This window comes from Microvirga puerhi (genome assembly GCF_020089865.1).
Classification (GTDB): Bacteria; Pseudomonadota; Alphaproteobacteria; order Rhizobiales; family Beijerinckiaceae; genus Microvirga; species Microvirga puerhi.
On record NZ_JAIRBM010000003.1, the window covers coordinates 342,126 to 389,923 of the forward strand.

General features: G+C 60.7%; 46 protein-coding genes, 1 tRNA gene and 1 pseudogene (1 of these 48 only partly in view). 28 read left to right on the forward strand and 20 right to left on the reverse strand.

All coding sequences use genetic code 11. From position 1 onward, the window contains the following. The 8 genes from K9B37_RS05975 to K9B37_RS06010 form a co-directional block, all read left to right on the forward strand. Nucleotides 1-902 carry the final stretch of a primosomal protein N' gene (locus K9B37_RS05975; RefSeq protein WP_224312036.1) on the forward strand. It extends 1,261 nt beyond the left edge of the window, so only the last 902 of its 2,163 coding nucleotides appear in the window; its start codon lies off the left edge, out of view; its stop codon occupies nucleotides 900-902. Between the two features lie 29 nt (nucleotides 903-931). Then, complete coding sequence (locus tag K9B37_RS05980) at nucleotides 932-1,492, forward strand: histidine phosphatase family protein (RefSeq protein WP_224312037.1); 561 nt, start codon at nucleotides 932-934, stop codon at nucleotides 1,490-1,492. 204 nt (nucleotides 1,493-1,696) lie between these two features. After that, the gene (locus tag K9B37_RS05985) at nucleotides 1,697-2,269 is read left to right on the forward strand and encodes a F0F1 ATP synthase subunit delta (protein ID WP_224312039.1); all 573 of its coding nucleotides are present in this window, start codon (nucleotides 1,697-1,699) and stop codon (nucleotides 2,267-2,269) included. Further along, a complete protein-coding gene (gene atpA / locus K9B37_RS05990) occupies nucleotides 2,269-3,798 on the forward strand; it encodes a F0F1 ATP synthase subunit alpha (RefSeq protein WP_224312040.1) in 1,530 nt (509 codons plus the stop codon). The genes K9B37_RS05985 and atpA overlap by 1 nt, the downstream gene beginning before the upstream one ends. A 36-nt stretch (nucleotides 3,799-3,834) precedes the next feature. Then, nucleotides 3,835-4,707 (forward strand): F0F1 ATP synthase subunit gamma, encoded by an 873-nt coding sequence (locus K9B37_RS05995; RefSeq protein WP_224312041.1) that lies wholly within the window; start codon nucleotides 3,835-3,837, stop codon nucleotides 4,705-4,707. 22 nt (nucleotides 4,708-4,729) lie between these two features. Then, nucleotides 4,730-6,184 (forward strand): F0F1 ATP synthase subunit beta, encoded by a 1,455-nt coding sequence (atpD, locus tag K9B37_RS06000; RefSeq protein WP_224312043.1) that lies wholly within the window; start codon nucleotides 4,730-4,732, stop codon nucleotides 6,182-6,184. Between the two features lie 2 nt (nucleotides 6,185-6,186). Beyond that, nucleotides 6,187-6,381 carry a hypothetical protein gene (locus tag K9B37_RS06005; protein ID WP_224312045.1) on the forward strand — a complete coding sequence of 65 codons (195 nt, stop codon included), beginning with the start codon at nucleotides 6,187-6,189 and terminating at the stop codon, nucleotides 6,379-6,381. A gap of 8 nt (nucleotides 6,382-6,389) precedes the next feature. Then, nucleotides 6,390-6,791, forward strand: coding sequence for a F0F1 ATP synthase subunit epsilon (locus K9B37_RS06010; RefSeq protein WP_224312047.1), 402 nt, complete (start codon nucleotides 6,390-6,392; stop codon nucleotides 6,789-6,791). Between the two features lie 94 nt (nucleotides 6,792-6,885). On the opposite strand, the gene K9B37_RS06015 is transcribed toward K9B37_RS06010, so the two are convergent. Then, the gene (locus K9B37_RS06015) at nucleotides 6,886-7,293 is read right to left on the reverse strand and encodes an ACT domain-containing protein (RefSeq protein WP_224312048.1); all 408 of its coding nucleotides are present in this window, start codon (nucleotides 7,291-7,293) and stop codon (nucleotides 6,886-6,888) included. A gap of 6 nt (nucleotides 7,294-7,299) precedes the next feature. Next, entirely contained in the window at nucleotides 7,300-10,398 is a 3,099-nt protein-coding gene (putA, locus tag K9B37_RS06020) for a bifunctional proline dehydrogenase/L-glutamate gamma-semialdehyde dehydrogenase PutA (RefSeq protein WP_224312050.1), read from the reverse strand. A 111-nt stretch (nucleotides 10,399-10,509) separates the two neighbouring features. On the opposite strand from putA, the gene K9B37_RS06025 reads away from it, so the two are divergent. Next, nucleotides 10,510-10,971 carry an Lrp/AsnC ligand binding domain-containing protein gene (locus tag K9B37_RS06025; protein ID WP_224312051.1) on the forward strand — a complete coding sequence of 154 codons (462 nt, stop codon included), beginning with the start codon at nucleotides 10,510-10,512 and terminating at the stop codon, nucleotides 10,969-10,971. 37 nt (nucleotides 10,972-11,008) lie between these two features. On the opposite strand, the gene K9B37_RS06030 is transcribed toward K9B37_RS06025, so the two are convergent. Next, nucleotides 11,009-12,004, reverse strand: a complete 996-nt coding sequence (locus K9B37_RS06030) for a TerC family protein (RefSeq protein WP_224312052.1) — start codon at nucleotides 12,002-12,004, stop codon at nucleotides 11,009-11,011. A 281-nt stretch (nucleotides 12,005-12,285) separates the two neighbouring features. On the opposite strand from K9B37_RS06030, the gene K9B37_RS06035 reads away from it, so the two are divergent. Then, the gene (locus tag K9B37_RS06035) at nucleotides 12,286-13,329 is read left to right on the forward strand and encodes an ABC transporter substrate-binding protein (RefSeq protein WP_224312054.1); all 1,044 of its coding nucleotides are present in this window, start codon (nucleotides 12,286-12,288) and stop codon (nucleotides 13,327-13,329) included. 15 nt (nucleotides 13,330-13,344) lie between these two features. Here the strand turns inward: K9B37_RS06035 and K9B37_RS06040 are convergent, their stop codons facing one another. The 3 genes from K9B37_RS06040 to K9B37_RS06050 form a co-directional block, all read right to left on the reverse strand. Continuing rightward, on the reverse strand, nucleotides 13,345-14,490 hold the full coding sequence (locus tag K9B37_RS06040; protein WP_224312055.1) for a CobW family GTP-binding protein: 1,146 nt from the start codon (nucleotides 14,488-14,490) through the stop codon (nucleotides 13,345-13,347). A 5-nt stretch (nucleotides 14,491-14,495) separates the two neighbouring features. Then, nucleotides 14,496-15,392 (reverse strand): DMT family transporter, encoded by an 897-nt coding sequence (locus tag K9B37_RS06045; RefSeq protein ID WP_224312057.1) that lies wholly within the window; start codon nucleotides 15,390-15,392, stop codon nucleotides 14,496-14,498. A gap of 153 nt (nucleotides 15,393-15,545) precedes the next feature. Next, nucleotides 15,546-16,898: a D-alanyl-D-alanine carboxypeptidase family protein gene (locus K9B37_RS06050; RefSeq protein WP_224312059.1), complete on the reverse strand. Its 1,353-nt coding sequence runs from the start codon at nucleotides 16,896-16,898 to the stop codon at nucleotides 15,546-15,548. A 216-nt stretch (nucleotides 16,899-17,114) separates the two neighbouring features. On the opposite strand from K9B37_RS06050, the gene K9B37_RS06055 reads away from it, so the two are divergent. The 3 genes from K9B37_RS06055 to K9B37_RS06065 all read left to right on the forward strand — a co-directional run bounded on the left by K9B37_RS06055 (nucleotide 17,115) and on the right by K9B37_RS06065 (nucleotide 20,460). Next, the gene (locus K9B37_RS06055) at nucleotides 17,115-18,017 is read left to right on the forward strand and encodes an EamA family transporter (protein WP_224312061.1); all 903 of its coding nucleotides are present in this window, start codon (nucleotides 17,115-17,117) and stop codon (nucleotides 18,015-18,017) included. 57 nt (nucleotides 18,018-18,074) lie between these two features. After that, nucleotides 18,075-19,214: a 2OG-Fe(II) oxygenase gene (locus K9B37_RS06060; protein ID WP_224312063.1), complete on the forward strand. Its 1,140-nt coding sequence runs from the start codon at nucleotides 18,075-18,077 to the stop codon at nucleotides 19,212-19,214. Nucleotides 19,215-19,293: 79 nt separating this feature from the next. Beyond that, entirely contained in the window at nucleotides 19,294-20,460 is a 1,167-nt protein-coding gene (locus K9B37_RS06065) for an acetyl-CoA acetyltransferase (RefSeq protein WP_224312064.1), read from the forward strand. A gap of 9 nt (nucleotides 20,461-20,469) precedes the next feature. Here the strand turns inward: K9B37_RS06065 and K9B37_RS06070 are convergent, their stop codons facing one another. Next, nucleotides 20,470-20,760 carry a BolA family protein gene (locus K9B37_RS06070; protein ID WP_224312066.1) on the reverse strand — a complete coding sequence of 97 codons (291 nt, stop codon included), beginning with the start codon at nucleotides 20,758-20,760 and terminating at the stop codon, nucleotides 20,470-20,472. A 90-nt stretch (nucleotides 20,761-20,850) separates the two neighbouring features. On the opposite strand from K9B37_RS06070, the gene K9B37_RS06075 reads away from it, so the two are divergent. The 4 genes from K9B37_RS06075 to K9B37_RS06090 all read left to right on the forward strand — a co-directional run bounded on the left by K9B37_RS06075 (nucleotide 20,851) and on the right by K9B37_RS06090 (nucleotide 25,642). Further along, nucleotides 20,851-21,462: a J domain-containing protein gene (locus K9B37_RS06075; protein ID WP_224312067.1), complete on the forward strand. Its 612-nt coding sequence runs from the start codon at nucleotides 20,851-20,853 to the stop codon at nucleotides 21,460-21,462. A gap of 123 nt (nucleotides 21,463-21,585) precedes the next feature. Then, nucleotides 21,586-22,572, forward strand: coding sequence for a cobaltochelatase subunit CobS (gene cobS / locus K9B37_RS06080; protein ID WP_224312069.1), 987 nt, complete (start codon nucleotides 21,586-21,588; stop codon nucleotides 22,570-22,572). Between the two features lie 114 nt (nucleotides 22,573-22,686). Then, nucleotides 22,687-24,576: a cobaltochelatase subunit CobT gene (cobT, locus tag K9B37_RS06085; protein WP_224312071.1), complete on the forward strand. Its 1,890-nt coding sequence runs from the start codon at nucleotides 22,687-22,689 to the stop codon at nucleotides 24,574-24,576. A 19-nt stretch (nucleotides 24,577-24,595) separates the two neighbouring features. Further along, entirely contained in the window at nucleotides 24,596-25,642 is a 1,047-nt protein-coding gene (locus K9B37_RS06090) for an esterase-like activity of phytase family protein (protein WP_224312073.1), read from the forward strand. Between the two features lie 74 nt (nucleotides 25,643-25,716). Here K9B37_RS06090 and K9B37_RS06095 read toward each other — a convergent pair whose 3' ends face one another. Beyond that, a complete protein-coding gene (locus K9B37_RS06095; protein WP_224312075.1) occupies nucleotides 25,717-26,346 on the reverse strand; it encodes a queuosine precursor transporter in 630 nt (209 codons plus the stop codon). A 75-nt stretch (nucleotides 26,347-26,421) separates the two neighbouring features. Further along, the gene (rpmB, locus tag K9B37_RS06100; RefSeq protein WP_224312077.1) at nucleotides 26,422-26,712 is read right to left on the reverse strand and encodes a 50S ribosomal protein L28; all 291 of its coding nucleotides are present in this window, start codon (nucleotides 26,710-26,712) and stop codon (nucleotides 26,422-26,424) included. Between the two features lie 245 nt (nucleotides 26,713-26,957). Here rpmB and K9B37_RS06105 point away from each other — a divergent pair, with 245 nt between their 5' ends. The 6 genes from K9B37_RS06105 to K9B37_RS06130 all read left to right on the forward strand — a co-directional run bounded on the left by K9B37_RS06105 (nucleotide 26,958) and on the right by K9B37_RS06130 (nucleotide 33,841). Further along, nucleotides 26,958-27,803, forward strand: coding sequence for a DUF3108 domain-containing protein (locus K9B37_RS06105; RefSeq protein WP_224312080.1), 846 nt, complete (start codon nucleotides 26,958-26,960; stop codon nucleotides 27,801-27,803). 185 nt (nucleotides 27,804-27,988) lie between these two features. Beyond that, nucleotides 27,989-31,084: a helicase-related protein gene (locus tag K9B37_RS06110; RefSeq protein WP_224312082.1), complete on the forward strand. Its 3,096-nt coding sequence runs from the start codon at nucleotides 27,989-27,991 to the stop codon at nucleotides 31,082-31,084. Nucleotides 31,085-31,174: 90 nt separating this feature from the next. Continuing rightward, entirely contained in the window at nucleotides 31,175-31,477 is a 303-nt protein-coding gene (locus K9B37_RS06115; protein ID WP_224312154.1) for an RNA-binding S4 domain-containing protein, read from the forward strand. A gap of 54 nt (nucleotides 31,478-31,531) precedes the next feature. Beyond that, the gene (gene fdxA / locus K9B37_RS06120; protein WP_224312083.1) at nucleotides 31,532-31,870 is read left to right on the forward strand and encodes a ferredoxin FdxA; all 339 of its coding nucleotides are present in this window, start codon (nucleotides 31,532-31,534) and stop codon (nucleotides 31,868-31,870) included. Between the two features lie 351 nt (nucleotides 31,871-32,221). Beyond that, entirely contained in the window at nucleotides 32,222-32,809 is a 588-nt protein-coding gene (locus K9B37_RS06125; RefSeq protein ID WP_224312084.1) for a CarD family transcriptional regulator, read from the forward strand. 159 nt (nucleotides 32,810-32,968) lie between these two features. Next, nucleotides 32,969-33,841 (forward strand): RNA polymerase factor sigma-32, encoded by an 873-nt coding sequence (locus K9B37_RS06130; RefSeq protein ID WP_224312085.1) that lies wholly within the window; start codon nucleotides 32,969-32,971, stop codon nucleotides 33,839-33,841. 17 nt (nucleotides 33,842-33,858) lie between these two features. Here the strand turns inward: K9B37_RS06130 and K9B37_RS06135 are convergent, their stop codons facing one another. Next, on the reverse strand, nucleotides 33,859-35,235 hold the full coding sequence (locus K9B37_RS06135) for a M48 family metalloprotease (protein ID WP_224312086.1): 1,377 nt from the start codon (nucleotides 35,233-35,235) through the stop codon (nucleotides 33,859-33,861). A 60-nt stretch (nucleotides 35,236-35,295) separates the two neighbouring features. Next, entirely contained in the window at nucleotides 35,296-36,120 is an 825-nt protein-coding gene (locus K9B37_RS06140) for a thermonuclease family protein (RefSeq protein ID WP_224312087.1), read from the reverse strand. Between the two features lie 124 nt (nucleotides 36,121-36,244). Between K9B37_RS06140 and K9B37_RS06145 the strand changes: the two genes are divergently transcribed. Beyond that, nucleotides 36,245-36,321 (forward strand) — tRNA-Arg (locus K9B37_RS06145). A gap of 19 nt (nucleotides 36,322-36,340) precedes the next feature. Here K9B37_RS06145 and K9B37_RS06150 read toward each other — a convergent pair. From K9B37_RS06150 to rfbC, 5 genes and pseudogenes are all read right to left on the reverse strand, one after another. Beyond that, a pseudogene (locus tag K9B37_RS06150) lies at nucleotides 36,341-37,179 on the reverse strand (DUF1206 domain-containing protein). A 150-nt stretch (nucleotides 37,180-37,329) separates the two neighbouring features. After that, nucleotides 37,330-38,196, reverse strand: coding sequence for an SDR family NAD(P)-dependent oxidoreductase (locus K9B37_RS06155; RefSeq protein WP_224312088.1), 867 nt, complete (start codon nucleotides 38,194-38,196; stop codon nucleotides 37,330-37,332). A gap of 72 nt (nucleotides 38,197-38,268) precedes the next feature. Continuing rightward, the gene (gene rfbA / locus K9B37_RS06160; RefSeq protein ID WP_224312089.1) at nucleotides 38,269-39,141 is read right to left on the reverse strand and encodes a glucose-1-phosphate thymidylyltransferase RfbA; all 873 of its coding nucleotides are present in this window, start codon (nucleotides 39,139-39,141) and stop codon (nucleotides 38,269-38,271) included. Beyond that, a complete protein-coding gene (rfbD, locus tag K9B37_RS06165) occupies nucleotides 39,138-40,046 on the reverse strand; it encodes a dTDP-4-dehydrorhamnose reductase (RefSeq protein WP_224312091.1) in 909 nt (302 codons plus the stop codon). The genes rfbA and rfbD overlap by 4 nt, the downstream gene beginning before the upstream one ends. Nucleotides 40,047-40,056: 10 nt before the next feature. Then, nucleotides 40,057-40,611, reverse strand: coding sequence for a dTDP-4-dehydrorhamnose 3,5-epimerase (gene rfbC, locus K9B37_RS06170; protein WP_224312156.1), 555 nt, complete (start codon nucleotides 40,609-40,611; stop codon nucleotides 40,057-40,059). A 255-nt stretch (nucleotides 40,612-40,866) separates the two neighbouring features. Here rfbC and K9B37_RS06175 point away from each other — a divergent pair, with 255 nt between their 5' ends. From K9B37_RS06175 to K9B37_RS06185, 3 genes are read left to right on the forward strand one after another with little or no spacing between them, the layout of a single operon-like run. After that, nucleotides 40,867-41,127, forward strand: coding sequence for a hypothetical protein (locus tag K9B37_RS06175; RefSeq protein ID WP_224312093.1), 261 nt, complete (start codon nucleotides 40,867-40,869; stop codon nucleotides 41,125-41,127). 1 nt (nucleotide 41,128) lies between these two features. Next, the gene (locus K9B37_RS06180; protein ID WP_224312095.1) at nucleotides 41,129-42,046 is read left to right on the forward strand and encodes a hypothetical protein; all 918 of its coding nucleotides are present in this window, start codon (nucleotides 41,129-41,131) and stop codon (nucleotides 42,044-42,046) included. Next, the gene (locus K9B37_RS06185; RefSeq protein ID WP_224312111.1) at nucleotides 42,021-42,503 is read left to right on the forward strand and encodes a hypothetical protein; all 483 of its coding nucleotides are present in this window, start codon (nucleotides 42,021-42,023) and stop codon (nucleotides 42,501-42,503) included. The genes K9B37_RS06180 and K9B37_RS06185 overlap by 26 nt, the downstream gene beginning before the upstream one ends. A 30-nt stretch (nucleotides 42,504-42,533) precedes the next feature. Here K9B37_RS06185 and K9B37_RS06190 read toward each other — a convergent pair whose 3' ends face one another. The 4 genes from K9B37_RS06190 to K9B37_RS06205 all read right to left on the reverse strand — a co-directional run bounded on the left by K9B37_RS06190 (nucleotide 42,534) and on the right by K9B37_RS06205 (nucleotide 46,738). Further along, nucleotides 42,534-43,676 (reverse strand): O-antigen ligase family protein, encoded by a 1,143-nt coding sequence (locus K9B37_RS06190; RefSeq protein ID WP_224312112.1) that lies wholly within the window; start codon nucleotides 43,674-43,676, stop codon nucleotides 42,534-42,536. 351 nt (nucleotides 43,677-44,027) lie between these two features. Beyond that, entirely contained in the window at nucleotides 44,028-44,954 is a 927-nt protein-coding gene (locus K9B37_RS06195) for a glycosyltransferase family 2 protein (RefSeq protein WP_224312114.1), read from the reverse strand. After that, the gene (locus K9B37_RS06200; RefSeq protein WP_224312116.1) at nucleotides 44,951-45,808 is read right to left on the reverse strand and encodes a class I SAM-dependent methyltransferase; all 858 of its coding nucleotides are present in this window, start codon (nucleotides 45,806-45,808) and stop codon (nucleotides 44,951-44,953) included. Before K9B37_RS06200 ends, K9B37_RS06195 begins: the two co-directional genes overlap by 4 nt. Nucleotides 45,809-45,814: 6 nt before the next feature. Then, complete coding sequence (locus tag K9B37_RS06205) at nucleotides 45,815-46,738, reverse strand: glycosyltransferase family 2 protein (protein WP_224312117.1); 924 nt, start codon at nucleotides 46,736-46,738, stop codon at nucleotides 45,815-45,817. A gap of 873 nt (nucleotides 46,739-47,611) precedes the next feature. Between K9B37_RS06205 and K9B37_RS06210 the strand changes: the two genes are divergently transcribed. Next, nucleotides 47,612-47,798, forward strand: a 187-nt coding sequence (locus tag K9B37_RS06210) for a hypothetical protein (RefSeq protein WP_224312119.1), incomplete at its 3' end; no start/stop codon positions are given.

Genomic DNA, 47,798 nt, shown 5'->3' on the forward strand with positions numbered 1-47,798 from the left:
GCTACGCACCCCTGACGCTCTGCCGGGCCTGCGCCCATCGGTACGAATGCCCGAATTGTTCGGCATGGCTTGTGGAGCATCGCTTCCGGCGGTCTCTCGTTTGTCACCATTGCGGTCACGTGGAGCGGACGCCGCAAGCCTGCATCTCCTGCGGAAGTCTGGATTCGCTGGTCTCGTGTGGCCCGGGCGTGGAGCGAATCGCCGAGGAGGTGGCCGAGCTCTTTCCGGACAAGCGCGGCATCGTACTCTCCAGTGACTTTCCAGGCGGGACCGAGCGGCTGCGGCGAGAGCTCGCTGCGATTGCGGACGGGGAGTTCGATATCGTCATCGGCACCCAGCTGGTAGCCAAGGGACACAATTTTCCGCTCATGACGCTGGTCGGCGTTCTGGATGCGGATATCGGCCTGACCTCCGGTGACCCCCGGGCCGCCGAGCGCACCTTTCAGCTCCTGCAGCAGGTGACCGGTCGTGCCGGCCGCGGGGAAAAGCCTGGCCGCGCTTTGGTTCAGACCTGGCAGCCTGATCACCCCGTAATCGCGGCTCTTGTCTCCGGCGATGCCGAGCGGTTCTACCGTGAGGAGACGCGCGTGCGTGAGATGGCTGGTCTCCCGCCCTTTGGGCGCTTGGCGTCCCTTATTATCTCCGCAGAAGACAGGGATGCCGCGGAAACCCACGCGCGCGCCATGGCCAAGGTTGCCGATCCCGCACCCGGCGTCACGGTGCTGGGGCCTGCCGAGGCGCCTCTCGCCCTGATCCGGGGGCGCTATCGCTTCCGCCTCCTGGTCAAGACGGAGAGGGAGGTTGACCTTCAGGGCTATCTTCGCGCCTGGATGGCCCGCTGCCCCAAGGTGAGAGGGAATACCCGCGTCGCCATCGACGTGGACCCGCAGAGCTTTTTGTGATCAATCAAGGCCATTACGTAAGGAAAAACATGCCTAAGATCGTCCACTGCATTCGTCACGGTCAATCGACTTTCAATGCTCATTTCGCCGAGACCGGATGTGATCCGATGCATCCGGACGCACCGTTGACGGAGCTCGGCCGCCGTCAGGCCGCCGAGCGTGCGGCCGAGTTGCGCCAGCATTCCTATGAGCTTGTCGTAACGTCGCCTCTGACCCGCGCTATCCAGACGACCTTGGGCCTCTTCAGTGACCATCCGGGCGCACCGCCGATTTTGGTGGAATGCTTGCACCGGGAATCTCTCGAGAGCAGCTGCGATGTGGGCCGTGCGCCGGCGCTCCTCGCCCAGGATTTCCCCCATCTCGCCTTTGATCATCTGGCAGAGGTCTGGTGGCACAATGACGGGGAGCCCGACGAGCGCGGTTTCGTATGCGAACCTGCCGCAATCCTGACCGAACGGGTCGGGCGGTTCCGGGAATGGCTTAATACGCGGCCGGAACGGTTCATCGCCGTGATCGGTCATGGAACGTTCTTTTATCACCTGACCGGACGTCAACTCCAGAATTGCGAGGTCGCGACCCTGGAGATTTAGCCGTCGGAGGACTTACCGCAGGACTCGGCTACGCTCTTGCGGCGCCTTGCCTTGCGCCTGCGGAAAACCCATGCTAGTGCACCGCTGCCTGAAGGGCGGAGCGACTTCCCCTCTGGCTCAATTCCAACGACCTGACGGGGTTCCCGACAGAGCTTAGACGGCTCGGCCGGTTCGAAACCCGTAAGATTTGAGAGAGACGATTACGTGGCGCAAAGCGGTTCGCAAGAAGGACCCCTCCTGTCGGGTGTAGCGATGCGCTACGCCTCGGCGCTGTTCGAACTCGCTCAGGAAGCGAAGGCCGTGGACGCCGTCGCTGGCGACCTCGACCACTTCGGACGGCTGATCCAAGAGAGTGCTGATCTGCAGCGCTTGATCCGTAACCCCGTCTTTACGGCGGAGGAGCAGGCGGGCGCCATCGCTGCCATCCTCGACAAGGCTGGCATTTCCGGCCTTGCCGGCAACTTCATCCGCCTCGTGGCCTCCAAGCGGCGCCTCTTTGCGCTGCCGGACATGATCCGTGCCTATGGCGATTTGGTGGCGGATGCAAAAGGCATCGTCCGGGCTCATGTGACCCTGGCCGAGGCGCCCTCCGACAAGGTCATGAACGATATCAAGGCGGCGCTGCGCGACGTCGCCAAGGCTGACGTCGCCCTCGACGTCAAAATCGACCCGAGCCTCATCGGCGGGCTGATCGTGAAGATCGGCTCCCGCATGGTGGATGCCTCGGTGCGCACCAAACTCAATTCCATTCGTCTAGCGATGAAAGAGGTCCGCTGATGGACATTCGAGCCGCTGAGATCTCCGCGATCCTCAAAGAGCAGATCAAGAACTTCGGCACCGAGGCAGAAGTTACCGAAGTCGGTCAGGTCCTGTCCGTCGGTGACGGTATTGCCCGTTGCTACGGCCTCGACAAGGTTCAGGCCGGTGAGCTGGTCGAATTCGAGAGCGGCGTGCGCGGCATGGCCCTCAACCTCGAATCCGACAATGTCGGCATCGTGATCTTCGGTTCCGACCGTGAGATCGCCGAGGGCCAGACCGTGAAGCGTACCGGCGCCATCGTCGACGTGCCGGTCGGCAAGGGTCTGCTCGGCCGCGTCGTCGACGCCCTCGGCAATCCGATCGACGGCAAGGGCCCGATCCAGGCGACCGAGCGTCGCCGCGTGGACGTGAAGGCGCCGGGCATCATTCCGCGCAAGTCCGTGCATGAGCCGATGGCGACGGGCCTTAAGGCGATCGATGCTCTCATTCCGGTTGGCCGTGGACAGCGCGAGCTCATCATCGGCGATCGCCAGACTGGCAAGACCGCCATCGCTCTCGACACGATCCTTAACCAGAAGCCCCTGAACCAGGGCAACGACGAGTCGCAGAAGCTCTACTGCGTCTACGTCGCCATCGGTCAGAAGCGGTCGACGGTTGCCCAGTTCGTGAAGGTTCTCGAAGAGAACGGCGCTCTGGAGTATTCTATCATCGTGGCGGCCACCGCCTCCGACCCGGCTCCGATGCAGTACCTGGCACCCTTCGCCGGCTGCGCCATGGGGGAGTACTTCCGCGACAACGGCATGCATGCCGTGATCACCTATGACGACCTGTCCAAGCAGGCCGTTGCCTATCGTCAGATGTCGCTCCTGCTCCGCCGTCCGCCGGGCCGCGAGGCTTATCCGGGCGATGTGTTCTACCTTCACTCCCGCCTGCTGGAGCGCGCCGCAAAGCTGAACGATTCGCAGGGCGCGGGCTCCCTGACCGCTCTGCCGGTCATCGAGACCCAGGCGAACGACGTGTCGGCTTACATTCCGACCAACGTGATCTCGATCACCGACGGCCAGATCTTCCTCGAGACGGATCTGTTCTATCAGGGCATCCGCCCGGCGGTGAACGTCGGCCTGTCCGTGTCGCGCGTGGGCTCCTCGGCCCAGACGAAGGCGATGAAGAAGGTCGCGGGCAAGATCAAGGGCGAGCTGGCGCAGTACCGCGAGATGGCGGCCTTCGCGCAGTTCGGCTCCGACCTTGACGCCACGACCCAGCGCCTGCTGAACCGCGGCTCGCGCCTCACAGAGCTCCTGAAGCAGCCGCAATTCTCGCCGCTGAAGATGGAAGAGCAGGTGGCAGTGATCTACGCTGGCGTGAACGGCTATCTCGATGCGCTGCCGCTGAATCGCGTCCGCGCCTTCGAAGATGGCTTGCTCAGCCTGCTGCGCAGCAAGCACGCCGACATCTTGGAGGCGATCCGCGCCAGCAAGGACCTGTCGAGCGAGACGGAAGCGAAGCTCAAGGAAGCCGTCCAGGCCTTCGCCAAGTCGTTTTCGTAAGTTCGACCGGGACTCCGGAGAGGATAGGGCCGCTCGATGCCGAGCTTGAAAGACCTTCGTAACCGCATCGCCTCCGTGAAGGCGACGCAGAAGATCACCAAGGCCATGCAGATGGTGGCCGCCGCGAAGCTGCGCCGTGCGCAGAGCGCGGCGGAGGCTGCGCGCCCATATGCCCAGCGCATGGCCGCGGTTCTCGGCAATCTTGCGTCCGGCATCACTGTTGGGCCCGAGACGCCGCGCCTCCTGGCCGGAACTGGCTCCGACCAGGTGCATCTGCTCGTCGTCTGCACCGCCGAGCGTGGTCTCTGCGGTGCTTTCAACTCCTCCATTTCCCGTCTGGCGCGTGATCACGCCAACCGGCTCATGGCGGAAGGGAAGACAGTCAAGATCATCTGCGTCGGCAAGAAGGGCTACGACATTCTCCGTCGCCAGTTCGGTCAGCAGATCATCGAACTCATCGATCTGCGCTCCGTGCGCCAGATCGGATTCGAGCAGGGCGAACAGATTGCGCAGAAAGTGCTCAACCTGTTCGACCAGGGCGCATTTGACGTTGCAACTCTGTTCTATTCGCAGTTCCGCTCGGTGATCTCTCAGATCCCGACGGCGCAGCAGATCGTTCCGGCTCAGATCGAATCGGGTGCCGGCACCACGGATGCCGTTTACGATTACGAGCCCGATGAGGGCGAGATTCTGGCAACCCTACTGCCGCGCAACCTGACGGTTCAAATTTTCCGTGCGCTCCTGGAGAACGCCGCCTCCGAGCAGGGTGCTCGGATGAGCGCCATGGACAATGCGACCCGCAATGCGGGCGAAATGATCAAGAAGCAGACGATGACCTACAACCGGTCGCGTCAGGCGATGATCACCAAGGAACTGATCGAAATCATTTCGGGCGCCGAGGCGCTCTGACGACATCCGAGAGGAGCCAATCATGGCCAACACCGCCAACACCGCCGGCAAGCCGTCCGGCCAGATCACGCAGGTCATCGGCGCCGTCGTCGACGTGCAGTTCGACGGTCACCTGCCGGAAATCCTGAACGCCCTCGAGACCGAGAACCAGGGTAATCGCCTCGTCCTCGAGGTCGCGCAGCAGCTTGGTGAGAACACCGTGCGCTGCATTGCCATGGACACGTCCGAAGGTCTCGTTCGCGGCCAGCCCGTCGTCGACACCGGTGCTCCGATCTCGGTGCCGGTCGGCGCCGCCACCCTGGGCCGTATCATGAACGTGATCGGCGAGCCGGTGGACGAAGCCGGCCCCATCGTCGGCGAAGGCACCCGCGCCATCCACCAGCCCGCTCCTTCTTATGCCGAGCAGGCGACCGAAGCGCAGATCCTCGTCACGGGCATCAAGGTCGTCGACCTGCTCGCGCCTTACGCCAAAGGTGGTAAGATCGGCCTCTTCGGCGGCGCCGGCGTCGGCAAGACGGTGCTGATCATGGAGCTGATCAACAACGTGGCGAAGGCCCACGGCGGCTATTCCGTGTTCGCCGGTGTCGGCGAGCGTACCCGCGAGGGCAACGACCTCTATCACGAAATGATCGAGTCGAAGGTGAACGTGAACCCGCATGAAGCCGGTTCGGCTGCCGGTTCCAAGTGCGCTCTCGTCTATGGCCAGATGAACGAGCCTCCGGGCGCCCGTGCGCGCGTCGCGCTGACCGGCCTGACCGTTGCTGAAAACTTCCGCGATCAGGGCCAGGACGTGCTGTTCTTCGTGGACAACATTTTCCGCTTCACGCAGGCCGGCTCCGAAGTGTCCGCACTTCTCGGCCGTATCCCCTCGGCTGTGGGCTATCAGCCGACGCTCGCTACGGACATGGGCGCTTTGCAGGAGCGCATCACCACGACCACCAAGGGTTCGATCACCTCGGTGCAGGCCATCTACGTGCCGGCCGACGACCTGACCGACCCGGCGCCTGCGACCTCGTTCGCCCACCTCGACGCCACGACCGTGCTGTCGCGTTCGATCGCCGAGAAGGGCATCTACCCGGCTGTGGATCCACTCGATTCCACCTCGCGCATGCTCTCCGCGGCCATCGTCGGCGACGAGCACTACAATGTCGCCCGTCAGGTCCAGCAGGTTCTTCAGCGCTACAAGTCGCTCCAGGACATCATCGCGATCCTGGGCATGGACGAGCTTTCGGAAGAGGACAAGCTGACCGTGGCTCGCGCACGCAAGATCGAGCGCTTCCTCAGCCAGCCGTTCCACGTGGCCGAGGTGTTCACCGGCTCGCCCGGCAAGCTCGTGGCACTCGAAGACACGATCAAGGGCTTCAAGGGCCTCGTGAACGGCGAGTACGATCATCTTCCGGAAGCGGCCTTCTACATGGTCGGCACGATCGAGGAAGCTATCGAGAAGGCGCAACGCCTCGCTGCCGAAGCGGCTTAAACATGAATCTGGCCGACGAGGAAGATCGTCTCAACGAGTTTCTCGTCGGTCGCTCCGTGACACGCGTCTGGCGCCATCGAACAGCAGAAGTTGGCATCGAGTTTTCCGACGGCACACGACTGTTTGTGAATTGGCAACCTGATCGGCAGCTTGAATGCTCTGTAACAGGCAATGACTTAGGCGGCGACGAAAGCTAGGAATATCTATGGCGACTTTCACCTTCGAACTCGTCTCTCCCGAGCGCGTGCTGTTCTCCGGCGCCGTCGATGCGGTCGTTCTGCCCGCAGTCGAAGGCGACATGACGGTCCTCGCCGGCCACGCGCCGATGATGACTTCGCTCAAGACCGGATTCCTCGTCGTTACGAGCGATCCGGGAAATGGAAAGCGCATCCTCATTCGAGGCGGCTTCGCGGATATCAACCAGAACGGCCTCACGGTTCTTGCCGAGCGTGCGCTGCCGGAGCAGGAGCTGACGCAGGAAATTCTCGATCATGAGATCCTGACGGCAGAGATGCACTACGACGCGACCACGGACTTGGCTGCGAAGCATGCAGCGGAAGCAGCCATCGCGCAGCTCCGAGAAGCTAAGGCGGCATTAAATTACTGATTGAAAGAAAACCCGGCCTTAGAGCCGGGTTTTTTATTTGCGGTATCGCCTCAAGCTCGGGTCCTTGACCGGACCTTGACCACACTAAGATCCGCTAGGGTGGGTACGTCTGCGCTGACAGTAGTTGCAGAACCGCCAGTGCTTCATCAGCCCGATCCTCCGCAATGAATAGATGATCGTGGAAGTATGCCGAGACGGGATTGACCCCGATTCCTGCTGCGGCCAGAGCACCCGTAATCGCTGCCAGAAAACCGATCGCTTCAAGCGAGGAGTGGACTGACAACGTGATGCACCGGCAAGGATAGGTCCATGTAAGGCCGAGGTTTTCGGCCATTGCTCGATCGAGAATGGCCGTCACTCCTTCTACCTCGCGAAATGTCATGAGCGCATGCTGCCAGAGTGCAGGATCCGGCTGCGACATGGTCGCAAAGACGAAACGGCCCGGTCGCATCTCTGGCGTCATTGAAGCGACAAGGCGGTCGAGATCCGTCTCCCCGGTCATGGGGCGTCACTCGCCCATGGCGATCAAATTGGCATTTCCGCCGGCTGCCGCCGTGTTGATGGTGACGGTTTGTTCGGTGGCAAAGCGCAGGAGATAGTGCGGCCCTCCCGCCTTCGGACCCGTCCCGGAGAGGCCGTGTCCGCCAAAAGGCTGCACACCGACGACGGCACCGATCATGTTCCGGTTCACATAGACGTTGCCGACGCACAGGCGATCAACAATCCGATTGACGGTCGCATCGATGCGCGAATGCACTCCGAGAGTCAGACCGTAACCCGTTGCATCGATTGCCTGGAGTGTCTCTTCCAGGCGTCCCGACTTGTACCGCGCAACGTGCAGGACCGGGCCAAATACCTCTTCCGCCAGAGCTTCAGGGCGATCGAGTTCAAAGATATGTGGCGCTACGTAGGTACCCGCCGCTGGTGCCTCACCTGCGTAGTGAACCTTCGCGGATCGTGACATGGCCCGGATATGGGCCTCGAGCCGTTCCTTTGCCTCGCCGTCGATGACAGGGCCGATATGGGTCGAGACGTCGCGAGGGTCGCCGAGCTTCAGCTCCTGCGCGCTGCCCGCGATCATCTCGATCATCTTATTCGCCACGTCGTCCTGCACGAACAGGAGGCGCAAGGCCGAGCAGCGCTGCCCGGCCGAGCGGAAGGCCGACATGACGACGTCGTCCGCAACTTGCTCAGGGAGAGCCGTCGCGTCCACGATCATCGCATTGATACCGCCCGTCTCCGCGATGAGCGGCACGATGGCGCTGTCCTTGGCGGCCAGCGAACGGTTGATGAGACGCGCAACATCGGTGGATCCGGTAAAGACGACGCCCGCCACATGGCGGTTCTCGACGAGCCGTGCGCCGACGCTGCCAGCTCCCGGTACCAGATGCAGCGCGGATGGCGGAACGCCCGCTTCGTGTAGGATCTTCACGGCAAGAGCCGCGATCAACGGAGTCTGTTCTGCCGGTTTCGCCACAACGGCATTGCCTGCCATGAGGGCAGCCGTGACCTGACCGAGGAAGATGGCAAGCGGGAAATTCCAGGGTGATATCGCCACGAACACACCACGTCCGCGCAGACGGAGCACGTTGCTCTCGCCTGTCGGGCCCGACATGCCTTCGCCGGCGCCGAAGAGCACCTGTCCCTGCGCCGCGTAATAGCGGCAGAAATCGACGGCTTCGCGGACTTCGGAAAGAGCATCGTCGAGGGTCTTGCCGGCTTCAATCTGGAGCAGATGAAGCAGCGCGCCGCGCCGTTCTTCGAGGAGGTCCGCTGCCCGGGTCAGGGCCTTCGCACGGGCCTCCGCAGGCGTGCGGCTCCAGGCTGCAAACCCGGCTGCTGCAGCCGCCATGGCCTTGTCCGCTGTCTCGGAGGTTGCTTCCGTCACCTCCCCGACGATGGTCTTCCCGTCGATGGGACTGATCACGGGCCGCTTCTCGCCGCCACCAACCCGCCCGTCGATGATCGGCGTCGCGCCAAACGACGACTGTGCGCCCTTCGAAATCTCCGCAAGAAGGCCATCGAGGGAGGCTCTGTGGCCGAATTCCACGCCCTTCGAATTAGGCCGTCCAGGTCCATAAAGATCTCGAGGCAAGGGAAGTTTCAGGTGACGAGCCTTGTCGGGCGAGACGATAATGTCTGATGGACGTTTCAGGAGTGCTTCGACGGGAACGTTTTCGTCCGCGGCCACCGACACGAAGGAGGAATTTGCGCCGTTCTCGAGGAGCCGCCGCACAAGATAGGCGAGCAGATCGCGATGTCCGCCGACGGGCGCATAGGTACGGCAGGCGAGACCAGGCTCATCTTCGAGAAGCCGCGCATACAGTGCTTCGCCCATCCCGTGCAGGCGCTGGAATTCATAGCCCTCCGTTCCGCCTGCGCGCTCGATGATCGATGCGACGGTGAGGGCATTATGCGTTGCGAATTGCGGATAGATCCGCGGTCGCAGCTTCAGGAGCTTTTCGGCGCAGGCCATGTAGTTGAGGTCGGTCATCGCCTTGCGGGTGAAGACCGGGTAATCGTCGAGCCCGCGCTCCTGCGCCCGCTTCACCTCGGTGTCCCAATAAGCGCCTTTGACAAGGCGCACCATCATCCGCCGGTCATGACGCTCCGCCATGGCCGCGATGGCGTCGATGACGGCTCCTGCCCGCTTCTGATAACCCTGGATCGCGAGTCCGAAACCGCTCCAATCGGCAAGGGATGGATCGGCGAGAGCCGCTTCGATCACCTCGAGAGACAACTCCAGGCGATCGGCCTCCTCGGCATCGACCGTGAAATTGAGCTCATGGGCCTTCGCCTTCTGCGCCAGCTCGATCACGAGCGGGACCAGTTCGTGCATCACGCGTTCGCGACTCGTTGCTTCGTAACGAGGATGCAGGGCTGAAAGTTTGACGGATATGCCAGGGCGGTTGGGAAGAGGCTCGTTGCCGGCGGAGCGACCGATGGCCTCGATGGCCGCGGCATAGGATTCGTAGTAGCGCTTCGCATCCTCCGCCGTGCGCGCTCCCTCGCCCAGCATGTCGAAGGAATACCGATAGAGCCTGCCTTTACTGGAGCCCGCCCGCTTCAAAGCCTCCTCGATCGTCTGGCCGAGAACGAAATGGTTTCCCATGACTCGCATCGCCTGACGCGTTGCCGTACGGACTGCGGGAAGCCCCAGACGCTTGGTGAGTTGGCGCAGAATGCCTTCCGGAGTCTCGCCGGGCTGGATGATCCGCGCGGTGATTCCGAGTGCCCAGGCCGAAGCGGAGACGAGAAATGCATCGGACTTCGCTTCGTGGCCGGCAAAATCCGCCTGACCGAGCTTGTCCTCGATGAGCCGGTCCGCCGTGGCGGAATCCGGGACGCGCAAGAGAGCCTCCGCCAGGACCATGAGCGCCAGTCCTTCCTTCGTCGAGAGCGCGTATTCCCGCAGCATTTCCTCGACGCCGCCAAGTCCTCCGCCCTTCGCCCGAATAGCCTCGATCAGCCGTGTCGCCCGCCGATCGATCTGTCGCTCATGTTCGGGAGACAGCCTCGCATCTGCCAGGAGCCTTGTGGCGATGACCTTATCGTCTTCCGCGTAAGGTGGGTTGAAGGGCAGAGGTGCGATCGAGGCTTGCGTCATGGCGTTCTCCCTGAGGACGGCGGATCATAGGGTGCGGTGTTCCGTGCTTCGATAGCTATTTCTTGACCTTGGCCTCATAATATAAGGACAAAGTTCTACATAGGCGTGAGAATGACGGAAATCGACCGGATCGATCGAAAGATCTTGAACTTCCTCCAGAGCGACGGCCGGATTGCGACCGTCGAGCTGGCCGAAAAGGTGGGCCTCTCGCCGACATCGACGAGCGAGCGCATGAAGCGCCTGCAGCGGGACGGGTATATCGCGGGGTTTGGGGCGCGGCTTGATCCCCATCGCCTTGGCCTCGAACTCCTCGTCTTTGTCGAGGTCTCCCTCGACAAGACTACGCCGGACGTTTTCGAAAAGTTTGCCGCCGCAGTCCGCCGAGCTCCCGAGGTGCTGGAATGCCATATGGTAGCGGGCGGGTTCGACTATCTGGTGAAGACCCGTGTCGCCGACATGGCCGCCTATCGCCACTTCCTCGGGGAGATACTCCTGGCCTTGCCGGGCGTGAAGGAAACGCGGACTTACGCCGTGATGGAAGAGGTCAAGAGCGACGGTTTGCTGCCAGTCTGAGAGGGATTGTCGAGGCAAGCCCTCTCAAGCATGAGCGTCACTGAGTGGTGGTCCTTGTCACGGGGGCATCGTTGCGTGTCTTCCAAAGACTCCACCCAATGCCCGCGGCCAGAATGCCGAAGGTGACGCCGAGCGAGATCGCTGCCGGGACTTTGTCCAGGCCCAGGGCATCAGCCAGGAAGATCTTGCCGCCGATAAAGATCAGCACGAAGGCGAGCGCATACTTCAAATAGTGGAAACGGTGAACCATGGCGGCGAGGGCGAAATAAAGGGCTCGCAGGCCGAGGATCGCGAAGATGTTCGACGTGTAGACGATGAACGGATCCGTGGTGATGGCGAAGATGGCCGGAACGGAATCGACTGCAAACACCACGTCGGCGATCTCGATCAGAGCGAGAGCCAGAAACAGCGGCGTCATGAACCAAACCGGCTTGCCGCTTGTTGGATCAGGCTTCTTCACGAAAAAGTGTTCGCCGTGATGCTCATCCGTGACGTTGAAGCGCCTGCGCATGAACCGGAGCATCGGGTTCTGCGCTATGTCGTAATCGGAATCGGAGAACACGAGCATCTTTACGCCCGTGGCGATGAGGAACAGGGCGAAGATGTAAAGGACCCAGGAAAACTGGGAAATCACCGCAGCGCCAAAGCCGATCATGATCGCTCGCAGCACGAGCACGCCGAGAATGCCCCAGAAGAGAACTCGGTGCTGATAGAGGCGAGGAACGGCGAAGAAGCCGAAGATCATCGCGATGACGAAGACGTTGTCCATCGCCAGCGCCTTCTCGACTGCGAAGCCTGTCAAGTAGTTCAGGCCGGGCTCCGGCCCGAGATGCCACCAGACGAAGCCACCGAAGAGGAGGCCGAGCGCGATGTAGAAGGCGCTCATGAATAGGCTCTCGCGCACCCCGATCTCCCGGTTCGTGCGGTGGAACACGCCGAGATCGAGCACGAGGAGCGAAACAACGATAGAAAGAAAGGCAAGCCAGAGCCAAAGCGGCGTGCCGAGCCAATTGGCCAGGAGGATGTCAAGCATGACCGAACCCATGTGTTGAACCAGTCGGTTCCGACATCACGAATGCATTTTGCATCCGCCAGAGGGGCCCGGTCACCGACGCGTTCAAGGTGGGAAGCCGGTGCGGCTCGTTCAAGAGCGATAAGATTTCGAATCTTGAAACCAAAGCGCATTGAATTGCTTGACGCCCCAACCCGATCTGCTTGCATGAGCGAGCGATCAGAAAAGAGAAGCCACGGTAAGCTGGGCGCAAATGCTGCCAAGTTTTGCCGCAAGGTCGTATGATTGGAGGAAAACCTGCCATGCTCCGGACTAAAGCTGCCAGCCTGTCTCGGGGTATTGCCGGTCTCGTCGCTGGAGTAGCCGCGCTTCTTGCGGTTTCGGCAGCCCAGGCTCAGACGCAGGTGCGGTTCAGTCTCGATTGGCGCTGGGAGGGGCCGGCCGCGCCCTTCGCTGTCGCCCTGGAGAAAGGCTACTTCAAGGCCGAGGGCTTGGACGTCACAATCGAGCAGGCCGCGGGTTCGCGGGAGGTCTTGGCGCGTGTGGGGATGGAAGGTTTCGAGGCCGGGATTGCAGACATCAATACGCTCGCTCGCCTGCTGCATGACAAGCCGGAGACGAGCGTTATTGCCGCGATGATGATTCATGATCGGCCCGCCTTTGCCATCGTCGGACGAAAGAGCCGTGGAATTTCAAGCGACCTATCAAGCCTCAAAGCCAAGGTTTTCGGTGCTCCGCAGGCCGATGCAGCTTACGGCATGTGGCCTGTCTTCAGGATGGTAAACAGCATCGACGATTCAGGCATGAAGTTTGAAAATGTCGGCTTCCCAGTCCGAGAGCCGATGCTCGCCCAAGGCGAGGTTGATGCGGTTTTTGGATTTGCGACGACTTCCTATGTCAATCTCAAGTCGCGCGGCGTTCCGGTGGAAGACATCGTCACGCTCCTCATGAGCGATCACGGACTTGAAGCTTATGGAAATGCGATCGTCGTCTCGAAGAAATTCGCGCAGCAGGAACCGGAGGCCGTGAAGGGGCTGCTGCGGGCGATCGTGCGTGGGTTTCAAGATGCCGCAAAGGACCCGGCCGGTGCCGTCGACGCCGTTCTGAAACGCAATGACTTGGCAAAGAAAGACGTCGAACTCGAGCGGCTTCGCATGGCGCTCGACCAGAACGTCCTCACTCCCTGGGTCAAAGAGAACGGAATGGGAGGTATCGACAACGAACGCTTCGCGAAGGCGCTCGATCAGATGGCGGCAGGGCTCGAATACAAGACCAAGCCGCGGTTGGAAGATATCTTTACCGATGCCTTCCTGCCGCCTGCCGATCAGCGAAAGATCGAGCGTTGATGTCGCAATGTCCCTTCAGCGCCTCAGCGACAGAGGATTGTCAGCCACCGCGGTTCTGTCCGGCCGGTCGATCTGAGGCTTTCCGAGAAATGCGTTCCACAACGCCTCGACGGTACTCTTTTCCAGGTCGTCGACGATAAGGACAAGGCGGCTACGGTGGTCTTCGCTCGGCCAATGGGGAAGAATCGTAGGCACATGGATCACGTGCTGTACGCCATGGATCACGACGGGATGTTCGGGATCTTCCGCCAGGCCTACGATCCCTTTGAGGCGCAAAAGCTTCGCTCCTTGCGTCGAGCGTAGCAGATCCAGGAACATGTCGAGTGTTCCCTGAGGAATTGGTTGATCGCTCACCAGGGAAAAAGCGCGAATCCGCTCATCGTGCCTGTTCACGTCATGATGATGGCCATGGTGGTCATGGCCGTGATCATGGTGGCCATGTTGATGAGCATGACTTCGACGCTCGGTCTCCTCGATGGCCTCGGCCTTCAGCCACTCGCTTACATCGGCGATCTTGCCGTGCAGATCGAACAGACCTCCAGCGACGATATCTTCCACCGGAGCATCCGCCCGCATGATCGAGGCACCGGGATTGAGCTGCCGTAATCGCTTGTAGAGATGGTCGAGCGCTTTCGCATCCTTCACGAGGTCTGTCTTGGCGATCACAAGTCGCTCTGCAACCGCCGCCTGCTTCACGGCCTCCAGATGAGCGTCGAGGGTTGCCTCTCCATTCACGGCGTCGATGACTGTGACGACGCCTTCAACGGCATACCGCATCGACAGATAGGGATGGTAAAGGACCGCGTGGAGGATGGGAGCGGGATCGGCGAGCCCGGTCGTCTCGATGATCACGCGTTGGAATGGCGTGATGCGCCCGTTGTCCCGTTTTCGAAGCAGGTCCTCCAGAGTCGTGATGAGGTCGCCACGGACCGTGCAGCACAGGCAGCCGGCCGAGAGCAGCACCATGTTCTCATCGATCTTCTCCACGAGAAGATGATCGAGGCCGATCTCGCCGAATTCATTGATGATGACCACGCTGTCCTGCAGCGCTTCGTGCTGGACAAGCCGGTTCAGAAGCGTGGTCTTGCCGGCGCCCAGAAACCCGGTGACGACGGTCAGCGGGATGGGCGGGAGAGGACCGGGACGGGAGGCATCCGACATCAAAATCAATCCGTGGGTACGATCGGCGCGGCGCGTGACCGCTCTAACAGGATATTGGTAACGATTGCGGCCAGCACCAGGCAGCCCCCGAGCGCCTGCACCGGGCCGATGCGCTCACCCAGGACGATGGTGGATGTTATCGCAGAGACGACAGGCTCAATGCAGTAGACGATCCCGGCGGCCACCGCCGAGATGCGGCCGAGAGCCACTATTTGAAACAGAAAGCCGATGACATAGCCGCCGACTGTCATGATGACGCCGAAAGGTGCGAGGGCCAGGACCGTGGGCGATGTGAGCTGTCCAGTGGCCGCGCCAGCCAGAACGGCTGTCGGCAGGACGATCAGATGGATCCAGAACATCTTGGCCGTGATGTCGGTCTTGCGGCAGCGGGCGGCGGCGAAGAACTGCGTCGCCGTCGCCGCGGCAGCTCCAAGCGCCAGGGCGAGGCCTCGCCAGTCGAGATCTCCGAAGGCCGGGCCCACGACGAGGACGATCCCGAGCAGCGCAAGGAAGACGACACCCACGAGGGCGGGCGTCAGCTTCGTTCCTTCAACGAGGGGGGAGGCCAGGACGATGAATGTCGGATAGGCATAAAAGAGCACGGCCGCCACCGTCACGGGGATGAAGGCGACGGAAGAGACGTAACAGAGGCCGACGAAGGCGGTGGAGACCCCCAGAACCGCCATCGTGCCGCGCTCCTCCCGGGCCACGACCAGCGAGCGCCGCATGATGGCGGCAACCGCCCCGAATAGGGCGAGCATCAGGAGAACGCGATAGATGACGACGGCCGGGCCCGAAACGCCCCCAAGGGCGGCGACGCGGGCATACACGATGTTGAGGCCATAGAGACCGGCTGAGCCTAGAGCAAACAGCAGGCCGCTGGCGGGAGAGGAAGGGGACATGGGGCGATCGCGGCGTGAACACCACCGTTTGCCCGGTTTGCGCCGGATTGCAAGAGTGCTCTCAGACAGCGCGCCTCGTTTTCAAGGTCACAGAACGAAACAGCCGCCGCGAAGGTCATTCACGGCGGCTGTTGTTCGAAACGGTTTCCTCGATCAGTTCTTGGCGTTCTTCGCCTTCGGAGAGGTTTCCGCGGAGGCTTGGTCTTTGCCTTTTGCGGGTTTCGCCTTGTTCTTCTGGTCGCTCACTGGCTTGACGCTGATGCTCTCGCGCGTCTTGTCTTTGCTCTTGACCTTAGAAGAGGCACTTGCCGTCTCGCTATCCTGAGAGGCCTTGGCGGCTTTAGAAGCGGACTTCGTCTTTGCCGACTTCTTCGAGGCTGCCTTCTTGGCCTTGTCCGCTGCATCCTCCTTGGCGGCCTGAGCGGCGAGTTCGGCCTCGGAGGGCGGATTGAGGCCCACCCAGACGCGTTCCGGCTGAGCGGCCGACCGCGGGCCGAGGGTCGTCCGGGTTGCCTGCGCCGTGCCGGCAAAGGCCATGACATCGGACGAAAAGAGATTGGGAACGCCCGAGTTTTCGCCTGTGGCAATCGTGGTTGGGCTGTCTTCCTCATCCGGCATGGGGCCGCGACGGTCGCAGATGACCGAACGCATATCTGGCGGGGAGTGGACGGATGATGTGGGAAGAGCCGCAAGGGTCGGATTGGAGAATCCAGCCTGGCTGTTGAATCCACGGTCGAACAGCTCGGCGGCTTTCATGGTCCGTTCGTTCGCGGAGGGAGCACCGAGCACCACAGTGATCAGGTGCCGTCCGTTCCGCGTGGCGCTGGCCACGACGTTGAACCCGGCCGAGCAGATGAAGCCGGTCTTCATGCCGTCGGCCCCGGGATAGCGGCCGATGAGCCCATTGGTGTTGCGCATGATCCGGCGGCCATATTGGATGGCGCCTATGTCGAACAAACCCTGGTATTCGGGAAATTCATTGAATAGAGCGCGTGCCAGGGTCGCCATATCGCGCGCGGATGTTTGGTTGCGCTCGTCCGGCAGGCCATGAGGATTGGCGAAATGGCTCTCGTGCATACCGAGCGCCTGCGCCTTTTGGTTCATGATCTCAGCAAAGCCCTCAATCGAGCCCCCGAGGTTCTCTCCAATGGTCGCGGCTATATCGTTCGCCGACTTGACCATGATGATCTTCAGGGCATTGTCGAGGCGGATCTGAGTGCCAGGCTTGAAACCCATCTTCGAAGGAGGGAGCGCTGCCGCATCGGCCGAGACGGTGAGCAGCGTGTCCATTTTCACTCGGCCGGATCGAACAGCGTCGAGGGCCACGTAGGTGGTCATGAGCTTCGTGATCGAGGCCGGGAACCAGGGATCCGTCGCGCGCTCGGCGTGAAGGACGCGCCCCGTTTCGGCATCGACCACAAGGGCAGGATTGCCGGCCAGGGCCGATCCGCTCATGAGAGCCGCGAAAGCAAAGGCTGTCATACGAAGGGCACGGCTGACGTTCATACGGAACGACTCCATGAAAACTGACGCTCAGACAATGACACTTAGGAAAACTCGCACGAGGAGGGTTCTGTGACTGCCCCGATTGTTATGGACTATTTGTAGGTCGGGAGCCCCGTTTTGGCTAGGCTGCCCGGCAATAAGTCCTTTCCTATCCACCCTTTCTAAGGCATTCCGTGGCAAGAGCATGGCAAGAGCCGCGCGGATTCAAGATCGACCATGACACTCTCCTACCTCTGGATTCCCGCGACACTCGCTGCCGCGGCGGCTCAAACAGGCCGGAATGCCACCCAGCGTCAGCTGACCAAAACCATCGGAACTGTGGGGGCCACCCAGGTCCGGTTCCTCTACGGCTTCCCCTTTGCCATCCTGGCCCTGGCTCTCGTCCGACTTGCCCTTGGAGAACCGATCCCGTCCCCGAACGCGACGTTTCTCGTTTATGTCCTGGGCGGTGCATCCACCCAGATCTCGGCCACGGCGCTGATGCTGTCGGCCATGCGAGAGCGATCGCTCTCCGTCGTGACGGCCTACACGAAGACCGAACCCGTGCAGGTCGCGCTTTTCGGGCTCCTCATTCTCGGCGATCCCCTGACGCTCGGGATGGCCTTCGCCATCGTGATTGCAACGCTCGGCGTCATCATCATGTCCTTGAAGCGCGAGGCGGACCTAATGTCGTCAGGTCTGCGCCCGGTCGTCTATGGCATTGCCTCCGGAGCTTTTTTTGCTCTTGCGGCCATCGGATTTCGAGGCGCCATCCTGGCTCTCCCGGAGGGGTCGACGCTCATGCGGTCGACCACCACCCTGGTTTGGGGGCTCGGCACCCAGACGGTCATCCTCCTGGTTTGGCTTGAGCTATTCGACCGGAAGGCCCTTGTGGCGAGCTTCAAGGCATGGCGCCCCTCTCTTGGTGCCGGCTTTCTGGGGGCGTTGGCGTCGCAATTCTGGTTTATCGGGTTCGCTCTAACGACCGCCGCCAATGTCCGCACGCTCGCTCTTGTCGAGGTGTTGATGGCACAGGCCGTTTCCCATCGCCTCCTGTCTCAGGTTACGACGCGGCGCGAATTGGTAGGAATGGGGCTGATTCTCGTGGGTGTGGGTTTGCTGCTCGCGTTTCAGCATTGACGGTCGGCCAGCACTACTCGAATGTGAACGAAATAACGAAACATTCGAGACTGAACGATGGCCGCCACGGCAGAAACCTCTTCCTTTCGAAGCTTCCAGGTCGGCGATCCGACGCCCTGGTTTCGTCAGAACTCGACGAGTAATCCCAACTACGTGTTCGACACGGCTGCTGGCCGGTACATCGTCCTTTGCTTCTATGGCACGGCATCGGACGATATCGGTCGCGAGACGCTTGCTGCCATCGAGGGCCCGCATCGTTCCCTTTTCGATGATGATCGGATCGCGTTCTTTGGCATCAGCATCGATCCAGGAGACGCTGCTGAGGGACGGGCAAAGGAAAGCATGCCCGGGATTCGCCATTTCTGGGATTTCGATGGGAAGGTCAGTAAACTGTTCGGCGCCGCTCCTATCGATGCCGAACCTGGATCGGCCATCCCATTGCGCCGGTTCTGGATGGTCCTCAATCCGACCTTACGCGTGAGAGCGATTTTTCCGTTCAAACCTGACGGGCGGGATCGCGACGAGGTTGCCGCCTATCTCCGAGCCCTGCCGCCGGTCCAATCCTTTGGCGGATTCGAAATTCCAGCTCCGATCCTGATCATTCCGGATGTCTTCGAACCTGATCTCTGCCGGCATCTCATCGGCCTCTACGAGACTCATGGGGGCGAAGAATCGGGCTATATGCGCGAGGTCGACGGCAAAACGATCCCGGTTCATAACCCCGATCACAAGCGACGCAAGGATTACACGATCGAGGATCCATCGCTGATACGGCACTTGCAGGAGCGTGTGGTTCGCCGGATCAACCCCGAGATCGCGAAGGTCCATTGCTTCCAGCCGACCAGGATGGAGCGCTACATCGTCTCCTGTTATGCGGCCGAGGATGGAGGCCATTTCCGGGCGCACCGGGACAATACCACGAAGGGCACCGCCCATCGTCGCTTTGCAGTTTCCATCAATCTCGATGCCGAGTTCGAAGGCGGCGAGGTGGGCTTCCCCGAATATGGTCCCCGGACCTACAAGGCGCCGGCCGGAGGCGCCGTGGTTTTCTCGTGTTCGTTGCTGCACGCCGTATCTCGCGTCACGAAGGGGCGGCGCTTCGCCTTTCTGCCTTTTCTCTATGACGACGAGGCCGCGAAGATCAGAGAGGCGAACAATGCTCATCTCGACGCGAGTGTCGGAACCTACAAAGCATAGGTCATCTGTTCATGATGGCCTTGCCGGTAGGGCTTGTGGGGGCCATTCTCAGGACCACCAATCTTGAGGAGACTGCCCTATGACAGCCTGCATCGTCGGCTGGGCCCATACCCCGTTCGGCAAGCGCGATGGCGAGACCGTCGAGAGCCTCGTCGTCCGCGTAGTGAACGAGGCGCTCGATCACGCTGGAATCGGACCGGAGGATGTGGACGAGGTCGTTCTCGGCCATTTCAACGGCGGTTTCACACCTCAGGAATTCACGGCATCCTTGGTCTTTCAGGCGAGTGATCGCTTCCGCTTCAAGCCGGCGACCCGCGTCGAGAATGCCTGCGCAACCGGTTCCGCCGCGGTCTATCAGGCCATCAAGACTATTGAGGCTAGGCGCGCGAAGACCGTGCTCGTGGTCGGGGTCGAACAGATGACGACGACGCCCGGACCGGAGATCGGCAATATCCTGCTCAAGGCATCCTATCTGCCCGAGGACGGCGGCACTCCGGGTGGTTTTGCGGGTGTGTTCGGGAAGATCGCAGGCCTCTATTTCCAGCGATATGGCGACCAGTCCGACGCGCTTGCCATGATCGCCGCGAAGAACCACAAGAATGGCGTCGGCAATCCCTATGCGCAGATGCGCAAGGATCTCGGCTACGATTTCTGCCGGACCGAGAGCGACAAGAATCCATTCGTGGCCGGCCCATTGAAGCGGACGGACTGTTCCCTGGTCTCCGATGGCGCGGCGGCTCTCGTCCTTGCGGACACCGAAACGGCATTGCGGATGAAGCGTGCGGTTGCCTTCCGGGCAACTGCTCATGCGCAGGACTTCCTGCCGATGTCGAAGCGCGACATCATCCAGTTCGAAGGCTGCGCCGAAGCATGGCGCCGGGCGCTCGATCAAGCCGGCATTGCCCTGTCGGATCTTTCCTTCGTTGAGACCCATGATTGCTTCACGATCGCGGAACTCATCGAATACGAAGCGATGGGCCTGACGCCTCCTGGGCAGGGGGCGATTGCGGTCAAGGAAGGTTGGACCAATCGGGATGGCAAGCTGCCGGTCAATCCTTCCGGCGGCCTGAAGGCCAAAGGCCATCCGATTGGGGCGACCGGTGTCTCGATGCATGCTCTGTCCGCCATGCAGCTCTGCGGCGAGGCGGGCGGCATCCAGGTCAGTAATCCCGTTCTGGGAGGCATCTTCAATATGGGTGGCGCTGCCGTTGCAAATTACGTCAGCGTCCTTGAACGAATCAAATAGGCCCGATTTTCAGGCTCTGCCAGCGCGTGGATCGGGTTCGCCGGGTGCACGAGCCTCGATAGCGAGGGCATGCAGCCCTCGAGAGAAGGCGTCCTTGAGAATCTCGTTGACGAGACGGTGACGCTCGACACGGCTCTTGCCTGCGAAGGCTTCCGATACGATATAAAGGCGGAAATGAGTTTCACCGCCTTCACGCCAGCCGGCGTGACCGTGATGCTGCTCCGACTCGTCCATGACGGTCAGATGGGTTGGGTGCAGGCGTCCTTGGAGTTCCCGCGTGATCCAGTCGGTGAGGGTCATGCTTCTAAATCAACCTTTTTTGAATAGGTCTGCGGCGAAAAGCGTCGAGGCCTTGGCTCTTGGCCGGAAGCCACTCATAATCGCTGCGTCATGGATCTCAACTCACCTCTTTTCGACCGCATCCGCATCAAGGCGACCAGTGAAGAACCGCGCGAGGCGGAGGGGCCTGCCTGCGAGCACCCAGGCTGCAAGGCACCGGGGGAATATCGTGCGCCCAAGGGGCGAGACCATGAAGGGCAGTATTGGCGCTTCTGTCTCGGTCACGTGCGCGAGTACAACGCCTCGTACAATTACTTCGCCGGCATGTCCGACAACGCGGTCGCGGCTTATCAGAAGGATGCCATCATCGGCCATCGCCCAACCTGGGCCATGGGGGTGAATCCGGAGACCAAGAAAGGCCAGGAGCGGGAATGGGCCTATGTCGATCCGCTGGGCATCCTGCGCGGCGAAGATTTCCGACAGGGCCGCAGGAGCCGCGCACCGGCGGAGCCGAAGCCCCGTCGCCATACGGGGCCGGTACGGCGGGCTCTCGACGTGCTCGGCCTTGACGAGGCCGCCGATGGTCCCGCCATCAAGGCCCAGTACAAGGCTCTGGTGAAGCGCTTCCATCCGGATGCGAATGGCGGCGACCGATCCTTCGAAGAGCGTCTGCGCGACATCATCAAGGCGCATGACACGCTCAAAAGCGCAGGAATGTGCTGAGGAAAAGCTGCTTTTCGCAGCCCCGGCATGCGCCTATCCCGTTTGCGCCCCGTGGTCATGATTGTTAAGTAACCCTCGGCGCATGTGACAATTCGACAAATTTCGACCGAAAGGCCCTTAACGATGGCGACAACCGAAACAACGCCCCTCTTGCCGGACATGAAGGTTTCCGTTCGGCAGGTCTTCGGCATCGATTCGGATCTGGAGGTCCCCGCGTTCTCCCAAAGCGAGGAGCACGTGCCGGATCTCGATCCGGACTATCTCTTCGACCGGGAGACAACCCTGGCCATTCTGGCGGGTTTTGCACGCAACCGCCGTGTGATGATCACCGGCTACCACGGCACGGGCAAGTCGACCCATATCGAGCAGGTGGCGGCAAGGCTCAATTGGCCTTGCGTGCGCGTCAACCTGGACAGCCATGTTTCCCGTATCGACCTTGTCGGTAAGGACGCCATCGTTCTTCAGGAAGGCAAGCAGGTCACCGCTTTCCAGGACGGCATTCTTCCCTGGGCCCTGCAGCACAACGTGGCCCTCGTCTTTGACGAGTATGATGCTGGCCGACCCGATGTGATGTTCGTGATCCAGCGTATTCTGGAGCAATCCGGCAAGCTGACGCTTCTGGACCAGAAGCGCGTCATCCGGCCTCACCCGGCGTTCCGCCTCTTCGCCACCGCAAACACGGTCGGTCTGGGAGATACATCCGGTCTCTATCACGGCACGCAGCAGATCAACCAGGGTCAGATGGACCGTTGGTCCATCGTCACGACCCTGAACTACCTGCCGCACGACAAGGAGGTGGACATCGTCCTGTCGAAGGCGAAACATTACCAGGAGAGTTCGGAAGGACGCGACATCGTCAACAAGATGGTCCGTGTCGCCGATCTCACCCGCAGCGCCTTCATGAACGGCGATCTTTCGACCGTCATGAGCCCGCGTACGGTGATCACCTGGGCAGAGAACGCCGACATCTTCGGCGATACCGGCTTTGCCTTCCGGGTGACGTTCCTCAACAAATGCGACGAGCTCGAGCGCCCACTGGTGGCCGAGTTCTATCAGCGCTCCTTCGGCAAGGAGTTGCCGGAAAGCGCCGTGAACGTGGCACTGTCGTAACCGTCATCCCGGACGTGCCAAAAGCGCGAGCCGGGATCGGACGGGAGTTTTGCTGATTCTGGCGACCCCGGCTCTTCGCCAAGCTTCGGCCGGGATGACGAGCAAGGGAATTCGATGTCCATCTCGAACCGCAAGCCGGGTGAAAAGAAGGAAGCGCCAACGGAACCGTTGAAGCGCTCGATTGCCGGTTGCATGAAGGCTATCGCACGCAAGCAGGACCTCGAGGTCACCTTCGCGTCCGATCGGCCGGCCATGATGGGCGACAAGGTGCGTCTGCCGGATCCTCCCCGGCGACTCACCTCGCAGGATGTGTCGATCCTGCGGGGATATTCGGATTCCATGGCTTTGCGACTCGCCTGCCATGACGGAACGCTTCACCGCAAGCTTGCCCCCGAGGGACAGGCGGCACGCGCCGTGTTCGATGCTGTCGAGCAGGCTCGGGTCGAGTCCATCGGCTCCCGGCGGATGTCGGGCGTTGCCTCGAACATCACCGCGATGCTGGAAGACAAGTACCATCGCGGTGGAAAATACGAGGAAATCACCGATCGCGCCGATGCTCCTCTCGAGGATGCGATTGCTCTGATGGTGCGTGAGCGCCTCACCGGTCGGCGTCCACCACCTTCGGCCGCCAAGATTGTCGACCTGTGGCGCGACTTCATTGAGGATCGTGCCGGCCGTAATCTCGATGGCCTGCTGAAGAATATCGAAAGCCAGCGCGACTTCGCCCGGAGCGTGCGCGATCTGTTGTCCTCCCTCGATATGGCTGACGAGGCCGCCCTCGATTCCGAGGATGAGGAAAACGAGGATGATAACGAGACCGAGCAGGAGCAGCAGCAGGGCGAGGGCGAGAGCGAGCAGGAATCGCAGGGCGATCGGGCCGAAACCGAGATCAGCGAAGATTCCAGCGACGAGATGGAGGAGGGCGCAACGGAGGATGCCGATGGCCCCTCCGGCGAGTTGCCGGACGAGGCCGACGAAGCGGACTCCGAGAATGCCTCGGAATCCTGGCGGCCGCCATCGCGCCACAACGAGGCGCGGGGGCCGGACTACAAGGCTTTTACGACTCGCTTCGACGAAGTCATCCACGCAGAAGATCTCTGCGATGCAGACGAGCTGACGCGCCTTCGCGCCTATCTCGACAAGCAGCTTGCGCATCTCCAGGGCGTCGTTGGGCGCTTGGCCAACCGCTTGCAGCGGCGCCTCCTGGCGCAGCAGAATCGGGCCTGGGAGTTCGATTTGGAGGAGGGGACGCTTGATCCGGCGCGCCTGCCGCGCGTCGTGATGGACCCGTTCCAGCCGCTGAGCTTCAAGCAGGAACAGGATACGAATTTCCGCGATACGGTCGTGACCCTGCTCCTCGACAATTCCGGCTCCATGCGCGGCAGGCCGATCACCGTCGCAGCGACCTGTGCCGATATTCTGGCCCGGACTCTCGAGCGGTGCGGCGTGAAGGTGGAGATTCTCGGGTTTACGACCCGCGCCTGGAAGGGCGGACAATCCCGTGAGTCCTGGCTCCAGAGCGGCAAGCCGGCGAATCCCGGCCGGCTGAACGACCTACGCCATATCGTCTATAAGTCTGCGGACGCGCCCTGGCGCCGAGCCCGCAAGAATCTCGGCTTGATGATGCGGGAAGGCCTGCTCAAGGAAAATATCGACGGCGAGGCCCTGGATTGGGCGCATAAGCGCTTGCTCGGCCGCCCGGAGCAACGGCGAATCCTCATGGTGATTTCCGACGGTGCCCCGGTCGACGACTCGACCCTTTCCGTCAATCCCGGCAATTACCTGGAGCGGCACCTGCGCTTCATCATCGAGGACATCGAGACGCGGTCTCCGGTCGAACTGATCGCCATCGGCATCGGCCACGATGTGACCCGCTATTATCGACGCGCTGTCACTATCGTCGATGCCGAAGAACTCGGTGGCGTCATGACTGAGAAGCTGGCAGAGCTGTTCGAGGAGAATCCGCCCGCCGCCGGACGGGCGCCTCGTCGCGCCTTCGCATGATCTGTAGGCGCTGCGCGTCATGAGACTCAGCCGCCGCCTGTTCCTGATCGGCGGCGGTGCCGCAGCAGCTGCGACGATCCTGGCCGAGCGAACATTCGCGCGGCCCAGGGCTGCGACCAATACGCTTTCCATCGAAATATCGGCGAGGCCGATCGATCATCTGTCGGTGACCGACCGGGGGCGGAGCCGCTTCGGCGACCTCTCGTTTCGCGGCGGGCTTGATCTGCGCTCTCCCGAGAGCCGCTTTGGTGGTTTCTCTGGTCTCTGGCGGTCCCCAGATGGACAGCGCTTGGTCTCGGTCGCTGATAATGCCCAATGGCTGACGGCCAGGGTTCAAACATCGGATGGGCGCTTGTCCGGACTTGCGGATGCCAGACTGGCGCCGCTCCTGTCCTGGAACGGAAGGCCTCTCGGCGAAACGCGCTACTACGATACGGAGAGCCTGACCATCGCGAACGGCGTCGCTTATGTAGGCGTCGAGCGCAAACACGCCGTCATGCGCTTCGACTGGGGAGCCGATGGGGTTGCCGCAAAGGCGCGGCCTTTGAACCTGCCCGACAGTGTCCGGAGGGATATCGAGAATCTGCCGAATAATCAGGGACTTGAGGCGATCGGCATCGCTCCGCTACGGTCTCCGCTTGCCGGCGCCCTCGTGGCCATCGCGGAGAGGGCGGAAGCAGGGGATAGGCCGACCCGCGGCTTCATCCTGACCGGCCCACGTGTGGGCGCGTTCTCCGTTCGGAGGTCCGATGGCTACGATATCAGCGATCTTGCTTTCCTGCCGTCAGGGGAAATATTTCTCCTGGAGCGGAGTTTTTCGCTTTTCCAAGGATTCCGGGTGCGACTGCGCCGCATCGCGGCAGATGCCGTGAAGCCTGATGCCGAAGTCGACGGGACGGTGATCTTCGAGAGCGATCCGTCCCATCAAATCGATAACATGGAAGGGCTGGCCGTCCATCAGGAGGCCGAGGACACGGTCCTGACTCTGATATCGGACAACAATTTCAGTCCGCTTCAGCGAACGCTTCTTTTGGAATTTTCGCTGATGCCCGGAAAGAGTGCCTAGGACAGGCTGCTCGCAGAACTCTTGTTTCTCCGATTTCGAGAGGAAACCTGACTCCAGGTTTTTCGAAAAATGCCTCAGGCGACACTTCTTTGAATCAGGACCGGGCGCATGAGCTTGAGGACAAGCCCGTAAGGCAGGATCGAGACAACCGAGAGGGTCAGTTTTACCCCGTAATCGGCAATGGCGAGGGTCACCCAGGGGAGTGCGAAGCACTCGCTGGCGATCCCAACCTGGGCCAGGAGGCCGTCAATCGTCTGCGTCGTGCCGGGCAAGGCGCCGCAATAGAATGCGACCGAGAAGAAGATCATCGTGTCGACGGCTGCGGAAATCGTAGAGGAAGCGAAGGGCGGCAGCCACCAGGCCCGGTCGCGCAGACGCGAAAAGATCGAGATGTCGAGGAGCTGTGCGGTGAGAAAGGCGCTGCCCGATGCGATTGCGATGCGCGGTGTCGCCAGGATGACGGACAGAAAGACCGCGAGCGCGAAGCCCACATAAACCACCCGCCGGGCGCCCTTGGGGCCGAAGCGGCGGTTGGCAAGCTCGGTCACCAGGAACGAGAACGGATAGGTGAAGGCCCCCCAGGTGAAATAGTCCTGCAGGCCCCAGGCGTGGAACGGATATTGGACGAGGATGTTCGACGACAGCACCACCACGGTCATGGCGGCAAGAGCGATCGTGAAATCGCGGCGATCGAGTCTGGTCATGGGCCTGGGGTCTCGTGAACGCAAAACGGGCGGCTGAAAGGCCGCCCGCTGCATAACAGAGCTGATGAGCCGAGCTTAGCTCGCGGCAGCGAGCTTCTTCTCGATCTCGCGCTTGATCGTGCGGGCGGTGGTCGACAGATCGTCTGCCTTGGCCTTGGCCAGGAAGGCATCGAGGCCGCCGCGGTGCTCGACGGAACGCAGAGCGTTGGCGGAGACACGCAGGCGCACGGAGCGCTGAAGCGTGTCGGATTGCAGCGTGACGTTGCAGAGGTTCGGCAAGAACTTCCGCTTCGTCTTGCGGTTCGAGTGGCTCACCAGGTGGCCACTCAGCACGGCCTTGCCGGTCAATTCGCAACGGCGCGACATGGGTTCAATCCTATCGTTCACAGGGTCACGGCTTCATCCGCTGCGAGTTTGCTTCAACGCAGATCCCACAGCTGCCGGACGCCAAAAGTCCTTGGAAGATGCGAGCCTATAGGCCGAAACGGCGGCCCGCGTCAAGAATAGCGCAGTGCCGCAGCGGGATTTTTTGTAATATCGTGGTCACGATTTATTCTGAATTTTATGAGAGGGGAGGCTATGGTCCTCCAGGATTCCCCGGGAAACATCCTATGCGCTTGATTGCTCCAGCCATCCTGGGGATGGCCTTGGCCGGATTGGCCACGCCTGGAAAGACCCAGACGCTCCAGGTCGATTACGACGTAACCTTGGCTGGGCTTACGCTCGGCAAAGCCGATCTGGCGTCGACATTCGACGGCTCCAAATACAAGATGCAGGCTGGCGTCAAGCTGTCCGGACTTGCCAAGCTTCTGACCGGCGGCAAAGGAGCCGCGACGGCAACGGGCATGATCACGGGTTCGCAGCCCCAGCCCACGAGCTTTGCCATCACATCCCGCTCCTCGGACGATCAACGCACTGTCCGAATGGGGCTGACCGCGGGCAATGTGGAAGCGGTCGAGATCGATCCGCCCCTCGACGAAAAGCCCGACCGCGTGCCCTTGAAGGAGGCGGACAAGAAGGGTGTCGTGGACCCCATCAGTGCGCTGCTGATGCCGGCTCTGGCCTCCGTAAGCGTTGCGGACACGTCCAATTGCAACCGTACCATTCCGGTTTTCGACGGGGCGGCCCGGTTTGACGTTGTCCTGAGCTACAGCGAGACCAAGAAGGTCGACGTGCCCGGCTACAAGGGGCCCGTTCTCGTCTGTACTGCGCGCTATATTCCGATTTCCGGCCACCGGGAAGGGCGCCCTGCAACAAAATTCATGAGGGAAAACAAAGACATGTCTGTCTGGTTGGTGCCTCTCGAACGCCAGAGACTGCTCGTGCCGCTTCGGGTCTCCGTCCGGACGATGATCGGAGTCAGTGTCGTCACGGCGTCCCGGTGGGCCTTCGATGATGCAGCCAAGGTCGTGCCGATCTCGGTCGATAGCGCGGTCAAAGCCGGAGCCACGCGCTGAGCGGCCGGCTCATCTCCTCAAGGAAGTCGGTAGCGGAAACTGAAGCCCACCCCCATATAGAAGGCGGACCTGCTGCCGGGATGCTCGCCCGGAGGCATTGAGAGAAGTCCCTGCGTCAGCTCGCCGCTACGGGTCTTCCGATCTTCTCAACCCTGGGATTGTATTCCATCGCTTTGCATTCAGGCATGACCCGCCGTTCCCTTCCCCCGCAAGTGCGCGCGCGTGGCGTGACAGCCGTGCTCGGCCCGACGAATACCGGCAAGACCCACCTCGCCATCGAGCGGATGCTTGGTCACGAGTCGGGGATGATCGGCCTGCCGCTGCGGCTCCTGGCGCGAGAGGTTTATCAGCGCGTCGTGGAAAAGGCGGGGGCCCACAACGTCGCCCTGGTCACTGGCGAAGAGAAGATCAAGCCTGACCGGCCCCGCTACTGGATATCGACCGTGGAGGCGATGCCGCGAGATCTCGATCTCGCCTTCGTGGCCGTCGACGAGATTCAGCTCGCTGCTGATCTCGATCGGGGTCACGTCTTCACCGATCGGTTGCTGAACCAGCGCGGGCGCGAAGAGACGCTGCTGATCGGCTCCAATACCATGCGGCCCCTTATCGAGACCCTGATCCCAGGGGTGCATGTGATCACCCGGCCCCGCCTGTCGCAGCTCTCCTTCGCGGGCGAAAAGAAGGTGTCGCGTCTGCCCAGGCGGACGGCAATCGTCGCGTTTTCCGCTGAGGAGGTCTACGCCATCGCGGAGCTGATCCGCCGCCAACGGGGTGGAGCGGCGGTCGTGCTCGGCGCCCTCTCGCCTCGCACTCGAAATGCCCAGGTAGAACTCTACCAATCCGGGGACGTGGAATATCTTGTCGCCACCGATGCGGTGGGCATGGGACTCAATCTCGATGTCGACCACGTGGCCTTCGCGGCCGACAGGAAATTCGATGGCTTCCGGTTCCGCAAGCTTTACCCAGCCGAACTCGCGCAGATTGCCGGCCGCGCCGGTCGCCATATGCGGGACGGCACTTTCGGTACCGCCGGGCGCTGTCCGCCCTTCGATGCGGAAACGGTCGAAGCCCTGGAGAATCATGCCTTCGATCCGGTCCGAATCGTGCAATGGCGGAACCCGGACCTCGATTTTTCGTCCCTAGGCCGGCTGCGCGACAGCCTTTCGGAACAGCCGCGTGAATACGGACTTGTTCGCGCTCCCATGGGGGAGGACGTAGCGGCACTGGAGATTCTGGCCCGTGACGACGACGTTCAGGCCTATGGTCGGTCGAAAGTGGCGGTGGAACGTCTGTGGCAGGTGTGCCAAGTTCCTGATTACCGGAAAGTTTCTCCACAGACCCATGCGGATCTCGTGGGGCAGCTCTACCGGTTCCTAATGAAGGACGGATCCGTACCGGCGGATTGGTTTTCGCGCCATCTTCTGGCAATGGATCGGACAGATGGCGACATCGATACCTTGTCGAACCGCATCGCTCAGGTCCGGACCTGGTCCTTCGTGGCCAATCGTCCGGACTGGTTGAAGGATCCGGAGCATTGGCAGGGTGTTGCGCGTCAGGTAGAGGACAAGCTATCGGACGCGCTCCATGAACGTCTCGCCCAGCGCTTTATCGACAGGCGCACGAGCGTTCTCATGCGGCGCTTGAGAGAGAACACGATGCTCGAAGCGGAAATCACGACCACCGGCGATGTTACGGTCGAGGGTCAGCACATCGGTCACCTGCACGGCTTCCATTTCGTGCCTGACCCCCAGGCCGACACCACGGAGGCCAAGACCTTGCGGAGCGCGGCCGGCAAGGCCCTCGCCGGCGAGATCGAAGCCAGAGCGGATCGTTTCGCCGAGGCGCCGGACACCATGCTCGTGCTGTCAAACGATGGGACGATTCGCTGGATGGGCGACCCTGTCGCAAAGCTGGAGCCGGGCGATAAGCTGTTCGAGCCCCGTCTGCGGATCCTGTCCGATGAGCAGCTGACGGGCCCGGCCCGTGACAAGGTCGATGGTCGTCTCAAGGCCTGGCTCAGGGCCTACATCGTGCGCCTGCTTGGCCCCTTGATGGAGCTTGAAAGTTCTCAGGAGCTTACGGGCCTCGCCCGTGGCATTGGTTTCCAGATCGTCGAGGCCCTCGGCGTGCTCGAGCGCGCGAAAGTGCTCAACGACGTCCGCAGCCTCGATCAGGACGCCCGTGGCGCCCTGCGCAAGGCCGGCGTCCGGTTCGGCGCCTATCATCTGTATCTGCCTGCCTTGCTCAAGCCTGCCCCGCGCATTCTTGCGGCGCAGCTCTGGGCACTTCAAAACGGTGGGCTTGACCAGAGGGGCATCGACGAGATCGCTCATCTCGCTCAGTCGGGCCGGACATCGATACCGGTGGACAAGGAGATCGCGGCAGGCCTTTACCGTGCGGCGGGATTCCGCGTCTGCGGTGATCGCGCCGTGCGCGTCGACATTCTGGAGCGCCTCGCAGACCTGATCCGTCCGGCGATTGCCTACCGTCCTGGCGCCACCCCGGGGGAGCCCCCGGCTGGAGCGGCTGATGGTGAAAGTTTTGTGGCGACGGTCGCCATGACATCCCTCGTCGGCTGTGCCGGCGAGGACTTCGGCACCATTCTCAAGTCGCTCGGCTATGTGATGGACCGTCGCCCGGGACCGGCCATTACGGTTCCGCTCGTCCAGGCTGCGGCGACAACGGCGCTGGCGCAGCCAAGTGGGGATGCTGCATCCGACGCTCCCGCAGCCGAAGCACCAGCTGAAGCCGCTGTGGCCGCGCCGGTGGAGGCTGGGGAGCCCAACGCAGCCGCCCTTGAAAGCGTGGAAGCCTCCGCCTTCGTGCCGGAGACGGCGCCTGAGGAAGCCGAAACCGTCGCTGCTTCGGTCGAGTCCGCCGAAACATCCGTTGAGGCACCGGCCGAGCCCGAGGTGATCGAGGTTTGGCGTCAACACCGGCGGCATCATGAGGGAGGCCACGCTCGTCAGGGTCGCGGTCGGCCCGAGCGAGGCGATCGCCGGCCACGCCACGGTGAGCCACGCTCGGAGGACCGCGCTCCCCGCCATGAACGCAGGCCGGAGCGTCGCGAAGCAACGGGAGAAGGAGGGCGGCCGCAGAACCGGCCGCCGCGTGGCCCAGGCCGCCCGGACGAGCGCCGCAATGGAGGGGGGCGTCCGGACAAGCGGAGTGAGCCGCGGCGCGAACCGAGCTTCGATCGGCGGGAGAAGCAGCCTGATCCGAACTCGCCTTTCGCGAAGCTCATGGCTCTCAAGGCGCAACTTGAGGACAGCAAAAAGTGAGAAAGCACCGCCGCAGCCCTGTCTTCCGTGCCCAGCCTTTCGGCTCTGCGTGGAACGGGGTTCGGCGGAAGCGTTCTATCTCGGCGGTCGATGCGTGAGGATCGGCAGCGGATCGACAAATGGCTATGGTTCGCGCGCTTTGCGAAGAGCAGGACCCTGGCGGCGAAGCTCGTCACAAGTGGCTTCGTCAGGGTGAATGGCCAGAAGGCCGAGAATCCCGCCAAGCCTCTGGCCGTCGGGGATGTCGTTACGTTGGCTCTTGCCCGTGCGACGCTTGTCCTGAGGGTTGAGGACCTTGGAGAGAGGCGGGGCCCAGCACCGGAAGCACGGCTGCTTTACGCGGATCTCACCCATGACAAGGGAGCGCTTGTCAGGGGAGACGACAGCGAGTAGAGCGGCGTCAGCGCATTCGCGATCAATACCGGACAGACCCTCAGAGGACCGTTCATGACCTACGTCGTCACTGACAATTGCATCAAGTGCAAATACATGGACTGCGTGGAGGTGTGCCCGGTCGATTGTTTCTATGAGGGCGAGAACATGCTCGTCATTCACCCTGACGAGTGCATCGACTGCGGGGTCTGCGAACCGGAATGCCCGGCCGAGGCCATCAAGAGCGATGCGGAGCCGGGCCTGGAGCAATGGCTCAAGGTGAATGCCGATATGGCCAAGAGCTGGCCCAATATTACCCAGAAGAAGGATCCCCCTTCTGATGCCAAGGAATTTGATGGCGTTTCGGGTAAATACGAAAAGTTCTTCTCCTCTAATCCTGGCGAGGGGGATTGAGGAAGCTTGAGCATATTCGCATCCTCTTTACGCTCTTTCTGAAATATTTTTGCTTTTTCGGCGCGTCTGTGATAGGGTCTCACTAATGCAGTCGCTTGCGCCCGAAGTGTGCCAATTCCGCAGTTCGGCGGCTCACTAGATGAAGCAATGATGGATGCACCCCGTGACTTGAGGAAGCTTGCTGCTTCAGGTCAGGGGTTCGGGCGTGTTTTGGCTACTGACGTAATTCAGGGAGACGAGCGGAATAGTCAAGTTCCGCAGCTCGTCAATTATTGTTCCGCCGGATCCCTGTCCGACGAAACGAAGCGCCCTCGTGAACTGCGAGGAAGCATGCAAGGAGGCCTCTCTCGCATGACCACCGCCAAGAAGTCTGCCCAGCGTCTCGGTTTCAAGACCGGCGAAGCGATCGTTTATCCCGCCCATGGCGTCGGCCGCATCACGGCCGTTGAGGAGCAAGAAATCGCGGGTTTCAAGCTGGAGCTTTTCGTGGTCTCCTTCGACAAGGACAAGATGGTCCTCCGCGTTCCGACGGCGAAGGCAGCCAGCGTCGGCATGCGTAAGCTTGCTGAGCCGGCCCTCGTGCAGAAGGCCCTGGACGTGTTGACGGGCCGGGCCCGGATCAAGCGCACCATGTGGTCGCGCCGCGCTCAGGAATATGAAGCCAAGATCAATTCCGGCGATCTGATCTCCGTTACGGAGGTCGTACGCGATCTCTACCGCTCCGAGGCTCAGCCTGAGCAATCCTATAGCGAGCGCCAGCTTTATGAATCTGCCCTCGATCGCGTCGTGCGCGAGATCGCAGCGGTTAACAAGATTACAGATACTGAAGCGTTGAAACTCATCGAGCAGAGCCTTGCCAAATCTCCGCGCCGCGCTGCGAAGGGTGCCGAGGCGGAAGGAGATGTCGAAGGGGACGATCTCCAGGAAGAGGCGGCCTAATCCGCTCTCGCTCACGTTATCAAAGCCCGGCCTTGGCCGGGCTTTTCTTTATGCGATGGCTTGTTTTTGCTAGCCTCGACTCTATTTCCGCAAACTAAGCCGTTTTCAGCTGAACTTTTTCCAGCCTCGCTCGTTGTGTCCTTGCCAAGGGAGGACGCAATGGGAGAAATCTCTGGGGTTCGTCGTCGGTTCGTCCGCGCAGCCATGAACGCTCCATTCCTCGAGCGGGAGGAGGAACATCTCCTTGCCGTGCGCTGGAAAGAGCAGCGGGATGAAACCGCGCTCCATCAACTCACGGCGGCCCATATGCGGCTCGTCATTGCCCTTGCAGCCCGTTTCCGCCACTACGGTTTGCCAATGGCCGATTTGGTTCAGGAAGGGCATGTGGGCCTGCTTGAGGCAGCGGCTCGCTTCGAACCGGAACGGGAGGTCCGCTTCTCAACCTATGCGACGTGGTGGATCCGGGCGTCGATCCAGGATTATATCCTCCGCAACTGGTCCATCGTTCGCGGAGGCACGAGTTCCGCCCAAAAAGCCCTCTTCTTCAATTTGCGCCGGTTGCGCGCCCGCCTGACGCGCGGGGGCGAAGAGAGGATTGCGTCCGAAATTCACGAAAAGATCGCGGAAGCCATCGGGGTTTCACGGGCCGACGTCGCCCTGATGGACGCCAGGCTCTCCGCCCCCGATACCTCACTGAATGCGCCTGTCCTGGACGCCGACGCTTCGAACTCGGCCGAAAGAGTCGAGTTTCTTGTCGACAACAGCCCGCTGCCTGACGAGAGCGTGAGCGATGTTATCGACAGCGAGCGGCGGGTCCGTTGGCTTAAGCAGGCTCTTGAGGTTCTCAATGAGCGCGAACTGCGCATCCTGCGTGCGCGCCGCCTCGATGACCAACAGGTGACCCTCGAGTTCCTCGGCGATCGCCTCGGAATTTCCAAAGAGCGGGTCCGCCAGATCGAGAACAGGGCTCTGGAGAAGCTCAAACGGGCCTTGATGGAACGCTATCCGCAGGCTTCCGGCGCATTCGTCTGAGGCTTTATCCTTCAGGCCTATTCGACGGCGATCTTATAGCGCTCCCCGATTCTAAGGGCATCGGTTCTCTCAAGGCCGTTCAGCTGCAGGAATCGATCGAGGGGGCGGTCGACCGGCATCCGCTCCGCCAAACTCTGCGCCGTGTCGCCCGGTTGCGCCACAACGATCTTGAGCCGGAGAGGCCGGATCATACGTGCCTCGTCCGGCTGGACCTGCCGGACACTCTCCAATGTCCTCTGGAATAGATTTTCGAGACCGCTGCCCCCCGCACGGGACGCCATGATCAAGCGATAGGTGGTATTGCCGATTCGGATCGCGGAAAGGCGGAAGGTCCATTCCTTGCCGGTCGAGAGGGCCGTTGCGACCGGTAGCCCGTTGATCGTGGTCGTCGAAAGGCTGCCTGGCTCGATCGTATCGTTCCAGGTCGAGCGCAGGACCTCCTCAAGGCTTTGGCCGGCCGGGGTATCGGCCGCATCGAACAGCAGGCGACGACTGCCGTCGGCGGACGCTCCGAGGACGGCCTGCGAGGTATTCTCGAGTGTGAAACCCTCTGGCGCCTCGAACGCGACTCCCAAGCGGGAATGGATGAACCGGCGCCCTCTCACCACGCCGTCGGCAGGATCGTCGCCATAGGCAATGCCATCGATCGCCGAAAGATACTCCAGGCGCCCGGATTCCCCGATTCCAGGAGCGCTTGCCCGGCGGGCCGCTTGCAGTGCCAAGGCGATCCGGTCCCGCGTATTGGGATGGCTTGCCATCATATCGGCGCTCGCATCGGAGCCGCCGGTGGCCGAACGCCCAAGCGCCGTCAGGAATCGGGGCGCGCCGTAAGGATCGAAACCAGCTCGGGCCAAGACTTTGACGCCAGCCTGATCGGCTTCCAACTCCTGTGCCCGTGAGAAGCTTGCGAGCGTCGAGCGCGCCTGGTTCTGAACGAGGGCAGCCTCTTCGGCGTTATTGAGAACGTTTTCCGTCACGCGCTTGATCAGGGTCGAGCGCGCCTGCAATTCGTTGCGTTGCGATGCATGACGGAGGGTGACGTGCGCAATCTCGTGGGACAGAACTGCAGCGATCTCGGCTTCGTCGTTTGCGAGTGCAAGCAAACCTCGGGTGACATAGAGACGGCCGTTGGGAAGTGCGAACGCGTTCACGACCGGAGAGTTCAGAACGGTCACCTGATAGGCCTCGTCCGGTCTGTCGCTTGCCGCGACGAGGCGCTTTGTGATGTCGTTCAGCACGCGCTGGACGTCGGGAGCCCGCAACTCGCCTCCAAAGGCGGCCACCAGGCGCTCATGATCGCGGTCGCGAGGGCGCTCTGCGCCGACGACGCGCGGAGCATCCGCCGGCAGTGACACGTTGCTGTCGAATGCCGCACAACCAGCGAGCCAGGCCATGAGCAAAACGCTTCCGGCGACCCGCATTCCTTTTGTCTGACGTATCCGGCTCATGCTCGCTCAGCGTGACAGGCGCGTGCCATCGAGGTGCTCGATCATCTCCGGTACTACAACGGTAAGAGCGGCCCCTTGCCAAGGCTCCAAAATGCCTCGGCTTCTGATCCGCTGCCCTTTTAGGCTCGCAGCCGTCAGGCCCCGCTCCGTCATGAGCTTCCAGGTTTTCTTAGGAATGATGATCGTGAAGTCCTCTGCCCAATGCCCTCCGAAATTCAAATAGACTCTCTGCTTGCGCTCGCCGATACTTCTCACCCGTCCTTCGATAAGGGCGAATGTCCCGAATCGATCGTCCAGGTTGCCGGGATGGCTCGCGTCGATGGGTTTATAAAGACCATCGGTCCAGAGGCCAAGGCTCCGCTCGCGTGCGGTTTCCTCAATGGCAAGCAGTTCCGGTTGGCACAGAGTGCTCGCCGTGCCGGGATCGACCAAGGCAAGGCCTGCATCTACGAGGGTCTCGGCGAGATCCGCTGCTTCTCCCTGATCCATGGCACGAATGCGCACGATACGGCGCCCCCACCGATCAGGGCGGGAGAGGCTTTGGACCATGATCGGCTGATCAACCAGGCTCCGAAGCTTCGTCAGGGCCTGCTCCCGGGCGGCGGGGGGCTCTGGAAGTCGAATGTCTGAGAGCCTGGTCCGGCCGCCGGCCGCGAGAACAAGGTCGCCATCGGGCATCACGGCCTTGATGCGATCCGGCGTGGCTGTCGCAACGCAGTCCGAGATTTCAGGGGAGGTTGGCGGCTTGGTTGTGACCGCTTCAGACGAGGTCAGGTAGACCGGGCAGCCGAGCAGGGCAAGGGCGAACCCAGTCAAGAAGGGGGCTTTCATCGAATCGACCCAAATTCGCGAGGATAATAATCTTTCCCACGGTTGGCGACATTCCTGGCCGTCGCGCGCGCCCTCAAAGACCCCGTTTACCTGTGGGTGATTTGTGCTACTCATCCCTCCAAGCGGTCCCGTAGCTCAGCAGGACAGAGCAGCGGTTTCCTAAACCGTTGGTCGGAGGTTCGAGTCCTCCCGGGATCGCCAGTTCTCCAAAGGATGTTTCCTAAGGTTCCATGTGAGCGGCGGCCGCTTTGGCATCATCGAGATCCGGCGCGTCGATGTGCCGATAATAAGCTTGCACCAGGCCAAACAGGCCAAAGGCGAAGAGGCCTGTAGCGGTGAGTGCCAGGAGTGCCCAGCCGTAGGGCTGCTGCAATGATTGCAGCGCGCCGCCAATGCCGCGGGCTTCTGACGAGTTGCTATAAAAGGCCGCCAGGATCAGGAAGCCGCCGATCAGGACGAAAACCACGCCCCGCGCCACAAAGCCGACGCGCCCGAGAGAAACGATCCAGTCCCGCTTGTCGGGGGGAAGCGTAAGATGTCGGGTGACATCGCCGCGCCACGCCTTCCGGGCGAATGCAAGACCAGTGCCAATAACGGCTACGCCGATAAGCCCGACGAGCCATTGGCCAAAAGGCTGTCCCAGGAGCCACGCCGTCCAATCTTGGGCGGCCTGATCCTCGCCTGCTCCTCCAGAGCTCCGGCCCAGGACGAGACTCAGGGCCGAAACCGCCAGACTAGCGTAGATGCCGGCGCTGATGAGACGGGCACCTCTCACCGTCCAGCCCTTCAGGTCGGCTCCCTGGTGATCCGCGTCGGTCAGCGCTTCAAGGACGCGCCAGAGGCAGAAGCCGAGAAGGCCAAGACCAATCAGCCCGAGCCAGACTTTGCCAAAAGGCTCGAACAGCAGCGTCTGCAGAGCGTTACGGCTGCCGCCGTCTGCCCGCCTGCGCCAATGGCTGCCAGAAGGGCGAGGCCGCCCACGAGGCCATAGACCACGCCGCGCGCGCCGTAACCCAGCCGAGCCAGTATCTCGATGGGATTCCTGCGCAAGCTGGGCATATGCAGCGGCTCCTCCCTGTGTGGTGAATCGCCAGCTCCCAGGTGGTGTTCCTTCACCTGAAATCTGTCGTCCCCCCTGCAAGCGCTTCCTCTGCCGATGTTGGGAAAGCCGTTGGCCGGAAGTTCGAGGCTTCTCGGAATTGCCAGCTCTCAGGACTCGTCCTGCTGCTTGGCCATGAAGCGTTCGAAGGAATCCTTGAAATCGGGGTGCCAGCGGGACAGGGCAGGCCGGTTGCGGATGATATCGTCTGCCGCCCAGCTCATCCGTCTCTCGTCCATATCCCGAGTCGTCTCGTTATCGGGACACAGGATATAGAAGTCGCCCCGCGCCATACTCTGGAGCAAGAAAGCGATGACCTGCTCGGGCTCCCAGGCTCCCGGGGGCTTCTCGGTGACGCCGCGCGACCTCGTGAGGCCCGTATAGACGAAGCCTGGAATGAGAAGATGCGCCGTGACCGCGCAATCGGCTCGCTTCCGCAATTCGTGCGCGAGCGCTTCGGTCACCACCTTAGTTCCGGCCTTGGAGACATTATAGGCTGTGTCGCCCGGCGGGGTCGTGATGCCTTGCTTGGAACCCGTATTGACGATTGCGCATGGGGTCCCCTGGGCCATCATGGTCGGCGCAAAGATTTGTACCCCGTTGATGATGCCCCAAAGATTGGTTTCGAGGATGACCTTCCATCGTTCTGGATCGCCAAAAATCTGGCCTCCACCTTCGATTCCGGCGTTGTTCAGCAAAAATGCCACCTCGCCGAATGCGGCGAGCGCTTGGTCATGAAGGCGTTGAACATCGCCCCTCTGGCCAACGTCCGTGGGAACGGCGATGACATGATCGGGACTTTCGGCAAGGGCGACGACCTCGACCGCACTGTGGTTAAGAGCCTCGCTGTTGCGATCCGCTAAGCAAACCTTCATGCCGAGTTTCGCAAGGTGCTTGGCTGCTGCGAGACCAATTCCGCTCGCGGCGCCCGTGATAACGGCTGTTCGCCCTCGGGCTACGGCAGGATGCTGGTCCATGACGAGAGCGCCTCTTCGTGATGTCGGTTCCCAAGGAGCGTTGTTTTCAGGCGGCGATCAGGTGTCCCGATATCACCTGTCGGTTGCGGCAAGGCTCAGGAGATATTGTCCGTAGCTGCTCTTGGAGAGCTCCTGCCCAAGGCGCTCCAGCTGCTCCCTGTCGATCCAGCCGAGATTGAAGGCGATTTCTTCCGGACAGGCGATGCGAAAGCCCTGTCGATTGCTCAGTGCCCGAACGAACTCGGTCGCTTCCACCAATGCATCCGGTGTGCCCGTATCCAACCAGGCAAAGCCGCGCCCCATTCGTTCCACTTGCAGCTGACCCATCTCCAAATAGGCACGGTTCACGTCCGTGATCTCGAGTTCTCCTCTCGCCGATGGCTTGAGGCCTGCGGCGATGTCCACGACCTGCGCATCATAGAAATACAGGCCGGTCACCGCCCAGTTCGATTTGGGCTGCCGCGGTTTTTCCTCGATGGATAGTGCTTTCCCCCCGGTGTCGAATTCCACCACGCCATAACGCTCGGGATCGGTGACCCGATAGGCGAAGACCGTCGCGCCGACGGATCGGCGCTTTGGTGCGGCAAGGAGTTCGGGCAGGCCGTGGCCAAAGTAGAGATTGTCCCCCAGGATCAGGATCGAGGGGTCGCCAGCCACGAAGTCCGCTCCAATGATATAGGCTTGCGCAAGACCTTCCGGCTTGGGTTGTACTTCGTACGAAAGGCGCAGGCCCCAGCGTTCGCCGCTGCCAAGCAACTGCTTGAATTTGGGTAGGTCGTCGGGCGTCGAGATGATCAGGATGTCCCGGACGCCCGCCAGCATCAGCGTGGTGAGCGGATAGTAGATCATCGGTTTGTCATAGATCGGCAGAAGCTGTTTCGACGTCACGTAGGTCATCGGATGCAGGCGCGTGCCCGATCCTCCGGCCAGAATGATGCCTTTCATGAAGAACGCTCCTGATAAGAATGCTCGCTGAGGAGGCGCCCAACGCAGTTTTCGAGGGAGGTGCGCCACGGTGGCAGCACGACCTTATGGATCGCTGCGAGGCGACTTCCATCAAGCTGTGATTGGGCGGGGCGGCGGGCTGGCGTAGGATAGGCGGCGGTTTCAATAGGGCGGACGCGGGCGGAGGGGCCGCCAAGGCGAGCTGATTGTTCGAAGATGGCAGCAGCGAACTCCGCCCAGCTCGCGCTGCCCGTTCCCGTCATATGGAAAGTCCCGCGCAGGGCCGGATCATCGGGCCGGTCCAACAGATGTCGACAGACCATCATGATGCCGTCCGCCAGATCGAGAGCACTTGTCGGTGAACCGATCTGGTCGGAAACAACTGCGATTTCGTCCCTCTCGCGTGCGAGCCTCAACATGGTCTTGACGAAATTCTTGCCGAAGGGGCTGTAGATCCAAGCCGTGCGCAAGATGACGTGATTGTCGGTTGCCGCGATCACGGCCTGCTCACCCAGCAGTTTGGAGGCACCATAGATGCCAAGCGGCGCCGGTTGATCGTCCTCTCGATAGGGCTCGGGAGCTGCTCCGTCGAACACATAGTCAGTCGAGATCTGGATGACGGGAATCGCCATAGCGGCTGCGGCAGCAGCAACTGCGCCCGCCCCCGTGCCATTAATGGCTTTTGCCAGCTCCGGCTCTCGTTCAGCCTGATCGACGGCCGTATAGGCTCCTGCATTGACGATCACGTCGCCACCGACCGATCTGAGCGCCGCGATCACACTGGCCGGCGCCGCGAGGTCTAGATCGGGGCGCCCGAGCAAGGTCACTGACACACCGTGGCTGGATGCTCGTTCAGCCAGAGACCGGGCAACCTGACCTTCACGACCGACGACAAGGATGCGCACGAATCAAACCTCAAAACAGCTCGGCTGCCAATGCAGCGAGACGAGGATGCTTAGTATCCTTGTCGGAAAGGATGGCACGTTCGGGCGCGACGGGCCAAGGGATCCCAAGCGCGGGATCATCCCAGGCCAAGCCGCGGTCATGGGTCGGCGAATAGGAGGCGCTGACTTTGTATTGGACCTCCGTGTTCGGCTCTAGCGTGCAAAAGCCGTGGGCGAAGCCCGCCGGAACGAAAATCTGTTGCCGGTTAGTTTCCGAGAGCTCGACGGCGACATGCTGACCAAAGGTAGGTGAGGCGCGCCGGAGGTCGACAGCAATATCGAGAATCCTCCCCCGCACGACGCGAACGAGCTTGGCCTGGGCAAAAGGAGGGAGCTGGAAGTGTAGTCCCCTGACTGTGCCCACCTGTGTCGACAGGGAGACATTGTCCTGGACAAAGGCTTCGGTGATGCCGGCCTTCGCAAAAGCTGCCTGATTATAGGTTTCCGTGAAGAAGCCGCGAGAGTCCTGAAAGGCCTTCGTTCGCACGATGAGCACGTCTGGCAGGGCAGTGGCTTCGGTCTCGATCACAGCAGGTCTATTCCTCGACAGCCGAGTAGCGATGCCATGGCAGAGCTCAGGGGACAAGACCCGACGGGCCAGGACAGGCGAGGTACACGGAAAGGCCAAGCTCGCCTTCCACCGGAACAGAGCGGTCGCAGGCCTCCAGATAGGTAACCCAGACAGTCAGATCCGAACGCTTTGGGATAGGAGGGGTGCTCTGCGTCTCCAGTTCGGGTTTAATTGATGGATGGGGCCGATTTCAACGAGTAGGAGGACCTCATGCGCTCCTGGCAAAGGTCTTTTCTCGGGGTCGTCTTCGTCTCGACCGTGATGGGCTCATATGCCCTGGCCGCCCCCCCTGCCGATCGCAACCCGAACAGCCCAGGCTTAGGGTGGGCGTATGGAAAGGAAAAAGGCGATTCTGGAGGCTACAACAGGGGAGCGCCTGGTCCACTTGCGGGGGCCGGCCTGCCTTTCCTGATCGTTGCAGGCGGATATGTTCTGTGGCGCCGCTACCGCAATCGTGACATGGCGAAATAGCGTGACGGCGGATCCCCTCGACCGATCGCTTGGAACCGTTGAGGCAGCCCGGTCGGCAACGGGTGTTGCTGCAAGGGAACGGCCGGTTGGGCAACTCGTTGGAGCTCTTTCGGGCATCTCCCGCAACGTCCTGTTCGCGGGCCTCGCTGCCATTGGGTTTGCGAACGGCATCAGTGAGAAGGTGACGGGCTCAATCCTCGATAGCGGCGCTTTCGCAGCTCTTCTCAACACTTTCAATATCAGTGCCGTTGTTTGGGTCGCCTGTTTCATCAGCATCAGGTTTTTGCTGCAGGACAATCAACCGTTGACGAGGCGCCTCGACCGGATCGTCGGCGTGTGTGTGTCACTCGCCTTTCTGGCGCCGATCATACCGCTCAGCTGGCTCGCACTTTCTGCTCTAGCGATCTATCTCATCTGGACGTCGGACCGTTCAAGCCCGCTCAATCGGGGGGCGTGGATTCTTCTGGGCATCACGGTTCCCATGTTTTGGTCAAGGCTTCTCTTCGCGACATTGAGTGACACGATCCTGCAAGGTGACGCAGCGCTCGTAGGGTGGCTCGTTGGAACGCATCGCTTGGGCAACGCGGTCGAATTCGCTGACGGTTCCGGCTATCTCTGGATCGCTCCCGCCTGTTCGTCATTGGCCAATGTCTCATTGGCCATTCTCTGTTGGGTCACGATTGCGAAGGTGTGGGATCGGCCATATTCAGCACGGAATCTCGTGTGGGTTCTCCTGGCGTGCTCGGCCGTTGTGACGATTAATGTGACGCGTATCAGCTTGATCGGTTTCTATCCGCACTATTTCGACCTCCTGCATGGTCCGATTGGAGCAACGGTTGCGAGTTGGATCATCCTCGGCGTTACGGTCGGGATTTGTCTCCTTGGGGTGCGACATGATCATAACGCGGCCCGCGCTTAGCGCTGCCTTCGGACTCCTGCTGGCGTTGAGCCTGTCCCTCAAGATCCCCCATCTCACCGGCAAACTGGGCGCAGAACCGAACGTAGACCTGAACCAGATCGCGAGCGTGCTCGATCGGCACGGGTACACGGCAAATCAGTTTGCGCCTCCGGACGACATGGCCTGGGTGGTCGGTACCTCGGGATCTTGTGCCATCAGAGTCTCAGAGGTATCGCCTCAAGGGTGGCATCAATCGCTTGTCGCAAAGATTGCTGCGGATGACCAGCTTTTCTACACGTTCGCGGGACAAGTCTACCGCGAGCAGCCGATCTTTAAGACGCGCGTTCACTACTATTGGAGCAAGTTGGGACGCAACCTTGGATTCGATATGCCGAAGCACCCTGTTCTTGCAGTCATCGTGATGCCGTCATGTGACGATGCTCCCTTGATGGAGCTTGCAGGCATCGCCAATCGGTGACGCACGCCCGGACACCTCGACAGGGGACACCTAAACCTCTCGTTCTTTTTCAGTTTCACGCATCCGGATGCCAGCTACGGCGCGACGCGAAACTCGATCATGCCGTTTCGAGGGCGGGGTTGGCTGGGAAGCTTCCGTTGTATCGGCATCGAGCAGCCACATTCCGCTTCCGAGCAGGAAGAGGAAGAGAACGTAGGTAGCATTCCAGTAGTGCACGGTCCAACCAGCGATGTAGAAGCCTGCCATGCACAGTAGGTAAGCCTTGCGATACTCGGAAAGCTTGGGACTGAGGCCCTTTCTCATGGCGACGCTGAAGAACGCCGAACCGAAGGCTAGAAGCAGTAGGATCGCAGCCGGGATGCCGTACTGGACGGCTGGAATAAGCCAATAGAGATCGATGCTTGAGGGCATCCATGCCGGACGATCCCACTCACCGAAGCCAACGCCAAAGAGCGGATGGTTAAACGCCGACTGTATACCGTAGGTCCAAATGAGAATTCTGAAATAGGCTGCGGACTGGTCGAAGGTAAAGTTGGAGATGAAGAAGGCGACAAATGATTGGTTAGGAATGGTGGCAATGACAATATTCGCCGCAAGGATGCCAGAGATGATAAGCTTCCAGTGCCAGTTACTACCCTTGAAGAGCCGATCCCATGCAATGAGCATGGCCTGAAGCGAAACGGCTCCGATTGGGCCAGCAGAGAACGACAAGAAGGCGGTCACCATGGCAAGGCCAGACTGAGTACAGCGCCGCAGCAAGGACTTTCCGTAGCCGAGGACGAGGTGCGTCAAAGAAAAGATGCTGGCCGCACAGATCCCAAAGAGAATGGGGTGTTCGACAAATGCCTGAACACGTCGGAGTCCCCAACGGGGAGCATAGGGGTTATCGGGAATGGATGTCTGAATCTTGCTGAAGAGCTCCAGGTAGACATTGTGTCCCGTGACCGTTTCCACAAGCCCGAAGGGGAGGATGCAGACGAAGATCCAGAAGAGAAGACGGCTCATATTATAGAAGTCGTCTGCGCTCCGGATGTAGCATCGCGCGAGGAAATAGGGAGCTGTTGCTTCAAGGAAGATAACGATGTTGGACTGGATTCCGATCTGCGTCCCATGCACGATGAAGAGACTCATCGAGCACCATGAGGCGTAGGCGAGAAGAGCGAGGTCTGCCACTCTTACCTTTCCAGCCCTTCCCGTAACCCACATGACGAGAGAAGGGACAAGCATCGCCATCAGAATCAAGCGATAGACGGACAGCCGTGCCGTACCGATCGCGATGATCCAGGGGATCGTCAATGATATGAGAAACAGTATGACTGGCCACGGCAGCGTTCGCCTGCCTGCCGGCTCTGGTGTTGGCCGTGGTCTGGCACCTCTCACGCCGCGACTTGCTATTCGGCTCTCTTGTCGCGCGAGATGAACCTCTCGGCGCGTCCTTGCATAACCTTGTGGGGAACGAGCGGTGCCCGAACTGGCTCTTGATCTCATGCCGGTATCACCAACGGATCATGGTGTGAACCAGAGCTAAGATTTGAGTTGCGCGCGAGAGGGGTGATAATCTGCATCGCGCCGATCCAGGTGTCCCGAAATGACTTGCCGCATCATCCAGATGAAACGCAAGGTACGAAGATAAAAGAGGACATAGGCTCCTCGCAAAATCTCCTTTAGGCCATGGACATGTTGACTGAGCAGAATGCGGCGGACATCCAATAAGGGAGAGCAAAGAACCAGGCAGGCTCGGGTAGCCCAGTAGGTTCGAGCAAATCGGCGCTGGGTTTGTAACTCAAATCTCTCCTGAACCATTCTCTTCCATTTTCTTGTCAGATCGCTCAGGTCCCTTCGCGTTGGATGGGCGACCACGACTCCGTCGTCGAAAACAAGCCGATAACCTTTCTTAAGCGCCCGATGGCACCAATCCACATCCTCCGACACCCTCGATCTGAACCCGCCGACATCCGCGAAGACGTGCCGCCACGTGAGAAGATTTGCCGTTACAGAGAACCCTTGCTTTTCGATATATTGCCTCTGATTGAAGGCAAAAACCGTTTCGAAGATTTGCGCCCCGTTCCTGGGAGGAGGAGTTTCATCGAAAAGATCGACGGATCCTCCGACGATATCCGACTTCTGAAGAGCAGCGCGTCCAGCTCGGAGCCAGTTCGGAGCGGGAACACAATCCGAGTCGATAAAAAATAACATGGAGGAAGATGATTCACGGACGCCGCGATTGCGGGTAGCCGCCGCGCCTCGCGTCGTTTCGATCACGAACTGCACGGACGGATATTTGGAAGACAAGGGTGACAAATCGATTCCTGAGTCATTGTCGACAACGATGACCTCTACGCTATCGAAGCCATCATTGGCGGCGAGAGCGCCAAGGCACTTGTCCAGTCGTTCCTCATCTCTGTAGTGCGGAATGATCACCGCGGTCGTATCGAGCTGATCGCCCTTCATAGGGTCGTTCCTTTGCGACGTCTGCAGACATGAAGAATTTCGAATGGATTAAGACGCCATTCCGCCGCCGCGGTCTCGCTGTCGTCGAACGCGCTGTAGTGCTCGACACTGAAGCCAGCAGCCTCAAGGCGCTCCGTGTAACCAGTCTCGTTATAGATACGAACATGATCACGCTGTCCGTAGCGGATGAGCTTCTCGTCTTCGGTTTCGGTTCCATCGCCTTCGATGGTGCGTTCAAGCTTCAAGGCAATCGGCACCTGCAATACGGCAACGCCTGTCGGCGACAGAACGCGATGAATTTCCCTCATGGCAGTGAGATCGTCGACGATATGCTCCAGCACATGGTTGCAGACGAAGACGTCAGCGGAGCCGTTGTCGAGCGGCATATTCAGTAGGTTCATTTTCTGAACCGAAGTTGCATGCCGATAGCGATGAGGTTCAATATCTCCAAGATGGTACTGGAGGCCAGGTTTACTTTGGAAGTATCGCGTCAGCCCCTTTTCGGGAGCCATGTGAACGACAGTTATCGGTCGCGGAGACTGGTTGAAGATATGACGCTCCAGATAGAATTTGACGAGGCGATCCCGCTCGCCTGCATGACAAATGGGACAACGGTCATTGTCCTTGTACATTCCACCGACGACCTGAAGGCGTTCAAGCAGCGGATAGCCGTATCCTTGCGGTAGCAATCTACGAACACGAGCACCACAGACGTGGCATTTATGAGAAAAGCCAAAGTGCACGACGCGACGCGACGTCTCGATGACCGGGTATGGGACGTGTCTTGAAACAGTAGCTCGGAGGGACGCATTGTTCATTTTAACTTCCGCCCAAATTTTTCCAAAGGATTTCATAAGCTGTCAGTTCGGGAAACGAGCCCAAACGGCTCTCTCTGCCCAGACCTGCTCCCAGACTGCCGTCTGATGCGCCCCCCAACCGACAGTCTTGTTGGCAACCATTCGTGCGAAGACGCCGGCTTGTATGATGAGCCAGGCGGTCCGTGCCGCGAGGGGGCTCCAGTGGAGTTTAAGCCACATCAGGCGTGCCGCCAGCAGCATGGCAATACGGTTCGGACGGCTGGGCGTCGATGCCCCACCATAGTGTATGATGCAAGCCTCGGGAGAGAAGAGACGATCGAGCCCGACCCTCTGCATACGCCAGCAGATATCGTCGTCTTCACAGAACATGAAGAAGCGTTCATCAAAGCCGCCGAGTTTGCGCCAAATGTCGGCGCGAACCAGAACGAAGCAGAAGAAAAGGATATCGACCTTTCGCTCCGTATCACGTTGCCATCCTGGGTAGGTCTCGGGGTTGAACGTGGGACTCTTCTTGAGAAGAGCGGACAGTCCTACTGCCCGGTATAAGATGCTTCTCATGGTCACGAATGCGCTGACCGAAGTCGGGTTCAGCGACCCGTCCGCAAACAGCGTCCTGCCACCCCACGCACCCGCTTCAGGCCTTCGCTTTGCAAATGCATAGAGCGCCTCGATCGCTCCGGGCTTTACGACCGTGTCGGGGTTCAGGAAGAGAACGTACTCTCCAGTTGCAATCTCGACTCCGCGATTGTTGCCCGCCGCAAAGCCTACATTCTTCTCAAGTGCGACAACTGCAAGGGTAGGAAAGAGTGATGCAAGACGTTCATAGGACCCGTCTTGAGATGCGTTGTCCAAGATAATGATCTCAATCAAGATGTTTTTGATATCGGCGGCAAGGATAGACTTGACGCATTCGATGGTAAGATCGGCGGTCCTGTAGTTAACAATGATGATCGAGACTTTTTCCATGCCCTAGACCTGTGCTGTATGGGAGATGGGTGTTCCAGCTAAGGCAAATGACGATCCGCGAATCGGGGGAAGCGAAACCAGTTCATCTGCAAAGATGCGACCCTCAATGAGCAAAGGGCTGCACATAAATGGGAGTAGCCAATTTTAGTCACCGTAAGCGCGGAGCGGAGAGAGGCATCCATAGTTCCAACGATGATCTGCCCGGATAGGCCATAACCATGTTCTTTTCGGATGCACCTTTGATTCCGCGAAGTATGCATGGCTCCGAGCGCCTTACGCGAAAGAAATCCAGCTTCCAATGAGGCGGCTCGTCTGTTCATTTCTAGTCAGAAGTATTCCATATCAAGGTGCTACGGCGTCTATGGTCTGCCTTGTCGACATTCCTAAGGGATCGAGTTCGCCTCTAAGCATGAAACAACGATATCGCAGTCCGCGATATTGGTGGCTGCGACTATGACTTACCTCTCCTGGGCAGACAGAAATTCCATCAATATTGCAAGGGACTAAGCTTCAGTCGGGCCGCTCCGCATTCTGGTAGTCTTGAAGGTATAGCGCCATGTTGCGATCTAGAAGGCCACTTGCAATGTGGCGGTCTCGCCTATTCGGGTAATGTGCTTCTAGAGCTTCACCGACGATAGCTTGGCGCCTTCGATCGCCGGAGGCCCATATGTTTGCGAGGGCAAGAACATTTTTGGCGTCCTCTCTCGCTTGTCATTGAACTGGCTTCGGCATGGCCAAGCCCGTCTAGGCGCCGTTCGGCTGCGGCCTGCCGCTTGGGTTCGGATTGGCATGTTGTCGTTTCTAATCTCCCTTGGAGCGGTGTGGACGTTTGTTCGGAGTGCGGACTCCGAAGCTATGACGAAAGCAGGCAGGATGTCCGCTTCTGCTGTTTCAAGATTTCCGACTTCATCGACGACGGGACTTCCGGCTGGCGTGACGCTGACGGCGTCCGGCGACATCATCGTCACCAAAGCCGGCACGGTTCTCAGCAACCTCAATGTCCGCGGCCAGATCTGGGTCCGGGCCGAGAACGTCACCATCCAGAACTGCAAGATCACCT

Bases quoted from the DNA above. Each gene is read 5' to 3' on its own strand.
- K9B37_RS06155 (WP_224312088.1), bottom strand. From the start codon at position 38,196: ATGGACCAGCATCCTGCCGTAGCCCGAGGGCGAACAGCCGTTATCACG.
- K9B37_RS06135 (WP_224312086.1), bottom strand. From the start codon at position 35,235: ATGGCCTGGCTCGCTGGTTGTGCGGCATTCGACAGCAACGTGTCACTG.
- K9B37_RS06060 (WP_224312063.1), top strand. From the start codon at position 18,075: ATGGCCGCCACGGCAGAAACCTCTTCCTTTCGAAGCTTCCAGGTCGGC.
- K9B37_RS06140 (WP_224312087.1), bottom strand. From the start codon at position 36,120: ATGAAAGCCCCCTTCTTGACTGGGTTCGCCCTTGCCCTGCTCGGCTGC.
- K9B37_RS06010 (WP_224312047.1), top strand. From the start codon at position 6,390: ATGGCGACTTTCACCTTCGAACTCGTCTCTCCCGAGCGCGTGCTGTTC.
- K9B37_RS06005 (WP_224312045.1), top strand. From the start codon at position 6,187: ATGAATCTGGCCGACGAGGAAGATCGTCTCAACGAGTTTCTCGTCGGT.
- K9B37_RS06035 (WP_224312054.1), top strand. From the start codon at position 12,286: ATGCTCCGGACTAAAGCTGCCAGCCTGTCTCGGGGTATTGCCGGTCTC.
- K9B37_RS06185 (WP_224312111.1), top strand. From the start codon at position 42,021: ATGATCATAACGCGGCCCGCGCTTAGCGCTGCCTTCGGACTCCTGCTG.
- K9B37_RS06055 (WP_224312061.1), top strand. From the start codon at position 17,115: ATGACACTCTCCTACCTCTGGATTCCCGCGACACTCGCTGCCGCGGCG.
- K9B37_RS06195 (WP_224312114.1), bottom strand. From the start codon at position 44,954: ATGAAGGGCGATCAGCTCGATACGACCGCGGTGATCATTCCGCACTAC.
- K9B37_RS06125 (WP_224312084.1), top strand. From the start codon at position 32,222: ATGACCACCGCCAAGAAGTCTGCCCAGCGTCTCGGTTTCAAGACCGGC.
- K9B37_RS06130 (WP_224312085.1), top strand. From the start codon at position 32,969: ATGGGAGAAATCTCTGGGGTTCGTCGTCGGTTCGTCCGCGCAGCCATG.
- cobT (WP_224312071.1), top strand. From the start codon at position 22,687: ATGTCCATCTCGAACCGCAAGCCGGGTGAAAAGAAGGAAGCGCCAACG.
- cobS (WP_224312069.1), top strand. From the start codon at position 21,586: ATGGCGACAACCGAAACAACGCCCCTCTTGCCGGACATGAAGGTTTCC.
- K9B37_RS06070 (WP_224312066.1), bottom strand. From the start codon at position 20,760: ATGACCCTCACCGACTGGATCACGCGGGAACTCCAAGGACGCCTGCAC.
- K9B37_RS06105 (WP_224312080.1), top strand. From the start codon at position 26,958: ATGCGCTTGATTGCTCCAGCCATCCTGGGGATGGCCTTGGCCGGATTG.
- K9B37_RS06115 (WP_224312154.1), top strand. From the start codon at position 31,175: ATGCGTGAGGATCGGCAGCGGATCGACAAATGGCTATGGTTCGCGCGC.
- K9B37_RS06015 (WP_224312048.1), bottom strand. From the start codon at position 7,293: ATGACCGGGGAGACGGATCTCGACCGCCTTGTCGCTTCAATGACGCCA.
- K9B37_RS06045 (WP_224312057.1), bottom strand. From the start codon at position 15,392: ATGTCCCCTTCCTCTCCCGCCAGCGGCCTGCTGTTTGCTCTAGGCTCA.
- rfbA (WP_224312089.1), bottom strand. From the start codon at position 39,141: ATGAAAGGCATCATTCTGGCCGGAGGATCGGGCACGCGCCTGCATCCG.
- K9B37_RS06090 (WP_224312073.1), top strand. From the start codon at position 24,596: ATGAGACTCAGCCGCCGCCTGTTCCTGATCGGCGGCGGTGCCGCAGCA.
- K9B37_RS06025 (WP_224312051.1), top strand. From the start codon at position 10,510: ATGACGGAAATCGACCGGATCGATCGAAAGATCTTGAACTTCCTCCAG.
- K9B37_RS06200 (WP_224312116.1), bottom strand. From the start codon at position 45,808: ATGAAATCCTTTGGAAAAATTTGGGCGGAAGTTAAAATGAACAATGCG.
- K9B37_RS06175 (WP_224312093.1), top strand. From the start codon at position 40,867: ATGCGCTCCTGGCAAAGGTCTTTTCTCGGGGTCGTCTTCGTCTCGACC.
- atpA (WP_224312040.1), top strand. From the start codon at position 2,269: ATGGACATTCGAGCCGCTGAGATCTCCGCGATCCTCAAAGAGCAGATC.
- atpD (WP_224312043.1), top strand. From the start codon at position 4,730: ATGGCCAACACCGCCAACACCGCCGGCAAGCCGTCCGGCCAGATCACG.
- K9B37_RS06050 (WP_224312059.1), bottom strand. From the start codon at position 16,898: ATGAACGTCAGCCGTGCCCTTCGTATGACAGCCTTTGCTTTCGCGGCT.
- putA (WP_224312050.1), bottom strand. From the start codon at position 10,398: ATGACGCAAGCCTCGATCGCACCTCTGCCCTTCAACCCACCTTACGCG.
- K9B37_RS05980 (WP_224312037.1), top strand. From the start codon at position 932: ATGCCTAAGATCGTCCACTGCATTCGTCACGGTCAATCGACTTTCAAT.
- rpmB (WP_224312077.1), bottom strand. From the start codon at position 26,712: ATGTCGCGCCGTTGCGAATTGACCGGCAAGGCCGTGCTGAGTGGCCAC.
- fdxA (WP_224312083.1), top strand. From the start codon at position 31,532: ATGACCTACGTCGTCACTGACAATTGCATCAAGTGCAAATACATGGAC.
- K9B37_RS06065 (WP_224312064.1), top strand. From the start codon at position 19,294: ATGACAGCCTGCATCGTCGGCTGGGCCCATACCCCGTTCGGCAAGCGC.
- K9B37_RS06030 (WP_224312052.1), bottom strand. From the start codon at position 12,004: ATGCTTGACATCCTCCTGGCCAATTGGCTCGGCACGCCGCTTTGGCTC.
- K9B37_RS05995 (WP_224312041.1), top strand. From the start codon at position 3,835: ATGCCGAGCTTGAAAGACCTTCGTAACCGCATCGCCTCCGTGAAGGCG.
- K9B37_RS06110 (WP_224312082.1), top strand. From the start codon at position 27,989: ATGACCCGCCGTTCCCTTCCCCCGCAAGTGCGCGCGCGTGGCGTGACA.
- K9B37_RS06095 (WP_224312075.1), bottom strand. From the start codon at position 26,346: ATGACCAGACTCGATCGCCGCGATTTCACGATCGCTCTTGCCGCCATG.
- K9B37_RS06205 (WP_224312117.1), bottom strand. From the start codon at position 46,738: ATGGAAAAAGTCTCGATCATCATTGTTAACTACAGGACCGCCGATCTT.
- K9B37_RS06040 (WP_224312055.1), bottom strand. From the start codon at position 14,490: ATGTCGGATGCCTCCCGTCCCGGTCCTCTCCCGCCCATCCCGCTGACC.
- K9B37_RS06075 (WP_224312067.1), top strand. From the start codon at position 20,851: ATGGATCTCAACTCACCTCTTTTCGACCGCATCCGCATCAAGGCGACC.